49 protein-coding genes (2 of these 49 only partly in view) are annotated in these 46,530 nt (G+C 47.2%); 6 read left to right on the top strand and 43 right to left on the bottom strand.

What is annotated here, in order from left to right:
• On the top strand, positions 1 to 319 hold the 3' portion of the coding sequence (locus HP567_RS14005) for an endonuclease/exonuclease/phosphatase family protein (protein WP_173611438.1). It extends 362 nt beyond the left edge of the window; the window shows 319 of its 681 coding nt (coding positions 363-681); its start codon lies beyond the left edge, outside the window; the stop codon is at positions 317 to 319.
• Here the strand turns inward: HP567_RS14005 and HP567_RS14000 are convergent.
• From HP567_RS14000 to HP567_RS13980, 5 genes are all read right to left on the bottom strand, one after another.
• Positions 273 to 1,757: an alkaline phosphatase family protein gene (locus tag HP567_RS14000; protein ID WP_173611439.1), complete on the bottom strand. Its 1,485-nt coding sequence runs from the start codon at positions 1,755 to 1,757 to the stop codon at positions 273 to 275. The two genes, HP567_RS14005 and HP567_RS14000, sit on opposite strands and share 47 nt — an antisense overlap.
• A gap of 124 nt (positions 1,758 to 1,881) precedes the next feature.
• The gene (locus HP567_RS13995; RefSeq protein WP_173611440.1) at positions 1,882 to 3,378 is read right to left on the bottom strand and encodes a S41 family peptidase; all 1,497 of its coding nucleotides are present in this window, start codon (positions 3,376 to 3,378) and stop codon (positions 1,882 to 1,884) included.
• Positions 3,375 to 5,375: an S-layer homology domain-containing protein gene (locus HP567_RS13990; protein WP_173611441.1), complete on the bottom strand. Its 2,001-nt coding sequence runs from the start codon at positions 5,373 to 5,375 to the stop codon at positions 3,375 to 3,377. The genes HP567_RS13995 and HP567_RS13990 overlap by 4 nt, the downstream gene beginning before the upstream one ends.
• A 56-nt stretch (positions 5,376 to 5,431) precedes the next feature.
• Positions 5,432 to 6,547, bottom strand: coding sequence for a Nif3-like dinuclear metal center hexameric protein (locus tag HP567_RS13985; protein WP_173611442.1), 1,116 nt, complete (start codon positions 6,545 to 6,547; stop codon positions 5,432 to 5,434).
• On the bottom strand, positions 6,523 to 7,257 hold the full coding sequence (locus tag HP567_RS13980; protein ID WP_173611443.1) for a tRNA (adenine(22)-N(1))-methyltransferase: 735 nt from the start codon (positions 7,255 to 7,257) through the stop codon (positions 6,523 to 6,525). The genes HP567_RS13985 and HP567_RS13980 overlap by 25 nt, the downstream gene beginning before the upstream one ends.
• A 385-nt stretch (positions 7,258 to 7,642) precedes the next feature.
• On the opposite strand from HP567_RS13980, the gene HP567_RS13975 reads away from it, so the two are divergent.
• On the top strand, positions 7,643 to 8,920 hold the full coding sequence (locus HP567_RS13975) for a S8 family peptidase (RefSeq protein ID WP_173611444.1): 1,278 nt from the start codon (positions 7,643 to 7,645) through the stop codon (positions 8,918 to 8,920).
• 78 nt (positions 8,921 to 8,998) lie between these two features.
• On the opposite strand, the gene HP567_RS13970 is transcribed toward HP567_RS13975, so the two are convergent.
• The 25 genes from HP567_RS13970 to HP567_RS13850 all read right to left on the bottom strand — a co-directional run bounded on the left by HP567_RS13970 (position 8,999) and on the right by HP567_RS13850 (position 30,222).
• Positions 8,999 to 10,138, bottom strand: coding sequence for an acyl-CoA dehydrogenase (locus tag HP567_RS13970; protein WP_173611445.1), 1,140 nt, complete (start codon positions 10,136 to 10,138; stop codon positions 8,999 to 9,001).
• Positions 10,139 to 10,277: 139 nt separating this feature from the next.
• A complete protein-coding gene (locus HP567_RS13965; RefSeq protein WP_173611446.1) occupies positions 10,278 to 10,442 on the bottom strand; it encodes a hypothetical protein in 165 nt (54 codons plus the stop codon).
• A 63-nt stretch (positions 10,443 to 10,505) separates the two neighbouring features.
• Positions 10,506 to 11,420, bottom strand: a complete 915-nt coding sequence (locus HP567_RS13960) for a hypothetical protein (RefSeq protein WP_173611447.1) — start codon at positions 11,418 to 11,420, stop codon at positions 10,506 to 10,508.
• 93 nt (positions 11,421 to 11,513) lie between these two features.
• Entirely contained in the window at positions 11,514 to 12,644 is a 1,131-nt protein-coding gene (rpoD, locus tag HP567_RS13955) for an RNA polymerase sigma factor RpoD (RefSeq protein ID WP_047072497.1), read from the bottom strand.
• 34 nt (positions 12,645 to 12,678) lie between these two features.
• A complete protein-coding gene (gene dnaG / locus HP567_RS13950; RefSeq protein WP_173611448.1) occupies positions 12,679 to 14,553 on the bottom strand; it encodes a DNA primase in 1,875 nt (624 codons plus the stop codon).
• 203 nt (positions 14,554 to 14,756) lie between these two features.
• The gene (locus HP567_RS13945) at positions 14,757 to 15,593 is read right to left on the bottom strand and encodes a pyruvate, water dikinase regulatory protein (RefSeq protein WP_173611449.1); all 837 of its coding nucleotides are present in this window, start codon (positions 15,591 to 15,593) and stop codon (positions 14,757 to 14,759) included.
• Positions 15,594 to 15,604: 11 nt separating this feature from the next.
• Positions 15,605 to 16,249 (bottom strand): helix-turn-helix transcriptional regulator, encoded by a 645-nt coding sequence (locus HP567_RS13940; RefSeq protein ID WP_173604593.1) that lies wholly within the window; start codon positions 16,247 to 16,249, stop codon positions 15,605 to 15,607.
• Positions 16,250 to 16,371: 122 nt separating this feature from the next.
• On the bottom strand, positions 16,372 to 18,441 hold the full coding sequence (gene glyS / locus HP567_RS13935; protein WP_173611450.1) for a glycine--tRNA ligase subunit beta: 2,070 nt from the start codon (positions 18,439 to 18,441) through the stop codon (positions 16,372 to 16,374).
• Positions 18,434 to 19,366 carry a glycine--tRNA ligase subunit alpha gene (gene glyQ / locus HP567_RS13930; RefSeq protein ID WP_173611451.1) on the bottom strand — a complete coding sequence of 311 codons (933 nt, stop codon included), beginning with the start codon at positions 19,364 to 19,366 and terminating at the stop codon, positions 18,434 to 18,436. Before glyQ ends, glyS begins: the two co-directional genes overlap by 8 nt.
• Positions 19,367 to 19,675: 309 nt before the next feature.
• Complete coding sequence (gene recO, locus HP567_RS13925; protein WP_173611452.1) at positions 19,676 to 20,449, bottom strand: DNA repair protein RecO; 774 nt, start codon at positions 20,447 to 20,449, stop codon at positions 19,676 to 19,678.
• Positions 20,440 to 20,595: a YqzL family protein gene (locus HP567_RS13920; RefSeq protein WP_012685773.1), complete on the bottom strand. Its 156-nt coding sequence runs from the start codon at positions 20,593 to 20,595 to the stop codon at positions 20,440 to 20,442. The genes recO and HP567_RS13920 overlap by 10 nt, the downstream gene beginning before the upstream one ends.
• 104 nt (positions 20,596 to 20,699) lie before the next feature.
• Complete coding sequence (gene era, locus HP567_RS13915) at positions 20,700 to 21,617, bottom strand: GTPase Era (RefSeq protein ID WP_047072508.1); 918 nt, start codon at positions 21,615 to 21,617, stop codon at positions 20,700 to 20,702.
• Positions 21,610 to 22,008: a cytidine deaminase gene (gene cdd, locus HP567_RS13910; protein ID WP_173611453.1), complete on the bottom strand. Its 399-nt coding sequence runs from the start codon at positions 22,006 to 22,008 to the stop codon at positions 21,610 to 21,612. The genes era and cdd overlap by 8 nt, the downstream gene beginning before the upstream one ends.
• 123 nt (positions 22,009 to 22,131) lie before the next feature.
• A complete protein-coding gene (locus HP567_RS13905) occupies positions 22,132 to 22,503 on the bottom strand; it encodes a diacylglycerol kinase family protein (RefSeq protein WP_173611454.1) in 372 nt (123 codons plus the stop codon).
• A gap of 9 nt (positions 22,504 to 22,512) precedes the next feature.
• Positions 22,513 to 22,992: an rRNA maturation RNase YbeY gene (gene ybeY, locus HP567_RS13900; protein WP_173611455.1), complete on the bottom strand. Its 480-nt coding sequence runs from the start codon at positions 22,990 to 22,992 to the stop codon at positions 22,513 to 22,515.
• 33 nt (positions 22,993 to 23,025) lie between these two features.
• Positions 23,026 to 23,997 carry a PhoH family protein gene (locus HP567_RS13895; protein ID WP_173611456.1) on the bottom strand — a complete coding sequence of 324 codons (972 nt, stop codon included), beginning with the start codon at positions 23,995 to 23,997 and terminating at the stop codon, positions 23,026 to 23,028.
• A gap of 56 nt (positions 23,998 to 24,053) precedes the next feature.
• On the bottom strand, positions 24,054 to 25,238 hold the full coding sequence (yqfD, locus tag HP567_RS13890) for a sporulation protein YqfD (RefSeq protein ID WP_173611457.1): 1,185 nt from the start codon (positions 25,236 to 25,238) through the stop codon (positions 24,054 to 24,056).
• 27 nt (positions 25,239 to 25,265) lie between these two features.
• Positions 25,266 to 25,562, bottom strand: a complete 297-nt coding sequence (gene yqfC, locus HP567_RS13885; RefSeq protein WP_007727617.1) for a sporulation protein YqfC — start codon at positions 25,560 to 25,562, stop codon at positions 25,266 to 25,268.
• Positions 25,563 to 25,768: 206 nt separating this feature from the next.
• Positions 25,769 to 25,939 carry a sigma-70 family RNA polymerase sigma factor gene (locus HP567_RS13880; protein ID WP_173611458.1) on the bottom strand — a complete coding sequence of 57 codons (171 nt, stop codon included), beginning with the start codon at positions 25,937 to 25,939 and terminating at the stop codon, positions 25,769 to 25,771.
• Positions 25,940 to 26,111: 172 nt separating this feature from the next.
• Positions 26,112 to 26,615, bottom strand: coding sequence for a hypothetical protein (locus HP567_RS13875; RefSeq protein ID WP_173611459.1), 504 nt, complete (start codon positions 26,613 to 26,615; stop codon positions 26,112 to 26,114).
• Between the two features lie 11 nt (positions 26,616 to 26,626).
• Positions 26,627 to 27,631, bottom strand: a complete 1,005-nt coding sequence (gene floA, locus HP567_RS13870; RefSeq protein WP_173611460.1) for a flotillin-like protein FloA — start codon at positions 27,629 to 27,631, stop codon at positions 26,627 to 26,629.
• A gap of 7 nt (positions 27,632 to 27,638) precedes the next feature.
• Positions 27,639 to 28,982 (bottom strand): NfeD family protein, encoded by a 1,344-nt coding sequence (locus tag HP567_RS13865; protein ID WP_173611461.1) that lies wholly within the window; start codon positions 28,980 to 28,982, stop codon positions 27,639 to 27,641.
• 165 nt (positions 28,983 to 29,147) lie between these two features.
• On the bottom strand, positions 29,148 to 29,594 hold the full coding sequence (locus HP567_RS13860; protein WP_007727628.1) for a GatB/YqeY domain-containing protein: 447 nt from the start codon (positions 29,592 to 29,594) through the stop codon (positions 29,148 to 29,150).
• Between the two features lie 17 nt (positions 29,595 to 29,611).
• The gene (rpsU, locus tag HP567_RS13855; RefSeq protein ID WP_007727630.1) at positions 29,612 to 29,785 is read right to left on the bottom strand and encodes a 30S ribosomal protein S21; all 174 of its coding nucleotides are present in this window, start codon (positions 29,783 to 29,785) and stop codon (positions 29,612 to 29,614) included.
• A 113-nt stretch (positions 29,786 to 29,898) separates the two neighbouring features.
• On the bottom strand, positions 29,899 to 30,222 hold the full coding sequence (locus tag HP567_RS13850) for a histidine triad nucleotide-binding protein (protein WP_012685763.1): 324 nt from the start codon (positions 30,220 to 30,222) through the stop codon (positions 29,899 to 29,901).
• A gap of 145 nt (positions 30,223 to 30,367) precedes the next feature.
• Here HP567_RS13850 and HP567_RS13845 point away from each other — a divergent pair, with 145 nt between their 5' ends.
• Positions 30,368 to 31,750: a UDP-N-acetylmuramoyl-tripeptide--D-alanyl-D-alanine ligase gene (locus HP567_RS13845; protein ID WP_173611462.1), complete on the top strand. Its 1,383-nt coding sequence runs from the start codon at positions 30,368 to 30,370 to the stop codon at positions 31,748 to 31,750.
• A gap of 145 nt (positions 31,751 to 31,895) precedes the next feature.
• Here HP567_RS13845 and HP567_RS30000 read toward each other — a convergent pair whose 3' ends face one another.
• The 9 genes from HP567_RS30000 to HP567_RS13805 all read right to left on the bottom strand — a co-directional run bounded on the left by HP567_RS30000 (position 31,896) and on the right by HP567_RS13805 (position 41,777).
• The gene (locus tag HP567_RS30000) at positions 31,896 to 32,105 is read right to left on the bottom strand and encodes a histidine phosphatase family protein (RefSeq protein WP_173611463.1); all 210 of its coding nucleotides are present in this window, start codon (positions 32,103 to 32,105) and stop codon (positions 31,896 to 31,898) included.
• Positions 32,092 to 33,231, bottom strand: a complete 1,140-nt coding sequence (locus HP567_RS13840; RefSeq protein WP_173611464.1) for a hypothetical protein — start codon at positions 33,229 to 33,231, stop codon at positions 32,092 to 32,094. The genes HP567_RS30000 and HP567_RS13840 overlap by 14 nt, the downstream gene beginning before the upstream one ends.
• 114 nt (positions 33,232 to 33,345) lie before the next feature.
• Positions 33,346 to 34,182, bottom strand: a complete 837-nt coding sequence (locus HP567_RS13835; protein WP_173611465.1) for a sugar phosphate isomerase/epimerase family protein — start codon at positions 34,180 to 34,182, stop codon at positions 33,346 to 33,348.
• A gap of 7 nt (positions 34,183 to 34,189) precedes the next feature.
• A complete protein-coding gene (locus HP567_RS13830) occupies positions 34,190 to 35,173 on the bottom strand; it encodes a DUF6005 family protein (RefSeq protein WP_173611466.1) in 984 nt (327 codons plus the stop codon).
• Positions 35,174 to 35,205: 32 nt separating this feature from the next.
• A complete protein-coding gene (gene asbD / locus HP567_RS13825) occupies positions 35,206 to 35,472 on the bottom strand; it encodes a petrobactin biosynthesis protein AsbD (RefSeq protein WP_173611467.1) in 267 nt (88 codons plus the stop codon).
• Entirely contained in the window at positions 35,469 to 36,713 is a 1,245-nt protein-coding gene (locus tag HP567_RS13820; protein WP_173611468.1) for an AMP-binding protein, read from the bottom strand. Before HP567_RS13820 ends, asbD begins: the two co-directional genes overlap by 4 nt.
• Position 36,714: 1 nt before the next feature.
• On the bottom strand, positions 36,715 to 38,583 hold the full coding sequence (locus HP567_RS13815; RefSeq protein ID WP_173611469.1) for an IucA/IucC family protein: 1,869 nt from the start codon (positions 38,581 to 38,583) through the stop codon (positions 36,715 to 36,717).
• Positions 38,584 to 38,623: 40 nt separating this feature from the next.
• Positions 38,624 to 40,429, bottom strand: a complete 1,806-nt coding sequence (locus HP567_RS13810; RefSeq protein ID WP_173611470.1) for an IucA/IucC family protein — start codon at positions 40,427 to 40,429, stop codon at positions 38,624 to 38,626.
• Positions 40,430 to 40,649: 220 nt separating this feature from the next.
• Entirely contained in the window at positions 40,650 to 41,777 is a 1,128-nt protein-coding gene (locus HP567_RS13805) for a D-alanine--D-alanine ligase (RefSeq protein ID WP_173611638.1), read from the bottom strand.
• A gap of 234 nt (positions 41,778 to 42,011) precedes the next feature.
• On the opposite strand from HP567_RS13805, the gene HP567_RS13800 reads away from it, so the two are divergent.
• Together HP567_RS13800 and HP567_RS13795 are read left to right on the top strand one after the other, a co-directional pair.
• Entirely contained in the window at positions 42,012 to 42,503 is a 492-nt protein-coding gene (locus HP567_RS13800; protein ID WP_173611471.1) for a hypothetical protein, read from the top strand.
• 100 nt (positions 42,504 to 42,603) lie between these two features.
• Entirely contained in the window at positions 42,604 to 42,792 is a 189-nt protein-coding gene (locus HP567_RS13795; RefSeq protein ID WP_007727654.1) for a DUF4177 domain-containing protein, read from the top strand.
• 64 nt (positions 42,793 to 42,856) lie between these two features.
• On the opposite strand, the gene HP567_RS13790 is transcribed toward HP567_RS13795, so the two are convergent.
• Positions 42,857 to 44,152 (bottom strand): class I SAM-dependent rRNA methyltransferase, encoded by a 1,296-nt coding sequence (locus HP567_RS13790; protein WP_173611472.1) that lies wholly within the window; start codon positions 44,150 to 44,152, stop codon positions 42,857 to 42,859.
• Positions 44,153 to 44,241: 89 nt separating this feature from the next.
• On the opposite strand from HP567_RS13790, the gene HP567_RS13785 reads away from it, so the two are divergent.
• Entirely contained in the window at positions 44,242 to 45,225 is a 984-nt protein-coding gene (locus HP567_RS13785) for a Na/Pi cotransporter family protein (RefSeq protein WP_173611473.1), read from the top strand.
• On the opposite strand, the gene HP567_RS13780 is transcribed toward HP567_RS13785, so the two are convergent.
• The 3 genes from HP567_RS13780 to deoC all read right to left on the bottom strand — a co-directional run.
• A complete protein-coding gene (locus HP567_RS13780) occupies positions 45,191 to 45,856 on the bottom strand; it encodes an LrgB family protein (protein WP_173611474.1) in 666 nt (221 codons plus the stop codon). The two genes, HP567_RS13785 and HP567_RS13780, sit on opposite strands and share 35 nt — an antisense overlap.
• Positions 45,849 to 46,244, bottom strand: a complete 396-nt coding sequence (locus HP567_RS13775) for a CidA/LrgA family protein (protein WP_173611475.1) — start codon at positions 46,242 to 46,244, stop codon at positions 45,849 to 45,851. The genes HP567_RS13780 and HP567_RS13775 overlap by 8 nt, the downstream gene beginning before the upstream one ends.
• A 100-nt stretch (positions 46,245 to 46,344) precedes the next feature.
• Positions 46,345 to 46,530, bottom strand: the 3' end of a protein-coding gene (gene deoC, locus HP567_RS13770) for a deoxyribose-phosphate aldolase (RefSeq protein WP_048032270.1). The gene runs 480 nt beyond the window's last position; the window shows 186 of its 666 coding nt (coding positions 481-666); its start codon lies beyond the right edge, outside the window; it ends in the stop codon at positions 46,345 to 46,347.

The following is a 46,530-nucleotide window of genomic DNA, read 5'->3' as shown; positions in this document are numbered from 1 at the left end:
CTTAAATCAAGTAAGCAGACTGGCCCAGCTACAGCTCATGTCGACATTGATACAGCAACACGCAAAAGCCCCATTCCTCCTAATGGGGGATTTTAACGCGAGTAATGTATCCTTTACTCCACACCTGATGGACTGTGCTACTGTCTCAGGTCAGGAAAAAATGCCAACGCTTCCTGCCTTCCGCCGACGTTTGGACTATATTTTCGCTTCCCATCACTGGAATATTGAGCATTACGAGCTGCTACCTGTCAATTGGTCCGATCATGTCCCGGTCATTGTGGATCTGAGTTTGACAGAATCCCCAGCTCACGGAGAATAAAGTCTTTGACATCTACCAGTCTTGCTGGAAGTGGAAACATCTCCGAAGCACCTGCAATTACTAACGGAATTAGCGAATCTTGCTTATGCAGTGATCCGTGACTTCCTCCACCTAAATGCGTGGGGGCACACTCCGATAAGAATTCATAGTTTTTGGCCGCAGTAACAACTACCACGTCACCGGTCTGCGAGAACAATGCCCCGTATAGTCGAGAAAAAGCATCCGGGTATGTATCAAAAGAAAGACTTTCTCCATCATATTGCACATCCAACACGGAAACGTCCCCTTCAACGGACCAAAAAGAACCGTACGCATCTTGATACTCCCCGTTTCGCCAAAAACACATTTCCTGTTGTGTTCCTCCCCGACGCACCTTTACCTTCTCGCCCTCTTTCCAAGCAATCAAATCAATTCTTTCTTCCACACTAACCGCTTTTACAATAGAAAGCGGATCTGTCTCATTCACTGGATACAAATAAGTCATACGCTCATTATTGCAAATGACCACTTCCACTTCTGATGTCACATCAGTACCAAGCGCATGGATCGAAAAATTCGCCAAAAGACGATCCAGCGGTATATTGTGGTCCTCACTTTCTCCGATGACGGTCTGTCCATGATCACTAATCAGAATGCATACATTTCTCTCAAGCATTTGCTCCCATGATGCGAAGCTATCCAGCAAACGAGCCAATTGCTTGTCTACATCTGCCAAGTGCTGTACGGCATCCTCCGGGGAATTATGGAGTTTATGATCATTTTCCGGCAGATAGACCAGCGTAAAATGTGGCTGCTGACCGCTGCGAATCACCTCAATCATAACATCGATTGCATACGTATCATTAATTCCGTAGCCTTCCAAAGCCGATTGGGAGAAATCCCACGGGACGGTACGAAATAACGCCGGGCTTACCAGTGTCCCCATACTCATGATCGTTGGACCACTCATTTTTTCGCGCAGGGAAAAGGATGTAATTGTATCCAGCAAGGTCGGCATTTTCACCTTATGCTGCTTATGTCCGCGGTGGGCGATAACATTGATGGAACCGGATACGAGATTGTTTTCTTCCAGTACCTCATGAATTGTTTTTACATCCTTGCTCAGATGACGTTCGTTCAAATCAAAAAGGACGTTTCCCGCACAGCTCGAAATGCCTATTTTTCGGATTGAAGCGGCCCCATTAATATAATTCACCATTTTTTTCTGTTCGGCATCATACCAAACTAACCCCGGCACTTTGTGCTGATCGGGATAGACCCCCGTAATGAGGGAGCAATCTATCGAAGCCGTCATTGTAGGGAACACGGTCACACAATCTGGTATGTACTGGCTATGCTCCATGAAAAACCGAAGTGCCGGTGCTTTATTGGCAGCAATGCATCGCTCCAGAACATCAGGCATCATGGAGTCGATCAGGAAAAGTATGACCTTTTTCATTCAGCTGCCACCCTTCTTGTCGTAATAGTCATAGTCGCACTTGATAGTGTTCGATTTTGCATGACCGAGTATACGCCTGAAAAAGAAAAAGCCCCCGCTCGCCAATAGCGACAGGGGACCATGCTCACGAAGTAAATGTGAGGATGTTGACACCATTTTTCGTTTGCAGTTTCAGTGCAGGATACTTCTTCAAAAACGGAGCTAGTGCTACGTAATCTTTTTCCCCAATGGACGAATCCCCCAGCAAATGCGATAGTACAGCAGCTCGGATTTGCAGCCCTTGAGGCGTTTGTTTAAAGAGAGGATCCACCGTCGGGAAAGGAATTCCATTGATGACTGTATCGCCTTCTGCGTCACTCAGTTCCCACGTATTGACCTTTAATGAATGGAGGGCTTCAACCACTTGTGCTCCATAATCCTCCACAACCATATCAGGTTGAAGGCCTACGTGATTCACAACAGTATGTTTAGGCGTAAAATATTCGTTCAGTGTTAGCTTGAGTGCGTCACCGTCCGACAACGGAATAACTTGTTGGGCACTTCCTTTTCCAAATGTTTTGGTACCCACAAGCTTGGCGATGCCATGATCACGCAGCGCACCCGACAACAGCTCAGATGCAGAAGCTGTTCCACCGTTTACCAAAATTCGCACAGGAATGCCGATATCCTGTCCATTTCGTACCCACGTCTCTACCTCTACCCCATTGCGATTCGTGGTATACATGAGCAAGCCTTCTTCCATAAAGAGGCTCGCGATATCCCGCGCTGTGGACAAGTATCCCCCGCCATTATCCCGCAGGTCTAACACCAATCCGGACAACGGCTTTTGCACACGGGAAAGTTCAGCAAGCTTATCCCTTACCTGGATAGCTCCTTCTGATCCGAATGTTTCAAGACTGATATAGCCAACCGCGCCTTTCGTAAACATCTGTCCTTCCGCTTCCGGCAAGGTCATGGAGACACGCTTCAACTTTACCTGGTGCTCCCGTTTGTCAGATGGACGATATACTGTAAGAACGGCTTCAGTCCCTTCGTTGCCCTTCAAATAAGCATACGCTTCTTCAAAAGTCTTTCCGACCAACGAGGTCTCATTGACTTTGATCAATTGATCGCCTCGTTGCAAAGAAGATGCGGCTGCTGGAGAATTCGGAACGATTTCACGGATGATAATATGATCATTTTGACGCCGCAGACGAAAGCCAAATCCAACGAATTGATTTTCAACGTCAGATTGAAACAGACGCAATTCATCTTGGGTAAAAAATACGCTGTGTGGGTCATTGAGCGTGGAAAGCATTCCATCAATCGCCCAAGTGTTCATCGTCGGCGTATCAAACCCGCCTTTCTTCTGCCATTCTTCGAGCCTCAATTCCAACTCATCCCAGGTGTCATCTTCTTCTGAAAATTTGAACTGAAGCTGTTTTTTCTCTTTGGCCTGCTCACTGACCACCTCTAAAGCTCCTTTTACCAATTGTTTGGCTGTCGGTTTGCTCAAGTGGCTTTCTATGACATGCTGGAACACTTCTTCTGTTTCCTCGAAAGGATACTCTGCCGCTTGCACGGGAAGAACAGTTGTGAATAGCAGTACTGTTGCTACTGCCCATTGACTAATTCGTTTCATGGCGCCACCCCTTTTCGAACATCATCAGGTATCGAGAATTCAACATTGCTTGTAAAGTCATACTGGTCGGTACCCGAATAGGCTACGTATTCGTCGCCCTCATAAATTTCTTCATAACGCCATGTATGTTTGACAATCTGGTCGCTAGCTCGATCAATATAATACTTGTTCATGAACAAGGGAACCTCTTTCACTTTTCCTTGGCCGAGCATAACCTTCTTTGATTTCTCTACCAGCATAGAGCCCGGAATCCACTCCGTAATGACGTCGTACTTCCCGTATGATTGTTTGTAGTAGCGTGCATGAAGCTCCTTGGCCCGATCAGCTACCTTGACAGCACCAACCCACTCGTGCAAGAAGTCAACTTTGTCCGTTTTGCTCTTGTCCCATGTCTGCCGATCCGTATCATACGAGTATTGCGTGTTTGTTTTCCCATCTGTATAGGAGAGCAGCTTGTCTGATATTAGCTTTTGCGGAGATTGATAAAAGCCGGATATTTTGCTTATTTGTTTTTCCTTGTTAACATCCTGCGTATAGGAGAACGTCAATCCACTCAATACCGCTTCACCCTTCACTTGGTAGGTGTCGGCATTATCCAACAGGCGCAAAGAGTATCCCAAATCAGAAATAATAGCTGGCTGATCTTTTAAAGATGCGAACTCTTGACGCAACATTTTGTGCAGCTGATTCATTCTGCTGTCTGACGCTTTCGGTTTCATCGTAGCAAGAACTTCTTCTGCTTCCTGCATGCGTCCTTCCTGCAAATAATAATAGGAAGTATTCAACAATGCCTCCGGGCTCCTGTCGGCAAATCGCTTGTAACGTGCCATCGCCAGGTCTCCCTGACCACTCCTGATTTCCATTGCCCCCAAATACATGGCGAGCGATTCCCATTCTTTGGAATCTTGCTTCACTTTTTGTTCATAAGCACCAAGTCGGTCGAGCACTTTTTTGTATTGGCTTTGATCCTTGTTCCCTAGCTGCAATGAAATATCATACACATTGGCACTCAACAGCCCGAGTGTGTCCGGGAGAATGATTTTGTCTTCGAAGTAAGCATCGATAGCAAGAAAAGCTTCCTCGAGATTGGTTTCAATCGGTGTTTCAGGATTCCAGCTCAATAAATAGTGAACACCGACTTGATTAGGGAAGGAGGAATCCGCCAGCTTGCGTAACTGTTCGAAGGTCTCTTCACTATCATTTCTACTGCGAATAGCGGCAGCCGCATCTACATAAATCTGTTCTTCTGTTGTTTTGGGATCTGTATAGGTTGCGAATAACGGCAATACCTCATCGATATCCGGGACCATGGGGAACTTTTTCCCGTCGTAATCCAGCAGAGGCATGATTCCATCCTGAAGGAAATAATCCACCATGCGATCAGCAGCGACTGCAGCATCTCCCCGCTTCACCCGATCCGTTTTTTCTCCCTTTAGCCATCCCCAGGAACTAACTTCTTCCCAAGCATTTTTACTATCTGGAGACATCGTGAACATTTGCAATATCTTGGCAGCTTCTTCGTTGGTGATCGGTTGATTCGGATTCATCATCTCACCAGGAAAAATATACTGAATCGCATTTGGACCGTACAGTCTATCCAAGATCGTGGAGACGCGCAACGTCGGTTTGTACATCCACGTCAGGCGATCAACATCTTTATACGGCAAATACGGTTCCTGAAAACCTTCTGCCCGCGCCCACTCCGAATGCTCGGATAAGAAAGTAAGGGGATAGATCTGATACTGCCCGCCGTAATAAAGACGATCGACCATGACAAGAAATTCCGCACGCGTCATGTCACGATTTGGGTAAAACTTCGGAACATTGGGACCAGCCTCAAACAAACCGAGCTGCACACCTTGAATGATTGCTTTTCTCGCCCAGTGCTTGCTGATGTCATTGTATGGCAATAAGCCCCCAGCCGCTGATGCGACGCCGGGGGAGAGTAAGCTTAATGTCAGTAATCCACAAGAAATCGTCCGGATTAGTTTTTGCACATAAAATCCTCCTACACTTCATCTGGCAGGCAACAAAAGGTTGGTCCTGCTACGTCTTAAACAAACTGGAACGGATCTGTGTGCACGCGCGAAGGAATAACCTCTGTCTCGTAACCATTTGCCTGCAATTGCTCAAGCAAGATGGTTGCCAGCTTTTCCTTCATGATTTTTTCGATATTGTGACCAGCATCTACGATCGACAAGCCTTCCGCTTGCGCATCGTGTGCGGTGTGATAGCCAATGTCTCCTGTTAAATAAACATCCGCGCCTTTAAAAATGGCTTTGGAAACAAAGGAGCTGCCGTCTCCACCTACTACCGCTACTTTTTTGACTGTCGCATCCAAGTCACCAACTACGCGAAGACCATGTAGGGCAAACCGTTCTTTGACGAGCAAAGCAAACTCACGGAGCGTCAGTGGTGTAGGCAGACTGCCGATACGCCCAATTCCGTACACAGTTCCTGATTGCTCTAGTGGAATGATGTCATAGGCGACTTCTTCGTAGGGATGGGCAGCAAGCATTGCTTTGACCACAGCCGATTGCCTGGACGCAGGAACAATCATCTCGATGCGAACTTCCTCTACTTTTTCCAGTTGACCTCTCGAACCGATATGGGGATTCGTTCCTTCCCCTGGCCAAAAGGTTCCAGTGCCTTCTGTCTGAAAAGAACAGTGGCTATAGTTACCTACATGCCCAGCACCCGCTTCAGCAAGTGCAGAAAACACTGCTTCCTTATGGGTAGCAGGCACGAATACGATGAGCTTCTTCCAAGCCTCTCGTGAAAGAACATCCAGTACATCTACGTCAGTGAGTCCAACTGCTTCTGCAAGCCAATCGTTCATTCCCCCGTACGCAACATCCAAATTGGTATGAGCTGTATATACCGCAATGTCGTGCTTGATCAGCTTTTCGAACACGCGTCCTGCGGCGAGATCCGTCCTCAGGTGTTTCAGTGGTCGATATATGACGGCGTGGTGAGCCACAATCAGGTCGACACCCTCTGCGATTGCTTCATCCACCACAGATTCCAGTACGTCTAATGCGATCATCACTTTTTTTACCTTTTTTTGCAAGGTGCCTACATGAAGACCAATCTTGTCGCCTTCCATCGCCAACGATTTAGGTGCCAGACGTTCTATATATTGAATTACTGTTTGTCCGTGCGCAAGCATGCGATCACCTCATCGATCCATTTTACTTCTGCTTCGATTTCTTTTATTCGTTCTGCTGCTTCCGGCTTGTCCGAACGCTTTAATTGAACGATGATCTTTTGCCATTTTTCATGCTCATGCAGCCACTTCTCTTGTAATACCTCTGATTTTTCCATCCAAAGAAATGGACCAATGCGCAGGAGCTCTTGCTGTGTACGATCTTTGCCCTCATAAGGCAAGGTAGGATTGCCTCGTTCTGCGACGAGAATCTCATAAATCACGCCGTCTTCCTGCAAAATGGACTCGGCAATTAACTGCCAACCGTTCTCTATCATCCACAGGCGAACCGCTTCTTCTCCTACGTTTGGTTGCAGAATCAGGCGTTGTACGCCTTCCAGTTTGTCTTTTCCTGCTTCCAAAATGGAAACGATCAATTGTCCGCCCATCCCAGCAATGCAGATCACATCTGCTTCGCCTGGTTGTACTACCGCGAGCCCGTTTCCTTTACGCACCGAAGCGCGGTCTTTTACCTGCAATGTATGTATTTGTTTTTGTGCCGCTTGAAAAGGCCCTTCATTCAATTCGCCTGCGATTACGAAAGAAGCAATTCCTTTTACAAGCAAATAAGAAGCCAACAACGCATGATCCGACCCGATGTCGGCGACGCGGGCTCCTTCTGGACAATAGCGGGCAATCGTTTGTAGCCGCTTGGATATTGATACTGATGTCATCTGTATACTCACCTTCCGTTGCCTCTATTCTACCCTATTTGGCAGCAATTGCGAAATGCTAAATCCCTAACAGATACTCAGCAAAGAACGACAAAATCCTCGCTGTTGCACCCAACAAAAGATATGGCAACTAAGGGGGAACCATGTGTGACAGTCAGGAAGCTTCAGGTGACTGTTACGTTGGATGTAATGTTCGGAATTACAAGCGATTTTTTTAAATATGACGTTGTTTTTTTGATGTTTTATGTAATTTAACTTAATTTTTATTAAATTGTGAACTTTATTTTAATAAATAAATATTTACAAATTTTTTACAGATATGTATATTAACGCCATGAACATCACGAACTACATAAACTAAATACTCTTTAAGGAGGAGAACAGTATGAAAAAAAGAACCGGCAAGTGGTGGGGAATGGGATTACTCTCATCGGCGCTAGTGATGAGTGTCTTCACAGGTGTGGGGGCAGCAAGTAACGATTCATTCAATGAATTTGGAACTGAACGGGTATTAATTCAGTCAGATTCGGATGTGAGAACCGGTTATTTTGCTGGACCTTTGGAAGTACGCCATGATTTTGGCGAAGATGGCTTTACCCTTGATGTAAATAGCGATCAACTTGACCAACTGAAAAGCGATCCCAATGTAAAAATTACAGTATTGCAAAAATTAAAGATCGCTGAGTATATAGAAGAAGATCAGGCAAGCGAGCCAGAGTTCTCTCCTGCGGCAGTCGTTCCGTGGGGAATTAAAGCAATCTATAAGAACCAGTCCCTCTCCTCTACGACTGGCGGTGCAGATGTTCGTGTTGCAGTTCTGGATACTGGCGTGTATACGCAACATCCGGACCTAACCGCTAACGCAGAGCAGTGCAACGATTTCACGCAAGCTTCTCCTGTTGTTACCGGCGCTTGCAATGATGCGCATGGTCATGGAACACACGTCGCCGGGACTGTTCTCGCTAACGGCGGTGGTGGCGCAGGTATTTATGGTGTAGCACCAGATGCAAAGCTATGGGCATATAAAGTATTGGATGACTCCGGTTCCGGCTATGAGGATGACATTGCCTATGCTATTCGTTACGCTGCTGACCAGTCCGCTCAATTAGGCGTGAAAACGATCGTCTCTATGTCTCTTGGCTCTAGCGGTAAGAGCACCCTTATGGAAAGTGCCATCACGTATGCAAACCAAAAAGGTGTATTAGTCGTCGCTGCGGCTGGTAACTCTGGACCGACAGTGAATAGCATTGGCTACCCTGGAGCATTAGTGAATACAGTAGCCGTAGCAGCGTTAGAGAATGTTCAACAAAACGGTACCTACCGTGTGGCTGACTTCTCTTCTCGTGGCAAGAGCGGGCAGGCGGGAGACTACGTGATTCAAGAACGCGATGTGGAAGTATCAGCACCAGGACGCGCTATTCAATCTACATGGAATAACGGAGGCTATAATTCCATCAGCGGAACCTCCATGGCAACTCCACACATTTCAGGTTTGGCTGCAAAAATCTGGGCTTCCAATCCATCTTGGAGCTCTCAAAATGTTCGCGTGGAATTGCAAAAACGCGCGAAAGGAAATGACATCAAAGGTGGCTCAAGCGCTGCTCTAGGAGACGATATTGCTAGTGGATTTGGATTCCCAACTGTACAGCCTGGCGATCAATAAAAAGTAAAAAACAAAAAAAGAGCCATGGCTGTCAGTTAACACTGGCAGTCATGCTCTTTGTTCTCAAACACAAAAAGGCTAGCAACCGATTTCTCTTGCGATAACATTACGCAGAATCTCTGAAGTCCCCTCTCCGATCTCTAACAGTCGGGCATCGCGGAAAAATCGTTCTACCTGATACTCCCGCATATAACCATAGCCGCCGTGAATCTGAATAGCCTGATGAGTAGCAGACATGGCAATCTCCGATGCATACAATTTTGCCATAGCCGCTTCTTTCGTAAATTTGCGACCATGATCCTTCAGCCACGCTGCTTTATACACCATCGTTCTCGCCAGCTCTATTTGCATCGCCATATCCGCCAGCTTGTGCTGGATCGCTTGAAAATGACTCAAGGAATTCCCAAAAGCTGTACGCTGCTTCGAGTATTGCAGTGCCTTGTCGTAGGCAGCCTGAGCAATTCCTACTGCCATCGCTCCGATCCCAATTCGCCCACCATCAAGTGTAATGAGGAACTGCTTGAAGCCTTCGCCTCGCTTTCCAAGGACGTTTTCCTCTGGCACTCTCACATTTTCAAGAACGAGCTCGGTTGTATTAGAGCTGTGCAAGCCGAGCTTTTCATAGTTCGCCAGTACTTGAAAACCCGGTGCATCTGTCGGAACGATAAAAGCAGTAATACCACGTGAGCCCTGATCTTTGTCAGTCACAGCTGTCAAGGCGAGAAATGAAGCATAGGAAGCATTGGTTATGAAGCATTTGGAGCCGTTAATCGTCCACTCCCCGTCAGCCAAGACCGCATTCGTTTTCGTTCCACCTGCGTCAGATCCTGCATTCGGTTCCGTCAAGCCAAATGCGCCAAAGCTCTCGCCGGAACAGATTTTGCTTAAATAGTTCAGCTTTTGCTCTTCCGTTCCAAACAAAGCCAGTGGAGCGCCACCTAACGAGATATGCGCCGAATACGTGATTCCTGTAGAACCACATGCACGACTTAGCTCTTCTACAACGATTGCAAAACTCGTGGAATCAGCTCCCGCACCCCCGTATTTTTCAGAGAAGGGAAGACCCATCAGGTTCAGCTCGCTCATCTGCTTGAATATTTCGACAGGAAATTGTTTAGTTTGATCGCGTTCATCTGCTCCTGGCGCCACTACCTCATCAGCAAACTCGCGTATCATTTTTTTCAACATTTGTTGTTCTGAAGTCAAATCGAAGTTCATAATCGCTGCCCCCTTGAAAACGCTTTAGTTAAGAACTATCAAGAAACACACAATTTTGACTGAGCGTTTGTTCAGAATACTCTTACCATTATACACCACGATTTTGGATTCATGTGGTAATTTCTAAAAAAAAACACGCCTAAGATCGGCGTGCTCCTAATAAAATCGCTCCCAAAAAAGATACAGATGCTGCTATGAATCCGATGCTGTATGTATGTACACCCATAAATTTGGCTATTGTTTCTCCACCCAGAAAAAAAGCCGCCAGCAAAATACCGACTAATACTTTCCACTTGTTGTTCATCTATTCACCCCGTTTGCGCTCTTCAGAAATTGTAACAAATAAGCAGCGAGAGGAAAACGAGTCTTACAGCCGCAACCATGCATACCAATATCCACGCGTGAAGAAAAACAAAATGGACGCGATGAACACCTTGATGAACAACAGCAATTGAATCATATCCCGCTTCGCTGCTGGAATATACAGAGCCTGTATCTCTGCACCAAAGAAAAAGGCAAGTCCACATACAGCAAATACTCCCGCCCATTTCGAATTAGCCTTATTCATCAAGAAGCCCATACCCGTGAGCAAGCACGCAAGCGGTACCCAGTACAACTCCGATGTCCACCAAGTATAGTCTATCCCTACCCGATGAACGGTTGTAATGCCATACAAGATGGCCAAACCCAGTAAGCCTGCATAGAGCAAATAAGCATAACCGAAAACAATAGCACTGATGCACAGTAACATGCAAACAAAGCCTAAATAGAACAGAACGAATGGCATGCTACCATCCAATTTTTGGATACAATAAACGCCTCCCGCGATCAAGATCAGAAAAGACAAAGCCAGGAATAAATGCGTCAATGGCGGGGCCGACCTTCGATAAACGAGTCCCAGAATATAGAAAACGAGTGCGAAACAGGCAAAGATGGTAATTTGCATTGGGGTTTGAAAACGGTTAAAATGAAAAGCAAGTAAGATCAAACCAGCAATGACAAAGGCACCAAGGAGCCATGCCACTACCATTTTCCCCGTCACTGGAGAGACAGTTCTAGGTGCATATGTATTTGTGACAGATGATGTTGAATTGACTTTTCCTGACAGCACACCCGGTGCCGTTCCCATTCGCTCATTCCCGCCTGCGGACGCCGGTGTATTTGGCCGATCCCCTTCTGTATACAGGTTTAACAAGAAGATGCAGTAATGTTCAGGCAGTAAATGGTTGCGCCGCCAGTTTTCAATTTCGGCGATGATCGTGCGCTTGCGCTGGTCGTCCAACGCGGCCCCTCCTAACTACGACAAAAAGTGTTTTCCTTCATGAATAAGAAAAGCCTACGTCGGCTAACGTAGGCCACATACTTCTTATATCGGTTATTCCAAGAAATCTTTTAAGCGTTTACTTCTACTCGGATGACGCAATTTGCGAAGAGCTTTTGCTTCAATCTGACGAATCCGTTCACGGGTTACGCCAAACACTTTGCCTACTTCTTCTAACGTCCGTGTACGTCCGTCATCTAGCCCAAAACGCAGACGCAGTACATTTTCTTCCCGGTCTGTTAATGTATCCAAAACGTCTTCCAACTGTTCTTTCAAAAGTTCATAGGCAGCGGCATCAGATGGCTCCAATGCATCCTGATCCTCAATGAAATCACCTAAGTGGGAATCGTCTTCTTCCCCAATTGGAGTCTCCAGGGATACTGGTTCTTGAGCAATCTTCATGATTTCCCGAACTTTTTCCGGAGTAAGATCCATTTTTTCAGCGATTTCTTCTGGCATAGGTTCACGACCTAGCTCTTGCAGAAGCTGACGGGAAACGCGGATTAATTTATTGATCGTTTCCACCATGTGAACCGGAATCCGGATCGTTCTAGCCTGGTCTGCAATAGCACGGGTAATCGCTTGGCGAATCCACCAGGTCGCATACGTACTGAACTTGTAGCCTTTGCGATAGTCAAACTTTTCCACCGCTTTAATCAGGCCCATGTTCCCTTCTTGAATCAAGTCGAGGAATAGCATACCGCGTCCTACATAACGCTTCGCGATCGATACAACCAATCGCAAGTTCGCCTCAGCCAAACGTCTTTTGGCTTCCTCATCACCTTGTTCAATTCGCTGTGCCAGTTTAATCTCCTCTTCTGCGGAGAGCAGAGGAACTCGACCAATTTCCTTCAGATACATCCGTACAGGGTCATTGATCTTGATTCCAGGCGGAACGGAGAGATCGTCAAAATCAAATTCTTCGTTGTCCTCGTCCTTGATGATCATTTGATCGACTTCATCATCGTCATCTTCATTCTCATTGTTGTTAATCTCAATGCCTTGATCACCAAGATATTCAAAAAACTCATCCATTTGATCAGAATCCTGCTCAAAACCTGCCAGGCGATCCGTAATTTCTTTATACGACAACACGCCGCGTTTCTTGCCTAATTCGACCAACTGTTCCTTCACTTGTTCGATGGACATTGCTTCCATGTCGGAAGTGATATTTTGCTTGTTCATCTACTTTCCCTCCTTCCCCGGGAATGATCTGAAGCTACCCTTCTTTTAAAGCATTTTCCAATTCAAGAATCTTCATCCCTGTAACGGCTGCTTGAAGTTCAAGTTGTTTGCGCGCATCCTCGCTGTCCGCTGCGGCCGCTTGGAGGTGTAAGCTCCGCTGCTCATCGCGCAATCGTTCCAACTCGGCACGCTTCGGGTAGTTATTCACTTGTTTGATGTAGTCACCGATCTCCAACTCAGATACGTCGTTGTTGCACTCCATCATGGCCAATCCCGAGGCTAATTGCTTTAACAAATCGTCTTGCACATAATGTATAAACTTTCCAGGGTCTTCCGGGTTTCCCTCTGCATAGTAGGCGTACAGGTAGGCAGCCAGCGCATCGTGTTCATCCACCTGAAAGTGGGCGCTGCATTCTTGTTGGACGCGGGCAGCGATTTCTACGTTCCGCATCATGTAGTAAAGCAGCATGCGCTCAGCCGTGTGATAAGCGGGTGGCAGTGATTTCGCGAGCGTAACTTTGCCATTATTTATACTATTATTCCATGCTGGCGTCACTTTATCCCTTTGGCGCTCACTTTTTTGCTGATTGTAGGCGCGTTTGGACTCCCATTTGAGATCACCGAGAGTAAGGGAGTATTCTTCAGCCAATTGCCGTTGGTACATGTCCCGTTCCACCGGGCTGCTAAGCTCGTTGATGATCTCGACCGCCTTCGCGATTAAGCGAGCTTTGTCCGTCTCATCTTTTATTACGAACTGACTGCGCAAATGTTTCAGACGGAAAGCCGTAATCGGCATCGCCTGTAACAATACCTGCTGGGAAAATGCTTCAGCCCCATGCTGGCGGATGTAATCATCCGGGTCCACTCCTTGTGGAAGTGGAGCTACTCGAACGATCAAACCGGCTTGCTGCAAAACGTGAATCGCTTTGCTCGTTGCTTCTTGTCCTGCAGCATCTCCGTCATAACAAAGTACGACTGACTCTGTATTGCGACGAAGAATTCTGGCCTGCTGCTCCGTCAAGGCTGTTCCCAAAGTGGCAATACCTTGCATAAAACCCGCCTGCCATGCCGATATGACATCGACATATCCTTCAAACAACAGCGCCTCTTTTCTCTTTCTAATAATGGGGCGCGCACGATGAAGATTAAACAGCGTAGCACTTTTGTTGAACAAAAGGCTTTCCGGGCTATTCAGATACTTGGGTTGAGACTTTTGGTTGGAATTGGGCTTCGATCCTTGCAGTAAGCGCCCTCCAAATCCGATGACGTTACCTTGGGAATCCTGGATCGGAAACATGATGCGACCTCGAAAGCGATCAAAGATTTTTCCTGCATCGCTCCTGGCCAAAAGCCCTGCTTCCACCATCAATTCCTGTGAAAATCCCCGCTTTGTCAACTGCTGCGTCACGAAATCCCAGGAATCCGGGGCGAATCCGATTTGGTATTCGGCTATTGTCGCCTCAGACATTCCGCGCTTTGCGAGATACTTCATCGCTTCTGCGCCATAGGGGGTTTTCGTTAGCACGTAGTGGTAGAGGCGTGAAACGAACGTATGCGCTTCCTGCATCGCATGCTTCATCCGTTTTTCAGGTGAATCCTCTACTTGCTGCGGCTGGGGCACAGCTATTCCGGCACGCTCCGCCAATTTGTGCAGTGCCTCTGGAAAAGTCAATTGCTCCAGTTTCATTAAAAAGGAAAAGATATCCCCACCTGCTCCACAGCCAAAGCAATGAAAAAACTGTCGCTCTGCATTTACGTTGAAGGAAGGGCTCTTTTCAGAGTGAAACGGACATAGACCGAGAAAGGCACGACCGCTTTTTCTCAGTTGAACGTACTCTCCTACAACGTCTACGATGTCGACAGCGGCACGCACTTGATTTACAAATTCATCTGAAGTGGGACCAGTCATGTCTTTCCACCTTTATAAGGAGAATCGCACGTGAGAATATTTAGTTCGTCAAAATTCGTCAATTTCCTTCTTTGCATCAAACTTCTTTTCTTCTTTTCTACTTTTCCACATTTCTTAGGGCAATAAACGCTGAGAAAATCACGGATGATAAGTATCCCGGCTAATTGATTTTCTACAAAAAACGCCAAAATCCTTCTTTTGGCCTATTTCCTTTCATTGCGGAGATTGTTTTTTCGAATCATCTCCAAAATGATGTTTGCCGTTTCTTCTACTGCCTTGTTGGAAACATCGATAACAGTACATCCGAGGCGCTCAATAATGCGTTTGGAATAAGCCAGTTCTTCGGCAATCCGCTCGAGATTGGCGTAATTTGCTTGTGCAGTCAATCCCAGTGCCTTCAGACGCTCTGTCCGAATGCCGTTCAATTGCTCCGGATTGATGGTAAGACCGATACACCGCTCTACTGGCAGTTGGAACAATTCTTCCGGTGGCTCTACCTCCGGGACAAGCGGAACATTGGCAACCTTAAGTCGTTTGTTAGCCAAATACATGGAAAGAGGCGTCTTGGAAGTACGCGAAACGCCAATCAAAACCACATCTGCTCGCAACAGGCCGCGTGGGTCCCGACCATCGTCGTATTTGACGGCAAACTCGATGGCGTCTACTTTGCGGAAATACTCTTCATCCAGTCGGCGTACCAAGCCCGGTCTTCCTGTTGGCGGCTCTTTCAACATGCCCTGCAATGTATTCATCAAAGGCCCCATAACATCAAGAGCCGGAATTCCGTGAAGAGCAGCTTGTTTTGTAATATACGCATTCAGCTCCGGAATGACCAGAGTAAATACGATCATTGCCCGCGATTCTTTTGCCGAAGCAATGATTTCGTCAATCGATTCCTTGTCTTCAATATACGGATACTTTTGTACATCAAACAAAAAACGATCAAACTGACTAGCTCCTGCGCGAACGACAAGTTCGGCCGTTTCGCCGATGGAGTCTGAGACTACATAGATGAGCTGTCCTCGCTGATTACCTTGCATCGCTTCTCCTCCTACACTTTCGGTTCGCTACCCAATTCTACAAATGCTTTCGCGATCGTCGTCTTGGTGACGCGCCCCAACAGCTCCATATGCTTCGGATCTTCCTCGCTCGGCCTCACGACAGGCAGAGAATCGATCTGAAAATCAATCAGCTTTTTGGCGGCTGCGTACAAGGTCTCATCAGGTGCACATGTAATGATATTCGGCATCCTAGACATGATAATGCTGACCGGCACATCCTCCAGCGTCTTATTCCCTAAAGAAGCCCGCAGGAGGTCTTTTCGTGAGATCACGCCAGCCAAGTATCCTTTTTGATTGACGACGAATAACGTGCCAACATCCTCCAAAAAGAGGGTAACGATAGCGTCGTAAGCCGAGGCGGATTCGGAAACCACAATCGGTACCGCCTTGTAGTCATTGACGAGAAGCTTGTGAAGCCGTTCACTTATGACTGAGCTTGCGGGTCTGCCGGCATAAAAATACCCGACCCGAGGTCTGGCTTCTAAATATCCTGACATTGTGAGGATGGATAAATCAGGGCGCAGCGTCGCGCGAGTCAAATTCAGTCGCTCCGCGATATGTTCTCCTGTTATCGGTCCATCATCCTTCACTATCTGTAAGATGTGCTCTTGTCGTTTGGTAAGCTCGATGACCAATCACCCCGGTTCTGTCTTTACCTCTTCCTAGTATTACTCTATTCGACGGGATATTCCTTCTTTCACGCGGAAAAAAGGTGCCCCCGCCTGATTTTCAGACGAAGGCACCGGTTTTATTTTGTTTACGCGAATACAACTTTGGAAAAATCCGCATAGCGATAAAGCACACGAGAAAGTTGCAAGAGCAGCCCCAGACGATTCGCACGAACTGCCTGATCTTCTGCCATGACCATTACTTTATCAAAGAATGCGTTAATCGGCTGGCGCAAGGTTGACAAGGTTGCGAGCACCTTCTCTTGATCCTTCAGACTGTCTACGTCCTTCTGAACAGCTTGGAATGCCTGATACAAGGCACGCTCCACATCTTCAGCGAACAGAGCTTCATTGACCTTGTCTGCTTCCGCTTTTTGCGCCAGGTTGTTCACCCGGTTAAACTGCTCCACAATCAGCTTGAATTCTTCTGTTTGTACCGCTCCCATCAGTGCTTTTGCTTTTGCCAGCACCTCTGGAACCAGTGTCAGGTCGGCAGCAAGAACGGCGTCGATGACATCGTAACGAACGCCATGATCCTGCAAGACATTTTTCAGACGGAGTGCGAAGAAGTCTACGAGGTCTTTTTTCACGTCTTCTGCCGCTCTCTTGTTTACGCCTTGTGCTACATAGCCTTCCATCGCAGCATTCCACAGATCGGCAAGAGAAATTTGCCAGTCGCGCTCAACCAAAATCGTAACGATTCCCGCTGCCATACGGCGCAGACCATACGGGTCCTGAGAGCCAGTAGGCACAATACCGATAGAGAAGCAGCCTACGATCGTGTCCATCTTGTCAGCCAAACTGACGATAGCGCCTTGAGCAGAAGCAGGCATTTTGTCCCCTGCAAAACGCGGGAGATAATGCTCAAATACGCCACTCGCAACGAGGTCGGACTCACCCGCTTTGCGCGCATAATCTTCACCCATGATCCCTTGCAGTTCAGGGAACTCGCCTACCATGTTGGTAACGAGGTCAAATTTTGCGATTTCGGCAATACGGTCTACTTGTTGGGTTTCTTCCGCGCTCACACCCAGCTTGCTTGCCATTTGCGCAGCTGTTTTGCGTACACGGCGAACTTTATCACCGATTGTTCCCAGCTCTTCGTGATAAACGATTGTCTCCAAGCGTTTCAGGCAGCTTTCAATGGACAGCTTTTGGTCCTCTACATAGAAGAAACGAGCATCAGACAAGCGTGCGCGAAGAACTTTTTCATTCCCTTTCGCTACGTTTTCCAGAGCGCGGCTGTCTCCATTTCGCACTGTCACAAAATGATTCAGCAATTGACCCTGTGCGTTTTCAACAGGGAAATAACGCTGGTGCTCACGCATGGAGGTAACCAAAACCTCACGTGGAATGGAAAGGAATTCTTGCTCGAACGTACCGTAAAGAGCGGTCGGATATTCTACAAGATGGACTACCTCATCCAGAAGCCCTTCGTCCATTGGAATTGTCCAGCCATTTTCCTTCTCCAAGCGATGAATTTGTTCTACAATGGCTGCTCTGCGCTCATCAGGATTCACCATGACAAATTGCTCAGCCAGCTTGCTCACGTATTCGCTTGGGTGATTTAACGTAACCTCTGTTCCCAAGAAGCGGTGTCCACGAGAAACGCGTCCGCTTTTTACGCCAGCAATCTCCAGATCGATCAATTCATCGCCGAACAAAGCAACCAGCCAACGAATCGGACGAACGTATTTCAAATCGCGTGCGCCCCAGCGCATGTTTTTCGGGAAGCTCATACCAGTGATCACTTCAGCCAGTTGCGGCAAAAGCTCGGTAGTTGGTTTTCCCGCTTCGGATTTGCGAGCATGAACATACTCGATCCCGTTTACTTCTTTATAATACAGTTGGTCAGGCTCAACATTGTTGCTTCGTGCAAAACCGAGTGCTGCCTTAGACCAGTTCCCCGCTTCATCTTGTGCGATTTTGCGTGCAGGACCTTTCGCTTCATCATTGCGGTCAGGTTGCTTTTCTGCAAGTCCATTGATCAACAGGGCAAAACGACGAGGTGTCTCCAATGCCGTAATTTGATCAAACGGCACGCGCTCAGCAGTCAGCCACTTTTCTACTTTTTCCTTGAATTGTGCCGCTGCCTGTGCGACAAAACGAGCAGGCATTTCTTCCAAACCAACCTCTACGAGTAGATCGCGCTTACTCATTTGTATCCTCTCCCTTCACCTGATTCACTTGATCCGCAGCGTCCGCGTTGCCTTTTTGCAAAAGCGGGAAACCGAGGCGCTCACGCTCTTTATAATAGGTTTGTGCTACTTCACGAGACAGATTGCGTACACGAGCGATGTAACCTGTACGCTCCGTCACACTGATGGCTCCACGCGCATCCAGCAAGTTGAAGGTGTGGGAGCATTTCAGTACGTAGTCATATGCTGGGTAAACCAGTCGCTCCGCCATCAGTCTTTTTGCTTCAGACTCATACGTATTGTAAAGAGAGAACAGCATATCGACATCAGACAGCTCGAATGTGTATTTGGAATGCTCGTATTCTGGTTGCAGGAATACATCTCCGTACGTATACCCGTTGCACCATTCCAGATCGAATACATTTTCTTTTTCCTGAATATAGGAGGCCAAACGCTCCAGTCCGTAAGTCAGCTCGACTGCTACTGGTTTACATTCCAGACCGCCCACTTGCTGGAAGTACGTGAACTGTGTGATCTCCATACCGTCCAGCCAAACTTCCCAGCCTAAACCCCATGCGCCAAGCCCTGGGTGCTCCCAGTTGTCCTCTACAAATCGGATATCATGCTCCAGTGGCTCGATTCCGAGTTCACGCAAGCTCTCCAGGTACAGCTCCTGAATGTTGTCCGGAGATGGCTTCATGATTACTTGGAACTGGTGATGCTGATACAGACGGTTCGGGTTTTCCCCATAACGTCCGTCTGCCGGGCGGCGGGAAGGCTCCACGTATGCCACATTCCACGGCTCAGGTCCAATGGAACGAAGGAAGGTCATTGGGTTGAGCGTACCTGCCCCTTTTTCAACGTCATACGGCTGGACAATGAGACAGTTTTGCTTTGCCCAAAAGTTTTGCAGCGTCAAAATGATGTCTTGAAATGTCATTTTCATGCTTTTTCCTCCTCTAAATGATTTACTAGGCTTTAAGTCGAAACTAAAAAAACCTCCCGCCTCTACACTGCCTGATGCGACAGTGTAGGGACGAGAGGATTCTCGCGGTTCCACCCTACTTGGCGAATGACTTCTTCGCCCACCTTAAAATTAAATTGCTCCAGAACGCCCTTCATCAGCATGGTGACCGGGCTCCCACTATCCCCGATTCGCTATTCACAGCCAGTGGCCGACTACTCTTTTCCTTCATGGCAACATTCGGTATACAAGTTTGGTTCTTATCATAACGAAAACAAATTCGTATGTCAATTAGTCCTGATCTGTTTGCGTCATTCTTTCCATACGCTCCAGTTGTTCCAGAAATGCTCGACTTTTCAGCCTGAGATCCAGATACTCGTCCATGAAACTCCGCAGCACATGCTTGAGCTGGTTGCGTGTAGCCGGTTTTACTTCAATGTCACCAAGACGCTCCAAATCAAATACCTGGAACAGCCGTAACAGCTTCCAGGTCGAGGGTGTAACTGCCATAGCGTATGGATCGGAAGGCAGGCAAACTGGGCACAACAGGCCGCCCTGTCCTACACTGATCGCATAGGGCTCGCGCTGTTCGCCACAGTTTGCACACGCCGTGAGCTGCGGGGAGATACCCGCTACCATTAGCATCTTGGTCTCAAAAATCCGACACAGGATCTCAGCATCTCGTCCTTCATCCAAATAGCGGAACGTATGAAGGAGTAGCTGAAACAAGTAGGGATTCGGCTCTCTTTCCTGCGTCAGTCGATCCAAAAGCTCTGCTATGTATGCGGCATAAGCCGTAGCAGTCAGGCTTTGCCGCATATCCCGGAACGAATCCAGCATATCTCCCTGAGAGAGATCAGGCATTCCCGTACCGGGTCCTGCCTTGCATAGATAATAACTATGCGAAAACAACTGGGAGACGGCGGCAAGACGGCTTTTGGTCTTTTTGGCACCACGGGCCATCACGCCTAATTTGCCGTTCTCCCGGGTAAACAATGTCATCACTTTACTGGACTCGCCATAGTCCACACTGCGAATGACAATCCCTTCCCACTTTACAAGCATGCCTGCGTGTCACCCAATTCTTCCTGGGCGAGATCAAACGAGGTCTCCTCACTGGAAACATCCGTTTGATGGTGATCACGGTAGAGAAGGTAAGCATGGATGTCACCGGTTGAAGCGAAAACTCTCCAAGAAAAGTCACGAAGCAAGGAGCATCATCCTTTCCTATATCGGGTCTATCCACTTCCTTCTTAGAATCACCTTTGCCCGTTATTCTATGCCTTGGAAAAATTAACACATCGCGTTGTGAATATTATTGCTCGTCGTAGAAACCGAAGTTACGCAGCATCCGCTCTTGGTTGCGCCAATCCTTTTTCACTTTGATCCAGAGCTCCAAAAATACCTGGTCCCCCATCAGTCGCTCGATATCCTTACGCGCGCGTTGACCAATTTCTTTGAGCATCTGGCCTTTTTGCCCGATCAAAATACCCCGCTGGGAATCCCGCTCAACGTAAATAGCCGCATAAATGTAAAGCGTTTTGCCATTTTCGCCTCGCTTCATTTCTTCAATGACGACCGCAATGGAGTGAGGTACTTCTTCTCTGGTCAAATGCAGAACTTTTTCCCGAATCAACTCGGCTGCTACAAAGCGTTCCGGATGGTCTGTCACCTGGTCGGCAGGGTAATACATCGGGCCCTCTTCCATTTCACCCAAAATAGCCTGCTGCAATGATCCTGTATTGTTACCTTCCAGAGCAGAGATTGGAACAATTTGCTTGAAATCATACAATTTGCGGTAATCGTCAATAATTGGCAGCAGTGCTTCCGGGTGCACCTTGTCAATTTTGTTGATGACCAAAAATACTGGCGTTTTGACCTGCTTCAACCGCTCGATGATGTAATCGTCCCCAGCACCGCGTTTTTCTGTTGCATCGACAACAAACAAAACGAGGTCTACTTCGTTCAATGTATTTTCGGCAACCGAAACCATATAGTTTCCGAGTTTGGATTGGGGCTTGTGAATCCCAGGTGTATCCAAGAAAATAATTTGTCCTTCTTCTGTCGTATGAACCGCCGTAATTTTGTTGCGTGTCGTTTGCGGCTTATTCGACATGATGGCGATTTTATGTCCCACAATATGATTCAACAGGGTTGATTTTCCAACATTTGGACGTCCCACAATGGAGACAAAGCCAGATTTAAACGATTGCTTGGTCTTGCGATTATCCACGTAAATCCTCCTTGGTGAATGCGCCTGGAAGCAGGGCAGATACTGTCGTTTCCCAAAGGTCGCCTTTGAGATTCGTCAAAAATACAGGCATGTCCGGCGGGCACAGCTCCGCGATGACTTGTCGGCAAGCCCCGCACGGTGATACAGCTTGCGGAGTATCGGCAGCGACAGCTAAAGCCTTGTAAGTCCGATCATTTTCCGAATACGCTTTGAAAAGAGCCGTACGCTCTGCACAGTTGCACAGCGAGTACGCTGCATTTTCAATATTGCCTCCCAAATAAACCTTGCCACTCTCAGCTAAAAGAGCTGCACCTACCTGAAACTTGGAGTACGGTACATAAGCAAGCTTTCTGGCTTCGATTGCTTGTGCTAACAATGATTGTTTATCCATTCTCATCATTCCTCATATGATTGATCTTTAACATCATTTCATAGCAAGATGTGTCCAAAGAGACACGAAGAAACCAGACTGAAAGGTCAACTGGAATGACCCGTCCGGTACCACTAGTAAAAACTATCCCCATACTTTTTGCAACAGTGGCTGTCCAAATACGAGGACTCCGATGATGAGGGACAGGATTGCCGCCACAAGCACAGCTCCTGCTCCCACATCTTTGGCAATCTTTGCCTTGGCGTGCCATTCCGGGGAAGCTAAATCAACGACTGCTTCAATCGCGGTATTTACCAGCTCCAAGGAGAAGACCAGACCGATAGAAAAAAGGACCAGCAAAACATCGCTGCGGGGTATCTGCAGCCACCACGCTGCCGCCAGCACCAAAATGGCTGCGGCTACGTGGATTTGCATGTTTCGCTGTGTCCGTACGGTATAGGAAATTCCTTGCAAAGCGTAGGCGAAGCTGCGAATCAATCGTCGCCATTCCTTCAACGTAATCTCCTACCTCGTCAAGCCGATTTCTTCCAGCACCTTTTCTTGACGTGAAAACATTTCCTTCTCTTCTTCTGGTGTTCCATGATCATAACCCAGAAGGTGAAGAAAACCATGAACCGTGAGAAATCCGAGTTCGCGTTCGAATGAATGGCCATAGTCTTCGGCCTGCTCATGTGCTTTTGGCACTGAGATAATGATATCTCCAAGCATATTCGGAAACTCGCTGGCCTCTTCCTCATCGATGAAGATTTCCATTTCTCCTTCACCCGGTTCGTTCATCGCAAAGGACAGAACATCCGTAGGCCGATCAACGCCACGATAATCGCGATTCAACTCGTGGATGCGCTCGTTGTTCACCAGCGTGACAACTACTTCTCCTTGTACGTCTTCCAGCTTTGCCGCTGCTTCCAGGCAACGAACGAGCAGGTTTTGCAAATTCTCATCGATCGCATCGATTTCTTCATGTAGGATTTCTACAGATAACACAGGTAAACGATCTCCTTTTTGTGACGCCATTTATTAATAGCCGTGTTCTACTTCTTCCTTGGCATATGCAGCAATGATTTTTTGTACCAGACTGTGGCGAACGACGTCTCCCTCTTGGAAATGAATAAAGGCTACATCTGAAATCGGACTTAAGATGCGCTGTGCTTCTCGCAATCCGGATTTCTTGCCTTTTGGCAAATCCACCTGGGTCACATCACCCGTAATGACCATTTTGGAACCAAAGCCAAGCCTGGTCAAAAACATTTTCATTTGCTCGGGAGTCGTGTTCTGGGCTTCATCCAAAATAACGAAGGAATCTTCGAGCGTACGACCACGCATGTACGCCAAAGGTGCAACCTCTATGAGTCCGCGTTCCATCATTTTGGCGACTTGTTCGTTACCCAGCATGTCGTACAAGGCATCATAGAGCGGACGCAGGTAAGGGTCTACTTTTTCCTGCAAATCTCCTGGCAAAAATCCAAGGCTCTCCCCCGCTTCTACGGCCGGTCTGGTAAGAACGATCCGTTTGACACGCCCATTTTTCAACGCATTTACTGCTGTGACAACAGCCAAATACGTTTTTCCGGTACCAGCTGGTCCAATTCCAAACACAATGTCATGCTTCTTGATCGCAGACAAGTAGTGACGCTGGCCCAAAGTCTTTGCCCTGATTACTTTGCCACGTTGGGTACGAGCGACTTCTTCATCATACACATCGAGCAGTTGGGCACCTTCTCCCCGTTCAATCAACGACATCGCATAAGAGATGTCTCGCTCGGACAGGGCAATCCCTCTGCGAATCAACTGTAGCAGAGTTTCAATCAACGCTGTCAGTTTGTCCACTTCCGGCTTATCCCCGCTAATAACCAGTTCGCCTTCTCGGGTCATAATTTTGGCGGAACTTCTTTGCTCGATCAGTGTTAGGTACGCGTCATGTGGTCCGAACAACAGCAAGGCCTCAGATGCGTCTGAAAACGGGATTCTTACCTCATCTTGTACGTGCAACAGGCTTCCATCTCCTTGCAACGGTAATCAGCAATGCGTCATTTGCTTGCCATCCCTCACTGCCCAACGAGAGGCTGTTCAATGGCAATATCTTCAATGACGGAAAAATGAATGCTTACGTAAACTTTACCATTCTCTGTTGTGACGTGCAAAACTTTTTCGTCCTGAATGAACGCATCTTTTCCAGCTTTTTTCAAGATATCCTCCCTGGCGAATTTTTTAGCCAGTTCCGTCGCTTCCTCCACGCTCATTTCTGTTTGAACGGGTTCTGTTTGCGCGTACGTTACTGTCTTCCAGCCAAGTGGTGAAGTATATCCCGCATACGAGGGCAAATACCGTTGTTCTGCCATTTCGGCTTGTGCAAAGGACTGTTTTTCAAATGGCCACACGTATACCGCATAGGGTCCTACGAGCAGGTATTGATGCTGCAGCTTTTCTCCCGTCAAACGGTGCATCGTTTGTTTTAGCGGGACAGATGTGTTGCTCATATACCACACTTCCCCTTGCACCTTGCCTCGAGCTGATACGGCTTGTTGTCGGGTATCATTGCCAATGATCCCGGAAATGAGAACTTGGCCTTTTTCTACCAATTGATTGCTCACAACCTGACTGCGGCCAACCTCTGGGAGAATTTTATGGACGACAGCCCTCTTTTTCGCTACAAGATGACGAGGACCAGTTGCAAGCGGCTTTACGGGAGCCTCTTTTTCAACCACTTGAAGCATGACCTTGGTTCCTTGAATCTCAATTCCAACCCAGGACGCTTCCGGCAGCAGACTCAACAGCTCTTTTTGCAATACCAACGGTTCTTTTAGTTTGACCTTCCATGCCCCTTCTTTAATCCCCACTTGTTCGGCAGCTTGAATCACTCGACGCGGATCTACCATTTTCGTCCCGCTCACTTCAACACTCCAGACAAAGGAGGAGAGCATGTACAATCCAATGAAAAAAAGGGCAGCCCCAATTGCCAATCCAGATCGTCTACGTATACGCAGCAGCCAGAAAGGCAGCCCGTCTCTTGCCTCCACGTGACTGCGACAGCCTGTCTCTTTTAAAAGCGGACGTAAACGAAAATAATCCCGAATCAAAATATCGCAGCGAGTCACCTCTTCTCCTACCCTGCGAATATTCCAGATTCGAATTCCATCCCGTACGGCCATATTCAGCATCCGCTCAAACCGTTTTCCCCGAACGGTAATGGTTACATGTCCATCCACCCACTCCTTGATTCCATACCGCATACGTGCCGCCCCCTACCTTTACCAAGATTACGAGCTCTGTGGTCCTGTCTCCAAAAATTTCACACCACCGATTCTGCCTTCTAACAGAACCTCCTCAGGCAAAATCGCTCGGATGACAAGCTGTTCACCTGAAACAATCATTTGACCGTTCGTCAACAACAGACGAAGCTCTTTTTCGCTAAAATGCAAGACTCCTCGATGATTCTCTATATACATTTGCAAATGACCGATCATCGTGATGCGCGGGACTTCCAGGACTACATCTTGCGGCAGATCCAACACCCCTCCGGCCAGCTGGCGCAGACGGCGGCTCCAACGCTTCATGGATTAGCCCCCCTTCTCGTTCTATATATTGGCGAATATGACGATCTCATCTGTTTGCAGGTGCAAAACCATTCTTATCTATGCGTATGCGCGAGCATAAAGTGGCATTCATCAAAAACAGTCACAAAAAAAGAGCCCTCATCGCTCGCGATTTGGCAAGCAGATGAGGACTCATACTTTGAAATACATTCCACAAAACCTATTGATTATTTGCTTTCTTTTGTAAGCGCCTTCCATTTTTTCATGACTCGCTTTACTTTCTCAGCTGAACAACCGCATGCGATCGCTGTTTCATATACTGATTTGTTTTCGAAGATGGCAAGCCGAATCACTTTTTGACGAAACCGCCCCATTTGCTCAAAAATTTGTTGATTCATCGCTTGACCTCTGTCCCTTCTTCTATTTGGAGGAATTTTCATTACATTCAGGATAGTCAACAAGGATATGAGAAACAAGACAAGTTATTCGATATATTTCGACATGAAAACATTGCGTATCAATCAATGAAAAACAGGCGAACCGAAGTTCACCTGTTTGACTAGCTACTATTTATAAAATCTTTCTTTGCCGAACCTGCTTAGCGTACGGAGCCTTTGAGCGCGGCTCTCCAAAAATGAGCGCCCATTTCATGCCATCACGGGGATTGCCGTGTTTTGATGTGAGTGTTTTCGCTCGGTCTAAATCAGCAACCTTCATTGATTCCGATTGCTTCACTGTGATGGTCGGACCCGTTGAAGCACGAGCTGGACTGGAAAATGCCCATTCCTGCTCGACTCCAATCCCTTCCATCGATTCTTGCTGAAGTGGCTCGTATTTGGAGGATGCTCGCACCGTCTCCCTGCCATAATCCTCTGTTTCCTTCGGGATATCCGACGTTGTAGCCGGGGTAAGCGGAGGCATTTTCTTGCCTTGAGACATCTTCTTCTTTCCGGTTTTTCCAAGAGCTTTATATCCTAAGTAACCAAGGATGACAAACCAGAACTTGCCGATGAGCGGGATGATCCACTCGACTAAATCCAGTAAATCTGCGACGAGATCCATAAGATCTTCCATGGCAATCGCCCTTATTCTTTCTCGTCTGGCGTAGCAGGATCTTGTTTGTCACCTGCATGCCCGAAGGATTGACGCATTTGTGTATCAGCAGCAATGTTTTGCATGTTGTAATAATCCATTACGCCCATTTTGCCGCTTTTCAATGCTTCGGACAAAGCGAGTGGTACTTGCGCTTCGGCTTCTACTACTTTTGCCTTCATTTCTTGTACGCGCGCGATCATTTCCTGCTCTTGGGCTACCGCCATGGCACGACGCTCTTCCGCTTTCGCTTGGGCAATACGTTTATCTGCTTCTGCTTGGTCGGTTTGCAATTGTGCCCCGATGTTCTTCCCTACATCTACGTCCGCAATATCAATCGAGAGAATTTCAAAAGCGGTTCCGGCATCCAGACCTTTGTTCAATACCGTTTTGGAGATCAGATCCGGATTTTCCAATACATCCTTATGTCCTTTTGACGAACCAATAGTCGATACGATCCCCTCACCTACACGGGCGATAATTGTTTCTTCACCAGCACCACCGACCAATCGATCGATGTTGGCACGAACCGTTACTTTGGCACGAGTGCGCAGCTCGATACCGTCCTTTGCCATGGCTGCTACCACAGGTGTTTCAATCACTTTTGGGTTAACACTCATCTGTACCGCTTCCAAAACATCACGACCTGCCAGATCAATGGCTGCTGCGCGTTCGAAGCCAAGTGGAATATCTGCGCGTTGTGCTGCTACGAGCGCATCTACTACACGGTCTACGTTACCGCCTGCGAGATAATGGCTCTCCAATTGATTTGTATCCAGCTGCAAGCCCGCTTTACGCGCTTTAATCAACGGATTCACGATACGGGATGGTATGACGCGACGCAAGCGCATTGCGACGAGGGTAATAATCCCGATATTCACACCGGAAGCCAGTGCAGAAATCCAGAGCATGACTGGTACGAATGAGAAGAAAACTGAAAGTACAACGATGGCTACTGCCACCATAAAAATAAGGGGAATCAAACCACTTTCAAACATGTAGAGCTCACTCCTTTTGTTCTAGTTCGGCAACGACGATACGCGTGCCTTCTACTTGCACAACGGTGATGGCGGTACCTGCTTCAATGAAACCACCAACCGATACAGCATCCACACGTTTTCCTTCCACCTTGACGACCCCTGCCGGGCGCAATGGTGTCAGGGCGATGCCTGATTTTCCTTCCAGCTCACGCTGATCGCGCGGAGCTACGTAACCTTCTTCATTGCTTTGCGTCTCACCCAAGACAAACTTGCTGAATAGACCTTTGACCCCGTATTTCTTCACTAACAGGAACGTAACAATTGCCGTGATCAAAGCAGCCACACCCAGGGATGCCAGCCCTTGCTTCGTGTCGTAGGCTGCCATTACGAGACCAGTCACAATGCTCAGGAAGCCAATCGCACCGACAATGCCGCCCGGAAGAAAAATTTCCAGAAGCATCAGTAAGATTCCGATGACAAACAATCCTATGTGCAACCAGTTGGCAAATCCCGCTACATAATGCCCGAAGAAGTACAGACTAAACGCGAAGAGCGAAATCGTCCCCGCAACACCAAAGCCAGGGGCAAACAGTTCTACTACAATTCCTCCCAAACCAATGATGAGCAAAAGGCTCATCACAATGGGACTCGTTACCCATCTTGCTACCAGTTCTCCACCAGTTGGCTCAATCGCCTGGAGGGAATCTGACTGAATGCCGAGCTTTTTGAGCAGTTCTTCCTTATTGGACACCACATCATCTGCATAACCCAACTGCTTCGCTTGTTGGGCATCAAGAGAAAGCACCGTGCCTTTTGGCTTTAATCCCGGGAATTCTGTATCGATTTCCACCATCGCGCGAGCAACGTCAGGATTGCGATTGTTCAGCTCAGCTGCCGCCTTCATTTTATTGCTCCAACCGGAAATGAACTTAATGTCTGCCGCATTCCCTGCCATGTCAATCGGTGCGGCTGCCCCCATGCTACTACCTGGAGTCATAATAATTTCATTTGCATTCAGGGCGATGTAAGTTCCCGCTGAAAAAGCCTGATTATCAATGTAGGCTATCACATGCATGGGAGCCTGACGGATCAACTGCCCAATCTGGTCGGCAGCGTTAACTTCTCCACCTGGCGTATTGATATGCAAGATAACAAGGTCTGCCTGCTGCTTCTGTGCGTCAGCAAATGCTCTGTGTAAAAAGCTCTCCAGCCCTCGCTCGATGGTGCTATCTACTGGAATCCAGACAGCTTTTTGATAGGTCTTGGCTGTTGTGGACGCGGGAGCAAGAAGCATGGTCATTCCCATAATCAGGCAAAGAAGTGAAAAAAGCAATCGCACGCGGCTTTTTACTAGCCTTGTTGCACTCATTGCATGTACCTCCTTTCCTTCTATCAGCTTCAACGTGTGTGCAATAAGGTATACGAAAGAGGTTGGCAATCGTTTCATATTTATTTTACATTTGGAAAAAAAGAAAAACCCAACCTTTACAGGTTGAGTTTTTCTGTTCGTATCTATATGAGGTGTTACTCTCGTCTACGATGGTAGTTCCTCAGATACAATCTTTTGCACGAGGTTTCCGTCTGCTCTGCCTTTCACTTTCGGCATGATCGCACCCATCACTTTGCCCATCTCCTTTTTGGAGGAGGCATTGGTAGCTGCGATACCTTCCCGAACGATATCACGAATTTCGTCTTCGCTAAGCTGAGCGGGTAAGTAAGCGGAGAGCACGTCGATCTCTTCGCGCGTTTTCGAGGCAAGTTCCACGCGGCCTGCCTTCTCAAATTCGTGGAGGGATTCACGGCGTTGTTTTAACTCACGAGTCAAGATGGTCAGCACTTCGTCTTCAGACAAAAGTCTGCCCTTGTTAATCTCTTCGTTCTTTAATGCGGCTTTCACCATGCGAATAACAGAGAGTTTTAGAGCAGCTCTGTCCTTCATTGCTTGCTTCATATCTTGATCGAGTCGCTCCATTACACTCATGATGAGCCCTCCGTCAATTAAAACTTGCGTTTGCGAGCTGCTTCGGATTTCTTCTTGCGCTTAATGCTAGGCTTCTCAAAGTGGCGACGTTTACGCAGTTCCGCCATCACCCCGGATTTTGCGCTTTCACGCTTGAAGCGGCGAAGTGCGCTATCCAAAGACTCGTTTTTCTTGACTCGAATTTCTGCCATTTGTCTTCCCTCCCTCCGCTAAAACCGTGGGACGCCTGAGTCGAACGTACGAACAGACTGTCACACTTCATTATAGGATAATTGACTAAAGAAGGTCAACCTTTACTTCAATTTTATTCGTAAAAACCGGACAACAGGTGATAATGGATGTGGAAAACCTCTTGTCCACCCTCTTTGCCGCAGTTGTTAATCAAGCGAAAACCTGGCAGCTCCAGCTTTTTCGCCAAGAGTTGCGCTACATGGTGGATATGCCCGATCAGCGGCAGATCCTCGGCGCTTACATCCATGAGCGTGGGAATCGGCTTACGCGGGATAATCAACAAGTGAACGCGTGCTTTTGGTGCAATATCGTGGATGACAATGACGTGCTCGTCCTCATACTCGATACGAGCAGGAATTTCACCGTCCATGATTTTGGTAAAAATACTTTTTTCCATGGGAGACTCCTTTCTTTTTTTGTATGTGGATCGTTATGTATGTAAGAATTGATCGTATCACATTCCCTCACTTTTGTCTTGCGGCGCTACCTAACGCATGGTAGCATGACTTCGAGGTTACTACGGATCAAAGGAGTTCGTGCAGATGAAACCAATTGCACTGGATCAGGCAGCAATCAACGCAGAAGGGATTTTGCTCGCTGGTTCCCCAGGGCTTGCCTTGTCATCCGTTCACTTTGATACCCGCGAGCTGACTGCGGGATCTTTGTTTGTAGCGCTGACAGGCGGCGCACGGGATGGACATGATTTTTTGTTACAAGCCGCTGAACACGGAGCTGTAGCTGCTCTCGTTTCGAATCAGGATAAGATTCCTGGGAACTTGCCAAACGATTTTGGATTAATTCTCGTCAACGATACACTGCGTGGCTTTCAAAAGCTGGCTGCCGCTTATCGGAAAAGCTTTTCTTTCCCTCGCATCGCCATTACAGGAAGTATCGGGAAAACAACCGTAAAGGACATCGTGGCACACGTACTTGCCAGCCGTTCGCCCGTATACAAGACGTATAAAAACTTCAACAACCACATCGGTGTACCTTTGTCATTATTGCAGATGGAAGAAAAACATCAAGCTGCTGTACTGGAGCTCGGGATGAACCACGCCGGTGAAATCGATCTGCTCGCATCGCTGGTTCAGCCAGATATTAGCGTGATTACATTTATCGGAGAGTCTCATATTGAGTATTTTGGCACGCGTGAAAAAATTGCTCTCGCAAAGGCAGAGCTGCTTCCTCATACCGCTCTGGACGGGCTCGTGCTGCTCAACAAGGATTCGGAGTATCTACGGATGATAGCCCATCTGTATCCGGGTGAAATCATGTACTACTCTGTTAATGAGAAGGCGGATATTTGGGCCGAGCAAATCGAAACGGTTGAAAGCGGGACTCGTTTCAAAGTATGCTTAGCCTCCGGGGAGAATTTCGAGGCATTCCTGCCGTTGCATGGCCGCCACAGTGTCCTGAATGCACTGCCTGCTGTCGCGATTGCCAAGAGACTCGGAATGGATACGGAGCAAATTGTTCACGCTTTGTCCACCGTTCAGCTCTCCGCCATGCGGTTTGAGCAAATGAACGGGAAGCACGGTACTGTGTATATCAGTGATGCGTACAATGCCAGCCCCGTTTCCATGGAAGCCGCCGTACGGACCTTTGCTGAGCTGTACCCTAAGCGCGCGAGAGTCGTTGTGCTAGGTGACATGTATGAGCTCGGTCCAGAAAGTGCGGCTATGCACGCGGGCGTCGGAGCCTCGCTTCAAGACATCGCTGAGCGCTTCGAGCTGCTCGTGACAATCGGTGAGGATTCACGTCATCTCCATGATGCTTATTCGGGCAAAAAGCTGCATTTCTCGACCAAAGCAGAGGCATTGGCTGCTCTGCTGCCGCTGCGGGATGAAAAACATGCCTTTTTGTTCAAGGCTTCCAAAGGTATGTCTTTATGGACGCTTATTACTGATCTCGAAGGTCACGAATAATAGTAAGAGAACAGCCGCCTCTCGTATCATACGGGAGACGGCTTGTTTTTTAGCGCTTGTCATTATCATTCCACAGACGTTCTACCTGGATTAATCGATCTTCCTCAAAGCTTAGATGATAAATATCGGGCATCGAGGTCTTTTTTCAAAAGGAGAAATCGTATGATGGATCGTAGTGATTCATAATGATCGTCATGATGTTTCCATGGATGCCAATCGCGACTTTTTTGCCTTGATGGTGATCCAAAACTTCCTGAAAGGTAGCGATTCCTCTTTCCCCCGCTACTTCATTGGATTCTCCCCCTGCGAAAGCGAACCTGAAGATTAGCCGAATTTGTTGGTTAGCGCTGCTCATAGATTTCGTTGTAAATATCGAGCTTATCAAGCGCGAAAGCCGTATAGTGAGTAGAAGCAAGATCGGCTACGTAGTACGATTTCCCATCCTTTGCCCAGCCAATGATGCGATAGTTATCAGCAGAGCTCAAATACGGGTTTGGTAAGCCTTTCTTCGGATCACTGAATGGATCGTTGCAATTTTTCACCTGCTTGCAAAAGCGGATGGCCCCATACGAGTCTTGTGAATTTGATGGATGTACATATACTTCTGCTGCAAACTGATTCCCTCCCGGTGACCAGAAAATCTGTTTCAAATCGTTATCAGGATAAAAGGACGACTTCAAAATCAATTTTTTCCCCGCTGGCAGATCCAGCATGTATTCTTCTTTTTCCGTTCGCATATACCGGTACTTCATATCATTCGAATAAGAAGGAAAGTCGGTCATTTTGTGTTCGTATTTTAACCCTGTTGGCAAATCAAGCTCTTTGAAGGCTGTTTGCGTCCGGTAAAACAGCTTTTTGGAATTTGGCATCCAATAAAACTTCTCTTGTGGTGCGTAATGATCTACCTTCCACTCATATTGGTCATTCTTTTTCATTTTGAGTGTTGGCAGGTGCTGCAAGTACAAGTGACCGCTTACTTTGGAATTGGAAGAGAGCATGTCCATACGGGTGAACGCCATGTACTGTTCATCCGGTGAAACGGAAAAATCAAGGACAGGATACTGAGCTGCTGCCGGGACGAGTACCGTTTTTTTGCCGTCTGGCAGACTGAGCTTTACGATACCGCCATTTTCACGAACGTAGAGTACGTCTTGCTTTGGCGACCATTTGCCATAGCCGGATAGCTGCGTCATCTTTTTTGTTTGCATATCGTACAAGTACGGTATGGTTCGGTCTGCCTTTCCGTATCCGATTCGCTCCCCGTATACAAACCGCCCCGATGGCGACATGTTCGCCCGGTGAATCAAGGGCATGTTCGTCACGGTTTTTGTCACTTTTCCATCTACTGTGACTTTATAGATGACGACTGGCTCTGGTTTGCGAGGGTCTGCCTTTGCAGGAGCAGAAGCATTGATTTGTCCAGGAACAAGGATGCCCAGCAAGGAAATCAGCAAACATGAGAGCAATAGGTGTTTTTTCATCAAGGGTCCTCCCGAATAAGTAATCAATACGTAGACGCTCGCTGGGAGCACTTGGTTTCCTTTTACATAAAAAAAAAAATCGGAAGCACCCCTGCGCCTCCGACCTTTTCTCACTTACGCACTAACCATCATTGCCTTTCGCAACCATTCTATCTCTTCCACTAATACACGCTGCGGACTCTGACCAAACCATTCAATAGATGCAAAATAATCCGTATCCGCAATCTTTTCTAAAATTGGCCCATAGTCTACAACACCTTCACCAAGCAGTACCATTCCCTCACGATCACCGTTAGGGGCATATACATTATGCGGAGCGAATACCGGCAGATGATTCGATGAAGAAATATTTTTCAAATGATAATGAGCTACCCACGGTTTCAATTGCTCGTACGCATCGATCGGATCAGCACCGGATTCCCAGACATGAAGAAAATCAAGATTCACTTTTAGTGCAGGATGATTGACTTCCCGCAACAAAGCAAGTGTAGAACTCAGCGAATCTGTAAGCGTGTTCGGATGTGTTTCGACCAAAAGCTGAATCCCGTGCTCTTGACACAGCTTACATAAGATTTGCAAATGATGCACATAGCGTGCACGCTCTTCTGGCCCAACTTCTTGACTTGCCTTCTGTCCGGCAAACGTCCTGATTTGCTTCACATGTAGCCAATTTGCCAGTGAAATGAGTCTTTTTGCTTTTTCCAGCGTACGCTGAAATCCAGACGAAGTAGCAATATCCAGATAATCGCTAAGCATGGAGATACTCATGCCTTGATCCCTGACCGACCTTACCTGCTCCTCCATCTCTAATCGATCATGATCGTACAGATGTTGAGCGTGGGTTCCCCATAACTCTATTCCATCAAAATGATGACGATGAGCAAACCGAACAATCTGTTCAAACGAAATCAACTGGTGGCGAAAAGTAATTGTGCACAATGAGAGTTTCATTTGATCTTTACCTCCACCCTTTTTCATCTACAGCGACGAGACTTTTATCCATTTGGGTCCACAGTACAAACTGACGTTCCAGCTCTTTTTTCACTTCTAGTTCAATCAGATCAATCTCTTCTAACGCCTCGATAATCGGAGGCAACAACGCCAGATTCTTGGTCATCGCCATTTTGACAGACAAGTACTGAGCTGTTGTAAACCCTTGGTAGATGTCCTCCACTTTATAGGCGATACGCAAAAACTCATCACGATGGTATTGCAGGTAATCTTGCAGATAGAGAAATGCATACTCGTAGCTGTATTTACGGATCGCAATCACTTTTACCTGAGTCACTGCCGCAAGCAACATGTCCAAGTTGTATCCATTGCGCCCTTCTGCCATGTCTGTAATCAATTGCTTCAACTCAAGGGTAAATGGGTTATGATCACGCTTGAGTGTGTCGTAGAAATAGTCATGGATCATTTCATAGGTTGGTTCCTTAATTTCACTCGCATCCACCATAAAGCCGCCACCAAACGGATTTTCCAAGAAGGCTTTGATCACCGTCTCCTTCTTCACATTGCCCTCCCAACGAAAATCCGGGTCAAACATAAACCACTCATCTTCATTCTCCGTCTTTGAAATCATCAAAAAATGCGGGAATGGCTTCAATGCAAATTTATTATCTCGTTCTGGAACCAGCGACATGTCTATCTGAACAAGGACAAACTGATCCTCGGTACGCTTATCAATTAACTCTAAGAACATGTCCAAATTGGAGGCTTTATCTCGGGAATGATCATACCATTCCGTTACTTTCGCTCGGAAAAGTCGCTCATATCCCTTGATGATCTCCTCATGGTTATCAATGTAATAGGTGACCACACCTTGATCCGTAATGGAGTACTCGGCATCCCATATGCCAAAATAATAGGGACGATAATCAATTTTTGTGCGGCGCTTTATCACTTCGCATAGGCATGAAATAATGCAATGAACCTTAACCATTCTGTATCCCCCACTCGATGTTTGTATAGACGCTAATTCGATACATGCTGCGGTTCCAGCTGTTCAACAAAAGTAAGCAGTGATCCGACCGTTTGGAAGATTCGTGGATCCAACTCATGAGCAGGTACGACCAATTTCAAATCTTCCTCGATATACACAATCAGTTGCAATAGCATGATCGAATCAATATGTAGATCCTCATTCAATCGCATGGACTCCTCTAGCTTGACGATATGCGATAATTTTAATTTTTCGGTCATGATCGTATGAATTTGCTCGATTCTTTCTGTTCGTGTCATTTGCTGATCGTCTCCATTTCTACTAATCGACGGCTGATTTTTCCGGTGGCTGTCTTAGGAATGCTCGTCACACATTGGATGTCAAATGGGACTTTATAGCCTGGCAAACGATCTTGGCACCATTCCCTGATTTGTTCAGGAGTCGTTCCTCCCTCAGTAATAACCTGCGCCTTCACAATCTCTCCCATGACTGGATGACGTCCACGATACACGACCACTTCTTTTGTCCCATTCATTTTCAAAATGACATCCTCGACCTCTAAAGGAAATACCTTTAAGCCAGAGACGTTTATTACATCATCCATCCTTGATACAAATTGAATGTGTCCTTCTCCTGTCCAAAAACCTAAATCCTGCGTCGCTATTTCGTTCTGTCCATTCCAAATCTTAATTTCATCAGGTTGGTCTTCCTTTTCGCCTGTTGTCATGGTTACATGGGAAAGGGGAACCCCCAGATCTGTATGCGACCGCATCTGTTTGCTCATACTGACGCACCCCGCCTCAGAGCAACCATATTGTTGCATCAAGATGTCGCTCATGCCTTGCAGCTTTAGAAACAAGCCTTCTGGCATGGGGGCTCCTGATGTCATTAACCGGTGAAAGCGTACCTGCTCTCGCGTAAAGCTGGATAAGATGTGATAAAAGACTGGCAGACCATAAACAATATGCTGGGGAGTATCTTGAATCACTTGCAAAGCAAACTTCGGATTTTTGTGCGTCACAATCGAAGGCTTACTTCCCCGTTCCAGGGCTGCCAATACTCCACATATCAATCCATACGAATGTGTCACAGATGCCAGCACGATCGGGGTTAACGCTTCCTCACCTTGGAATAACTGGTTGTAAGCATGAATTTCTGTTTGGATATCATCCCAGCTTCTTCCGATTAGCTTCGCGTCTCCCGTCGTACCTGAGCTATATTGGTAGAGCGATGGTTTTTCGCTCTGTTGTTTATCCGTGATGGACATGAAGTGCTTCGTCTCTTGATAGACAAGCCCATAACATCTTGCCTTCACTGCCATTTGATAGGCTGTTTCCATCGGGGTTTCCCCATGAATTAACAACACCGAGCCATTATGCTCACGTAAATATTGAACAAGACTAATCACGTCAAGTGGGTCAGCCAAGCAGACTGCATACCTCTTTCCTTCTGGCTGCCGAAAATGATCCATGCTTTCGAACCCTTGCTTATGTCTCTCCAATTCATGCACAGAAATCTCGTTTTGATTTACAATGAACATGCTAGTAACCTCCCACAGCCATGGAATGAAGCCTTTTCCTTGCCTCGAACAAAGGATTGGGAACTTCATGTAAATGATAGTTCTCCTTCGTTGTATATAGCTTTTTCTTGGTCAATTTCTCTACTTGCACGCATGGAACAAACAGATCAAATCGCTTAAATCGCTCCACCAATTCCGGGAATCGTTGTTGGTGACCCTCCAATACCTGAACGGCCATCTCCCAGAAGTTCTCTTCGGCATAGCCGTAATGCTCCTCTAATAGCCGTGCAAGTTGCCCCAGATTGATCATAAATAAAGTCTCCAATGTCAAATCCCTGACTGTTGATGTTTGATTCATGTGAAACATCACATCATCGGGCTTTGTTGCGTAATATTCGTGCACTTCCGCGAAGTTCGGGCATTTGTCTGGCTCACTCAAGAACGGTTGGCAAAAAATCAAATCTTCATGAAAATCCTTCAATGCTACCCGAGTAGGGACACCATCCCGATGCACCAAGACCATATTCTGCGCGTGGGTTTCCATTGCAATTCCGTGTTTCACAAGAATATGAACGACTGGCAATACACTGCTTTCCAATAATCGCACAAGCCAATTTTCTAGCCCTTGCTTACGAACCCAAGGGTCAATGAATGGCATCCCATCCACCTCTACTGCCGCTAATGCGTTATAAGGAACCGCCTCTTCTCCGGCTTCGAGATGAGGGATGAGACTTTCTCTCCACATGCACCCAATTACCCCGAATGTAACCATTTCCACTAGTTCAGAAGCAGGTGGAGGATCGTATGCCACTGCCGCAAACTCCTGGAGCATGATCACCTTTTGCACATCTCGCAAATAGGCATCTGCGTCCGTAATCCCCTTGAGCCACCTCGAAACAATGGGGGCACTAGCCAGTGAGTGCGGCGTGAGATGACGTGGAGCTGAAGTATTCACTACGTTCATCGAGAGTTTCAGATACGGTTTATGCGGATTACTTTTGTTAGCAAATGTGCGGATGGATTGTTGTGGACGATGACCATCAGAGCCTGCACCTAGCACAATGATCTGTTTGCGATGGATATCGTCTTGGAACCCAGGCACGATATGATTGCGCCACTGCCACGGATGGACAGGCACAAAGGCGTACTGATCAGGATCGCATCCATGATTGACGATGATTTGTTGAAAGGCTTCTTTTTGCTCTCGCCCTATTTCATCCAAAAGAAGGTCATCGAAATTCCTTCCTTGATCAATGGATACTTGAGAATATTGCTTATGTATTGCTAACCAAAGAAAATGAACTTCCTGCTTAAATTCAGGACCATAGGCAAAATGATCTACATAGCTAAAGCCAACACGTGATTTATAGCTAGGATGGTAAGGGTGACCATCCATCAGATCACCTTCCAGCTCATCGTACGATTTGCCCTGCATCCGAATATCATTTTGTATCCGATAGTATTGGGACAATGTATCCTTTAACAGCGTTTGTTCCAAGTCATTGGCAAATAGCTTCAGTCTTTGTTCATCTACCGTGTTCGTTCGAAAGACTTCCACTAAAAAACGAGTGAGGGATACCGCTTCAGATTCTTGCTTTTCAACCCCGTTTTGATCGTAAACAACACGGGTAACGGGGTCCTTCCCTAAACGAACAAGCCCAAAACTGGCACTTTTCCGCCCTCGGCAAAGATAGCGAACAGGCAGTTCACCCTCATCAAGCCCATGCAGGGTGTAAATCGTTTCGTCCCCCTCTTGAAGGGTCTCAGGGATCAAAATTCCCTCATATAATAAAGACTCGATGCATTGTCGAAACACCCGTCTTCTCACCTGCACGTACTGGGGCGAGTGAAGTGCCTCTTCAATCGAGAAATCTTGTATTGTTAACTCCATACGTTATCCTCCAAGTCTCTTCAAGCTAGATGCTAGTAAGCTATCCAAAAGCATGCAGCCCTGCCTTTTCCGTCTGTTTTACTTTTGCTAAAGGATTATCTATGTAAACAAAAACAGATGATCTCTCTTCCGGTTGGGTTAATTCATCCAAATCATAGAAGCGCGTGAGCAAATTCGCCTTACACGGAAGCTGTTCGCGCGTGAGTAGATTCTCCAGAAACTTCGACGCCTCTCGATTCATCGGTAAAAACTCCGTCAAAACCTCATGCATCTCTGCCAATAAGATTTGTTCGTCAATTAATCCTTCCGTTCCAAATCCATTAATGAGTCCAAACATATGGTTAAAAATCATGTAATAAGTGATTCGCTCATCTACTAGATTGTCTTTGTAAATGTTCCTGCTCGCCTTGCCAACCCCAGGCAATTCTGCCTCTAATACTTCTTGCATCGATTCTGAGAAATAGTAGCCTTGATTATCACGATAAAAGAACTGATCGGGGTATCCGTCTTTAAGCATGACAACACTATTCTGTTGATGGGCTTCCAAGCCGATTCCGTATTTTAGATAAAGCCATACCATTGGCTTCAAAGAAATATCTACATACCGCTTAAACCATTCCAAACTAACTACTTCCTGTGACTTCCCTTCTTTTTGTGCCAGATGGTGAATGATCGTTGCCAACCTACTCTTGTAACCGGGAAGTGGATCTTGAACGAGTGCCGCGATTTGCGTGACTTGCTCTGCATTCCTCCCCATAAAGGGATTATCACGCAGGATCACTTCAAATCCGGATTCTTTCGCCTGATCCAACGTGATCGTGATGTAAGCCGGATCAGAGATAAAGCCAAAGCCTGGATACTTGCGACTCACTTCACCTATCCCTGTTTCAAAAAGTTGCTTCGCCTCTAAACCGATCTCCATCTCACTTAACTTGTTGATCCGTAATGAATTCGTAACTTTGATTGGGACGGACAGCTTGAGCATGTATTTCTTCTCAGGATGATAAACCGTTCGAAGAGAAGATGTCGCCATATACTCCTCACCCGCTGGCCCCAGGTATAGAAGCAACCCTTTCCCGATCAAGGATTGTACGGCTACCTGTTCAAGCAACCATTCTGCTTGAAGCGGATGAATCGGGACGATTGAAAATGACGGATCGACATCAGATATCGAAGGAAACTCATCCTTCAGTAATTGCGTAGCGGATTTTGTTAGTCCAGATTTTTCGTGAACAATCGACGGATGGGCAGCAAACAGGTGGAGTTGAAACTTCCCGCAACACTCCGGTGCATACAACGCTTGCTTGGCATCAGGAATTCCTTGCTGACTCTTCGGGGTTGGATGAAACAAGTGACCGAACAAAAGTGCCTGTTCTGCTTCGATAAAGCTTTGTTCTACGCCATATAAAATCTCCGCATTACTTTGGCGAGTCCGAACAAACTTCTCAATGCTTTGGCAGCTTTGAATCATACGCAAGACCAATTCATCTGGAACTGCATTTTCCCCATGCTGAAGCGTTAGCTCTTTAATCAAAAGAACCGCTAATGTCAAATAGTCCGCTTTGACGAATCGAGTACAGTCACCACTTCGATAGCAAGCTGGATAATGAAACAGATGCCTGCCTGTCACCGAATGATATTTGACACCGACATAGAGGGAAATCCCCTGATGCGGGAGTTCGCAATGAAGGTACGTACCTGTTGTACTCGGCTGTATGATTTTCGTTAGCTGCTTCGTAATCTCGTCTTTCCGATTGATCCACTCGCCCCTACCTGTTTCTCGGAGATAACAATTGAGAAAGCTCTGCATCGTTGCATGCTCTGCGATATGCTTGACTACGAACATGTTACCTCTCCTCTTGCTTGATCCAATTTTTTTATTTCAAGCATTGCAACTTACATAACTGGTAAAACGTCCCATGTATAATGTAAACGATTATCATTCTCATTTCAAGCAATAAAATTCGTCTTATACAATTCAAAGAAATGCGCTGACCGAAATTAGTTCCTCCCTCCTACATAAAAAGAAAAAAGATGCCGATTCATCAGCATCTTTTTTCTCATGATTAATCCAACTCTTCCGCATCTACGACGTTGCGACCTTTATCGGCATGTCGATCGATAGCGAGTTGCACCAGACGATCGATCAGCTCGCTGTAGCTCACACCCGCTGCTTGGAAAAGCATTGGATACATGCTAAACGGCGTAAAGCCTGGCATCGTATTCACTTCGTTGATATAGAGCTTGTCGTTTTTCTCATCCCAGAAAAAGTCTACGCGAGAAAGGCCAGAGCCATCGAGTGCTTGGAATGCCTGCTTGGCAATATCCGCAATTTGTTCGGATACATGCTCGGGAACGATGGCAGGAATGGAGAGCTCTGTTCCCGCCCCCTTGTACTTGGCTTCGTAATCGTAAAATTCTTTAGCGGCAATGACTTCCCCAACGACAGAAGTCATCAGCTCTTCATTCCCCAAAACGCCAATCTCCAACTCACGGACTTGAACGAACTCTTCCACAATCAATCTGCGGTCGAATTTGGCAGCGACATCTAATGCGTGCTTGAGCTCCTCACGATTTTTCGCTTTGTTAATCCCTACGCTGGAGCCCATATTCGCCGGTTTGACGAAACACGGATAGCCGAGTTCACGCTCGATCCGATCCATGACATCGTCCTGGCCTTTTTCCCATTGCGAGCGCAGCAAGCCTACATATTTCACTTGCGGAAGTCCAGCCTGTGCAAAGACGGTCTTCATCATCCATTTATCCATTCCGACAGCGGAAGCCATTACTCCGGTTCCCACGTACGGGATATTCGCCAATTCCAGCAGCCCCTGAATCGTCCCATCTTCCCCAAATGGTCCGTGAACCACAGGGAAAACAACATCCATTTGCTCATTCATGGCAAACAGCGACCCCGACTTGCTTGTTACTGCCAGCTCTTGCCCTGTCTCTGCTGCCTCGGTAATCGCTGGTGTTTTTGCTGATAAGCGCAACGCTTCGATCTTATCCGGCAGTTGACCTGCCAGTGTTTCTCCAGTCACCCAAGAGCCATCCAATTGAACGTACACAGGGGTTACCTCATATTTATTTGCATCTACAGCCTGCATAATGGACATGGCCGTACGCAATGAAACTTCATGCTCTGAGGATTTTCCTCCATAAATAATGCCCAGTCGAATCTTTTGATTTCCCATCTGTGTCATGCTCCTTTCCCCTCCGTACGATACCCGGAGAGTCTACCCAGTTTCTACTCTCTCCTATGCTATGCAAAAGCCCAACATCTGCTCTATTTACCGGGCCGAGCCCGTCATTTAGCATACACAAACCAAACGCCAAAAACAAGAGAAGCAAGTATCACCTGCTCACGTTTTTTCTCATACCATATAAATAAAATTCCTGTCATGGAGCTATTTTTTGGAGGGATTTCCATGAGAGATTATTTACTGTACTGCACGTACTGCGCTTCTTACACATTATTGCACAGCTATGATAAGGACAGCGGTTCATTCTTGGGAGAATACTCCCTGCTGCATAACAACTACACCCGTGACCCAATCGTCTTGAACAAATTTCTCCTCGCCCATCTCGGTCACACCATCCGTACCATTCCCTCTAAGACGGATGACTACCGCCATATCATCTCCAATGCCTCACATTTTTTAGAGGATGATATCGACAAGTATGTGGAGGAAAGTCAGCAGCGGGCAAAGTTCAAGGAGCGTGATCGGAAAAGCGAACGGGAAATTGGTCAGGTACAGCTATATCTGGTCGAGCATCTCTTGACCCACGAGCTTCAAAACTTAAGCCAGGCCCGCGCTTCTACCCCCGCCGAAGGACAAGTCTTTTTAGGCAAAGAACTGGGGTTCAAGCAGGCTCTCGATCTCGTCAGGCGTGTAAAAAATGACAAGCAATTGTCATGAGCACTTATTTCTTTATTCGAAATGATTCACATTCTTTGTGCAACTCTTTCCGCACGTCGCGCGTATAAAAAGAGAGACGATACAAGCGGGGGGAAAGAACATGTTTGAATACAAATTCGTCCGAGTTGAGCTGTCCTCTTTTCGACGCCAACCAAAAGAAGATTATCAGACCGTTGTCCACGAGCACGCCAAGGAAGGCTGGCGTTTGGTGCAAATCTTTGCGCCAAGCATCGGGGGCGACGGTATGGCCAAATACTTCGAATTGATTTTCGAAAAACCAAAGTCCTAAATCAGACTGAAAGCCAAAAAGAAAAACAGCGCCGTTCTTAAGCGGACGCTGTTTTTCTTTTTCTCTATCGACGATCTCTCACTTCAAAGATGGCAAATTTCAAGTAATGAGCCTCATCAGCCCCACTGATTTGCGGATGATCCTTGCCCGCGCCTCGCCATTCAATCAGACGCAATATCTTTTTCGCATCGACCGCTGCTTCTTGGATCGTTTGCAGGAACAGCTCAGGTGACATATGGTACGAGCAAGACGCGGTAACGAGAAATCCGCCCGGACGGACGAGCTTCATTCCGTTTAAGTTAATGTCTTTGTAACCGCGGCAAGCGCCCTTCACTGCTCCACGGGATTTCGCGAACGCTGGCGGGTCAAGAATCACCACATCCCAGCTTTTGCCTGCCTCTACATTTTCACGCAAGTAATCAAATGCATTGGCCACCACAAAATCAACGCGATGCAAAAAGCCATTGAGTGTAATGTTACGCTTCGCTGTTTCGATGGCGTGATCGGAAATATCGAGGGCCGTCACTTTTTTCGCACCGTGCTTGCAAGCATTCAGCGTAAAGGAACCGGTATGAGTAAAGCATTCCAATACCTCAGCGCCATCCCAAAACGGATTTTTGACGACTTTACCGCGCTTGTCTACAGGCATCTGCTTTGTCTCGCCGTCTACTTCCATGCTCGTCAGGGAAATGCCGTGCTTTTCGCCCCAGCCCTTCATCAAAGGCGCGATGGAGGCACGGTTTTCCCGCTGATCATAGAAAAAACCTGTCTTTTGCCCCTCTACGATATCCACATAGTATTTCAATCCGTTTTCTTCGATCAAAACCTCACGCGGACACTCTCCGTACAGGACTTCTTTGCCCTGTGTCAGCCCTTCCAGTTCACGGACAGGCACATCATTGCGCAAATAAATACCGGTCGGTGCAAATACCTCTACCAATGCATCCCGAATCCAATCGATGCGCTTCTCTATCCCCAATGAGAGGACTTGGACAACCAATGTATCTTCGTAGCGATCAACGATCAATCCTGGCAAAAAGTCAGCTTCCCCGTAAATGACACGGCAAGCCCGCGGATTGTCCACAAATCTCGTCCGGAATTCTGCCGCTTCCTTGATTTTGCGCAAGAAAAAGTCGTAGTTGATCTCTTCCTTTTGGTCGTAGCTCAAAATCCGCACGATCATTTGTGAAGCTGGATTGATGTAGCCCTTTGCCAAAAAATGTCCTTTGTGATTCGTGACCTCGACGATTTCACCTGGCTCTACATCCCCTTGAATTTCTAATACCTCTGATTGAAAAATCCACGGATGTCCAACTTCTAGCCGCTTTTTCCGATGTTGATTCAATAGCACACGTGCCATGCAGTTATTCCTCCTCTTGTCATGCTTGCCCTTGTACAGGCATAGCGTTATAGTAACTTGCTAAAAATGGACAGGGAGGAACGTATCTTGTGATAGTCTCCATCCTCGCCCCTTTTGCCTTTGGGCTCACGTTTTTTCTTTTCGGTATGTATGCCATGCGCTCCGGCTTTCAAAACCTTGCCGGCAAAAAAATGGAAGAATGGATGGGGCGCTTTACTCGTACCCCACTCCATAGCTTCTGGGTTGGTCTACTCGCTACTTTTGTCTTGCAAAGCTCCAGTGCGGTAACCGTCCTGACGATTGGGTTGACGAATGCAGGCATCATCCAGTTCACACAAACCGTCGGCATCATATTGGGAACCAATCTAGGCACGACTGTAACAACGGAGCTGGTTGCGCTCAAGCTTGAGTCTTTTGCCATCCCCATGCTTCTCATCGGAGTCGCTCTTTGGCTGATGCCGCGCCGCAATATTCGTTGCATTGGTCTCGTCGTCGCCGGCTTCGGACTGATCTTCCTTGGAATCGATACATTAAAAGTCATGGCGAAGCCTCTGGAGCAGTCTGAGACGTTTCGATCGCTTTTTCTGGAGAGCAGCCATTCCATCTGGATCGGTTTGATTACCGGGATTATTTTCACCGCTCTCATTCATAGCGGTTCCGCTACGACCGTGATCACGATGGGCCTGCTCAGTCATCAAATTCTTTCGATGGAAACGGCACTTGCCATCGTATTGGGCGCGAATGTCGGAACTTGCTTTACCGCTGTCATTGCTGCTATTGGGACGAATACGTCATCCAAGCAGGTCGCATGGTGCCATACGCTCTTCAACGTCGCAGGCGCGATTATTTTTTTACCGTTTCTTTCCCAGCTTGCCCTCGTTAGTGCATTTTTAACGGATAGTCCTTCTATGCAGATCGCCCATTCGCAGACGATCTTCAATCTCGTCTGCTCCCTGGTCGCGCTCCCATTCGTCCCGCAAATAGCCCGGTTTATTCAATGGCTGATCCCCGATAAGCGTCGTCCTACTGACCTCACTATTAGAAAGAAAATGGTATCAAGTAGATGGAAGTAATAACACCCGCCACGATCATTGCGACACTGGACGCTGCCGTTTGAACAGGAGAAACGCGGTTTAAGCTGGCCGTACCAATGGCATGTGCACTCGTACCGATGGCGATCCCGATTGCCCAATCATCGGTAATTTTTCCCCATTTGAGAACAGGACGGGCAATCATGACACCGACCATCCCCGTTAATGCGGTAAAAAAGGCTGCAAGTGCAGGTTCCCCACCTATGGAACGACTTAGCTCCAACGCAATCGGGGTCGTCACGGATTTACTGAGCATGCTTTTGTATACGAGCTCATCTGAACCCAAGCACCAATGAACCCCCATAACGACAAAGATCGCAACTGCACAGCCTACACATACACCAAGCAAAACACCGCGCCAAATATGAGCAAACTCCTTGATCTGTTTAGCCAGCGGAATAGCGAGTGCCACCGTGGCAGGGCCGAGCCAAAAGGAAATCCACGATCCTCCGGCAGCAAACGCCTCCCAATCGCCGCTAAACGCCCACCACATGGTCCAGACCAAGATCACAGCCACCAAAAGAGGCTGCAACCGTTGGAATCGAGCGTTGATCATGGTTGCGCCTTTGTACCCTGCTATCGATACCAAAATGGCGAAAAATTGACTAAGCATCCAGAGTCCTCCTCTCTTGCGGCAAGGACGATTCTGATTTTTGTTTATGATGCTTCAAATACCATTGCACAACCACGCCAGTTACAAGCATGACGAGCAAAGGACCGAGAACCATCGACAGTATGATTGGCAATGGGTTTTGCGTGAATACGTTTAAATAGGAAGCAACTCCGACGATGATCGGTACGAAAAAGAGCAACATATGTCTAATTAAAAAAGTACCCGCTTGTTCTACCCAGTCCATTCGTATCCATCCCATACACAGTCCCAGTGTTAACAGCAGCATTCCCACCAGGTTACCGGGCAGGGGAATATGCAGCCATTTGCTCGCAGCTACGCCTACCCCATAAAAAGCCAACAGGATGACGATTCCTTTAACAAATTTCATTTTGCTAATCTCCTCCCCGCTCCCTATCCTCTCTCTATAGGAACATCAGCATGCAGGACGGAAAAAGCCCGGCCTTACCTCGGCCAGGCTTTCTTTCGTATTAGTATCCGCTGCCTGTTGTTTTTGCTCCAGTTACAATGGAAACACCGGAGCTCGTACCGATACGGCTCGCGCCTGCTTCGATCATCGCAACTGCTGTCTCGCCGTCACGAACGCCACCAGACGCTTTTACGCCTACATTTGGTCCTACGGTTTTACGCATCAGGGCGATATCTTCAACCGTTGC

This window comes from Brevibacillus sp. M2.1A (assembly GCF_013284355.2).
In the GTDB taxonomy this organism is placed as follows: Bacteria; Bacillota; Bacilli; order Brevibacillales; family Brevibacillaceae; genus Brevibacillus.
This window is presented reverse-complemented; position numbering and strand designations above follow the sequence as displayed.

What these genes read in the sequence shown, in the direction of transcription:
- HP567_RS14000 (WP_173611439.1), bottom strand. Translation starts at nt 1,757, where the DNA reads ATGAAAAAGGTCATACTTTTCCTGATCGACTCCATGATGCCTGATGTT.
- HP567_RS13995 (WP_173611440.1), bottom strand. Translation starts at nt 3,378, where the DNA reads ATGAAACGAATTAGTCAATGGGCAGTAGCAACAGTACTGCTATTCACA.
- HP567_RS13985 (WP_173611442.1), bottom strand. Translation starts at nt 6,547, where the DNA reads ATGCTTGCGCACGGACAAACAGTAATTCAATATATAGAACGTCTGGCA.
- HP567_RS13980 (WP_173611443.1), bottom strand. Translation starts at nt 7,257, where the DNA reads ATGACATCAGTATCAATATCCAAGCGGCTACAAACGATTGCCCGCTAT.
- HP567_RS13975 (WP_173611444.1), top strand. Translation starts at nt 7,643, where the DNA reads ATGAAAAAAAGAACCGGCAAGTGGTGGGGAATGGGATTACTCTCATCG.
- HP567_RS13970 (WP_173611445.1), bottom strand. Translation starts at nt 10,138, where the DNA reads ATGAACTTCGATTTGACTTCAGAACAACAAATGTTGAAAAAAATGATA.
- HP567_RS13965 (WP_173611446.1), bottom strand. Translation starts at nt 10,442, where the DNA reads ATGAACAACAAGTGGAAAGTATTAGTCGGTATTTTGCTGGCGGCTTTT.
- rpoD (WP_047072497.1), bottom strand. Translation starts at nt 12,644, where the DNA reads ATGAACAAGCAAAATATCACTTCCGACATGGAAGCAATGTCCATCGAA.
- dnaG (WP_173611448.1), bottom strand. Translation starts at nt 14,553, where the DNA reads ATGACTGGTCCCACTTCAGATGAATTTGTAAATCAAGTGCGTGCCGCT.
- HP567_RS13945 (WP_173611449.1), bottom strand. Translation starts at nt 15,593, where the DNA reads ATGCAAGGTAATCAGCGAGGACAGCTCATCTATGTAGTCTCAGACTCC.
- glyS (WP_173611450.1), bottom strand. Translation starts at nt 18,441, where the DNA reads ATGAGTAAGCGCGATCTACTCGTAGAGGTTGGTTTGGAAGAAATGCCT.
- glyQ (WP_173611451.1), bottom strand. Translation starts at nt 19,366, where the DNA reads ATGAAAATGACATTTCAAGACATCATTTTGACGCTGCAAAACTTTTGG.
- recO (WP_173611452.1), bottom strand. Translation starts at nt 20,449, where the DNA reads ATGCTTGTAAAGTGGGAAGGGATTGTCATTCGCAGTGTGGACTATGGC.
- cdd (WP_173611453.1), bottom strand. Translation starts at nt 22,008, where the DNA reads ATGGATAAACAATCATTGTTAGCACAAGCAATCGAAGCCAGAAAGCTT.
- yqfD (WP_173611457.1), bottom strand. Translation starts at nt 25,238, where the DNA reads ATGCGGTATGGAATCAAGGAGTGGGTGGATGGACATGTAACCATTACC.
- yqfC (WP_007727617.1), bottom strand. Translation starts at nt 25,562, where the DNA reads ATGAAGCGTTGGAGCCGCCGTCTGCGCCAGCTGGCCGGAGGGGTGTTG.
- HP567_RS13880 (WP_173611458.1), bottom strand. Translation starts at nt 25,939, where the DNA reads ATGAATCAACAAATTTTTGAGCAAATGGGGCGGTTTCGTCAAAAAGTG.
- HP567_RS13875 (WP_173611459.1), bottom strand. Translation starts at nt 26,615, where the DNA reads ATGGAAGATCTTATGGATCTCGTCGCAGATTTACTGGATTTAGTCGAG.
- floA (WP_173611460.1), bottom strand. Translation starts at nt 27,631, where the DNA reads ATGTTTGAAAGTGGTTTGATTCCCCTTATTTTTATGGTGGCAGTAGCC.
- HP567_RS13865 (WP_173611461.1), bottom strand. Translation starts at nt 28,982, where the DNA reads ATGAGTGCAACAAGGCTAGTAAAAAGCCGCGTGCGATTGCTTTTTTCA.
- HP567_RS13860 (WP_007727628.1), bottom strand. Translation starts at nt 29,594, where the DNA reads ATGAGTGTAATGGAGCGACTCGATCAAGATATGAAGCAAGCAATGAAG.
- rpsU (WP_007727630.1), bottom strand. Translation starts at nt 29,785, where the DNA reads ATGGCAGAAATTCGAGTCAAGAAAAACGAGTCTTTGGATAGCGCACTT.
- HP567_RS13850 (WP_012685763.1), bottom strand. Translation starts at nt 30,222, where the DNA reads ATGGAAAAAAGTATTTTTACCAAAATCATGGACGGTGAAATTCCTGCT.
- HP567_RS13845 (WP_173611462.1), top strand. Translation starts at nt 30,368, where the DNA reads ATGAAACCAATTGCACTGGATCAGGCAGCAATCAACGCAGAAGGGATT.
- HP567_RS30000 (WP_173611463.1), bottom strand. Translation starts at nt 32,105, where the DNA reads ATGAGCAGCGCTAACCAACAAATTCGGCTAATCTTCAGGTTCGCTTTC.
- HP567_RS13840 (WP_173611464.1), bottom strand. Translation starts at nt 33,231, where the DNA reads ATGAAAAAACACCTATTGCTCTCATGTTTGCTGATTTCCTTGCTGGGC.
- HP567_RS13835 (WP_173611465.1), bottom strand. Translation starts at nt 34,182, where the DNA reads ATGAAACTCTCATTGTGCACAATTACTTTTCGCCACCAGTTGATTTCG.
- HP567_RS13830 (WP_173611466.1), bottom strand. Translation starts at nt 35,173, where the DNA reads ATGGTTAAGGTTCATTGCATTATTTCATGCCTATGCGAAGTGATAAAG.
- asbD (WP_173611467.1), bottom strand. Translation starts at nt 35,472, where the DNA reads ATGACACGAACAGAAAGAATCGAGCAAATTCATACGATCATGACCGAA.
- HP567_RS13820 (WP_173611468.1), bottom strand. Translation starts at nt 36,713, where the DNA reads ATGTTCATTGTAAATCAAAACGAGATTTCTGTGCATGAATTGGAGAGA.
- HP567_RS13815 (WP_173611469.1), bottom strand. Translation starts at nt 38,583, where the DNA reads ATGGAGTTAACAATACAAGATTTCTCGATTGAAGAGGCACTTCACTCG.
- HP567_RS13810 (WP_173611470.1), bottom strand. Translation starts at nt 40,429, where the DNA reads ATGTTCGTAGTCAAGCATATCGCAGAGCATGCAACGATGCAGAGCTTT.
- HP567_RS13805 (WP_173611638.1), bottom strand. Translation starts at nt 41,777, where the DNA reads ATGGGAAATCAAAAGATTCGACTGGGCATTATTTATGGAGGAAAATCC.
- HP567_RS13800 (WP_173611471.1), top strand. Translation starts at nt 42,012, where the DNA reads ATGAGAGATTATTTACTGTACTGCACGTACTGCGCTTCTTACACATTA.
- HP567_RS13795 (WP_007727654.1), top strand. Translation starts at nt 42,604, where the DNA reads ATGTTTGAATACAAATTCGTCCGAGTTGAGCTGTCCTCTTTTCGACGC.
- HP567_RS13790 (WP_173611472.1), bottom strand. Translation starts at nt 44,152, where the DNA reads ATGGCACGTGTGCTATTGAATCAACATCGGAAAAAGCGGCTAGAAGTT.
- HP567_RS13780 (WP_173611474.1), bottom strand. Translation starts at nt 45,856, where the DNA reads ATGCTTAGTCAATTTTTCGCCATTTTGGTATCGATAGCAGGGTACAAA.
- HP567_RS13775 (WP_173611475.1), bottom strand. Translation starts at nt 46,244, where the DNA reads ATGAAATTTGTTAAAGGAATCGTCATCCTGTTGGCTTTTTATGGGGTA.